The 42,066-nt window shown below is 72.4% G+C and carries 35 protein-coding genes, 2 tRNA genes and 2 pseudogenes; 13 read left to right on the top strand and 26 right to left on the bottom strand.

Annotation, left to right across the window (positions count from 1 at the left end; genetic code table 11):
• Window positions 1-349 (top strand): hypothetical protein (locus VR45_RS07765; protein ID WP_045938912.1); only part of this gene is annotated, 349 nt, incomplete at its 5' end.
• Here the strand turns inward: VR45_RS07765 and VR45_RS07760 are convergent.
• From VR45_RS07760 to VR45_RS07750, 3 genes are all read right to left on the bottom strand, one after another.
• On the bottom strand, window positions 292-954 hold the full coding sequence (locus VR45_RS07760) for an aminodeoxychorismate/anthranilate synthase component II (RefSeq protein ID WP_045938911.1): 663 nt from the start codon (window positions 952-954) through the stop codon (window positions 292-294). The two genes, VR45_RS07765 and VR45_RS07760, sit on opposite strands and share 58 nt — an antisense overlap.
• Window positions 955-1,011: 57 nt before the next feature.
• On the bottom strand, window positions 1,012-1,191 hold the full coding sequence (locus VR45_RS07755; protein WP_030392405.1) for a hypothetical protein: 180 nt from the start codon (window positions 1,189-1,191) through the stop codon (window positions 1,012-1,014).
• Between the two features lie 73 nt (window positions 1,192-1,264).
• A complete protein-coding gene (locus tag VR45_RS07750) occupies window positions 1,265-2,020 on the bottom strand; it encodes a DUF881 domain-containing protein (RefSeq protein WP_045938926.1) in 756 nt (251 codons plus the stop codon).
• A gap of 120 nt (window positions 2,021-2,140) precedes the next feature.
• On the opposite strand from VR45_RS07750, the gene crgA reads away from it, so the two are divergent.
• Entirely contained in the window at window positions 2,141-2,389 is a 249-nt protein-coding gene (gene crgA / locus VR45_RS07745; RefSeq protein ID WP_030305412.1) for a cell division protein CrgA, read from the top strand.
• 362 nt (window positions 2,390-2,751) lie between these two features.
• Here the strand turns inward: crgA and VR45_RS07740 are convergent, their stop codons facing one another.
• Window positions 2,752-3,660 carry a rhomboid family intramembrane serine protease gene (locus tag VR45_RS07740; protein WP_107084125.1) on the bottom strand — a complete coding sequence of 303 codons (909 nt, stop codon included), beginning with the start codon at window positions 3,658-3,660 and terminating at the stop codon, window positions 2,752-2,754.
• A gap of 284 nt (window positions 3,661-3,944) precedes the next feature.
• On the opposite strand from VR45_RS07740, the gene VR45_RS07735 reads away from it, so the two are divergent.
• The gene (locus tag VR45_RS07735) at window positions 3,945-4,682 is read left to right on the top strand and encodes a DUF5324 family protein (RefSeq protein ID WP_159394143.1); all 738 of its coding nucleotides are present in this window, start codon (window positions 3,945-3,947) and stop codon (window positions 4,680-4,682) included.
• Window positions 4,683-4,754: 72 nt separating this feature from the next.
• Here the strand turns inward: VR45_RS07735 and VR45_RS07730 are convergent.
• From VR45_RS07730 to dnaA, 13 genes and pseudogenes are all read right to left on the bottom strand, one after another.
• A tRNA-Ala gene (locus tag VR45_RS07730) sits at window positions 4,755-4,827 on the bottom strand.
• A 191-nt stretch (window positions 4,828-5,018) separates the two neighbouring features.
• A complete protein-coding gene (locus tag VR45_RS43750) occupies window positions 5,019-5,147 on the bottom strand; it encodes a DLW-39 family protein (RefSeq protein WP_014137031.1) in 129 nt (42 codons plus the stop codon).
• A 256-nt stretch (window positions 5,148-5,403) separates the two neighbouring features.
• Complete coding sequence (locus tag VR45_RS07725; RefSeq protein ID WP_353612669.1) at window positions 5,404-5,781, bottom strand: DUF6191 domain-containing protein; 378 nt, start codon at window positions 5,779-5,781, stop codon at window positions 5,404-5,406.
• Between the two features lie 158 nt (window positions 5,782-5,939).
• Window positions 5,940-6,016: transfer RNA gene (locus VR45_RS07720), tRNA-Ile, on the bottom strand.
• A gap of 16 nt (window positions 6,017-6,032) precedes the next feature.
• A complete protein-coding gene (locus VR45_RS07715; protein WP_045938909.1) occupies window positions 6,033-7,427 on the bottom strand; it encodes a cyclopropane-fatty-acyl-phospholipid synthase family protein in 1,395 nt (464 codons plus the stop codon).
• 283 nt (window positions 7,428-7,710) lie between these two features.
• A complete protein-coding gene (locus VR45_RS07710) occupies window positions 7,711-8,448 on the bottom strand; it encodes a DUF3566 domain-containing protein (RefSeq protein WP_045938908.1) in 738 nt (245 codons plus the stop codon).
• 158 nt (window positions 8,449-8,606) lie between these two features.
• A complete protein-coding gene (gyrA, locus tag VR45_RS07705) occupies window positions 8,607-11,153 on the bottom strand; it encodes a DNA gyrase subunit A (protein WP_045938923.1) in 2,547 nt (848 codons plus the stop codon).
• 124 nt (window positions 11,154-11,277) lie between these two features.
• Window positions 11,278-13,299 carry a DNA topoisomerase (ATP-hydrolyzing) subunit B gene (gene gyrB / locus VR45_RS07700; RefSeq protein WP_045938922.1) on the bottom strand — a complete coding sequence of 674 codons (2,022 nt, stop codon included), beginning with the start codon at window positions 13,297-13,299 and terminating at the stop codon, window positions 11,278-11,280.
• A gap of 259 nt (window positions 13,300-13,558) precedes the next feature.
• Window positions 13,559-14,080, bottom strand: a complete 522-nt coding sequence (locus VR45_RS07695; RefSeq protein WP_234325874.1) for a DciA family protein — start codon at window positions 14,078-14,080, stop codon at window positions 13,559-13,561.
• Between the two features lie 172 nt (window positions 14,081-14,252).
• Window positions 14,253-15,405, bottom strand: a pseudogene (gene recF, locus VR45_RS07690) (DNA replication/repair protein RecF).
• A gap of 61 nt (window positions 15,406-15,466) precedes the next feature.
• Window positions 15,467-16,363, bottom strand: a pseudogene (gene gnd / locus VR45_RS07685) (phosphogluconate dehydrogenase (NAD(+)-dependent, decarboxylating)); the annotation flags it as partial.
• Window positions 16,364-16,558: 195 nt separating this feature from the next.
• Entirely contained in the window at window positions 16,559-17,689 is a 1,131-nt protein-coding gene (gene dnaN / locus VR45_RS07680; RefSeq protein ID WP_045938905.1) for a DNA polymerase III subunit beta, read from the bottom strand.
• Window positions 17,690-18,642: 953 nt separating this feature from the next.
• Window positions 18,643-20,550, bottom strand: a complete 1,908-nt coding sequence (dnaA, locus tag VR45_RS07675; RefSeq protein WP_045938904.1) for a chromosomal replication initiator protein DnaA — start codon at window positions 20,548-20,550, stop codon at window positions 18,643-18,645.
• A 353-nt stretch (window positions 20,551-20,903) separates the two neighbouring features.
• Between dnaA and rpmH the strand changes: the two genes are divergently transcribed.
• From rpmH to VR45_RS07630, 9 genes are all read left to right on the top strand, one after another.
• Window positions 20,904-21,041, top strand: a complete 138-nt coding sequence (rpmH, locus tag VR45_RS07670) for a 50S ribosomal protein L34 (protein ID WP_030392420.1) — start codon at window positions 20,904-20,906, stop codon at window positions 21,039-21,041.
• Between the two features lie 18 nt (window positions 21,042-21,059).
• Complete coding sequence (gene rnpA, locus VR45_RS43745; RefSeq protein WP_078896308.1) at window positions 21,060-21,488, top strand: ribonuclease P protein component; 429 nt, start codon at window positions 21,060-21,062, stop codon at window positions 21,486-21,488.
• Window positions 21,485-21,856 (top strand): membrane protein insertion efficiency factor YidD, encoded by a 372-nt coding sequence (gene yidD, locus VR45_RS07660; protein WP_045938903.1) that lies wholly within the window; start codon window positions 21,485-21,487, stop codon window positions 21,854-21,856. The genes rnpA and yidD overlap by 4 nt, the downstream gene beginning before the upstream one ends.
• Window positions 21,853-23,022: a membrane protein insertase YidC gene (gene yidC, locus VR45_RS07655; protein WP_045938902.1), complete on the top strand. Its 1,170-nt coding sequence runs from the start codon at window positions 21,853-21,855 to the stop codon at window positions 23,020-23,022. Before yidD ends, yidC begins: the two co-directional genes overlap by 4 nt.
• Before the next feature lie 84 nt (window positions 23,023-23,106).
• Window positions 23,107-23,637, top strand: a complete 531-nt coding sequence (locus tag VR45_RS07650; RefSeq protein WP_030392424.1) for a R3H domain-containing nucleic acid-binding protein — start codon at window positions 23,107-23,109, stop codon at window positions 23,635-23,637.
• A gap of 175 nt (window positions 23,638-23,812) precedes the next feature.
• Window positions 23,813-24,658, top strand: coding sequence for a 16S rRNA (guanine(527)-N(7))-methyltransferase RsmG (gene rsmG / locus VR45_RS07645; RefSeq protein ID WP_045938901.1), 846 nt, complete (start codon window positions 23,813-23,815; stop codon window positions 24,656-24,658).
• 268 nt (window positions 24,659-24,926) lie between these two features.
• Window positions 24,927-25,904 (top strand): ParA family protein, encoded by a 978-nt coding sequence (locus tag VR45_RS07640; RefSeq protein WP_107084124.1) that lies wholly within the window; start codon window positions 24,927-24,929, stop codon window positions 25,902-25,904.
• Window positions 25,901-26,962, top strand: a complete 1,062-nt coding sequence (locus VR45_RS07635) for a ParB/RepB/Spo0J family partition protein (protein WP_045938900.1) — start codon at window positions 25,901-25,903, stop codon at window positions 26,960-26,962. The genes VR45_RS07640 and VR45_RS07635 overlap by 4 nt, the downstream gene beginning before the upstream one ends.
• 123 nt (window positions 26,963-27,085) lie before the next feature.
• Window positions 27,086-27,703, top strand: coding sequence for a GNAT family N-acetyltransferase (locus VR45_RS07630; RefSeq protein WP_030392428.1), 618 nt, complete (start codon window positions 27,086-27,088; stop codon window positions 27,701-27,703).
• A gap of 103 nt (window positions 27,704-27,806) precedes the next feature.
• Here the strand turns inward: VR45_RS07630 and trxA are convergent, their stop codons facing one another.
• The 7 genes from trxA to VR45_RS07595 form a co-directional block, all read right to left on the bottom strand.
• Window positions 27,807-28,133 carry a thioredoxin gene (trxA, locus tag VR45_RS07625; RefSeq protein WP_045938899.1) on the bottom strand — a complete coding sequence of 109 codons (327 nt, stop codon included), beginning with the start codon at window positions 28,131-28,133 and terminating at the stop codon, window positions 27,807-27,809.
• A 133-nt stretch (window positions 28,134-28,266) separates the two neighbouring features.
• A complete protein-coding gene (gene trxB, locus VR45_RS07620) occupies window positions 28,267-29,232 on the bottom strand; it encodes a thioredoxin-disulfide reductase (RefSeq protein ID WP_045938898.1) in 966 nt (321 codons plus the stop codon).
• Between the two features lie 173 nt (window positions 29,233-29,405).
• On the bottom strand, window positions 29,406-30,353 hold the full coding sequence (locus VR45_RS42135; RefSeq protein WP_052708919.1) for a zf-HC2 domain-containing protein: 948 nt from the start codon (window positions 30,351-30,353) through the stop codon (window positions 29,406-29,408).
• Complete coding sequence (gene sigM / locus VR45_RS07610) at window positions 30,350-31,087, bottom strand: RNA polymerase sigma factor SigM (protein ID WP_107084126.1); 738 nt, start codon at window positions 31,085-31,087, stop codon at window positions 30,350-30,352. The genes VR45_RS42135 and sigM overlap by 4 nt, the downstream gene beginning before the upstream one ends.
• 43 nt (window positions 31,088-31,130) lie before the next feature.
• A complete protein-coding gene (locus VR45_RS07605; RefSeq protein ID WP_052708918.1) occupies window positions 31,131-33,176 on the bottom strand; it encodes a protein kinase family protein in 2,046 nt (681 codons plus the stop codon).
• Between the two features lie 231 nt (window positions 33,177-33,407).
• Window positions 33,408-35,855, bottom strand: coding sequence for a murein biosynthesis integral membrane protein MurJ (gene murJ, locus VR45_RS07600; RefSeq protein WP_052708917.1), 2,448 nt, complete (start codon window positions 35,853-35,855; stop codon window positions 33,408-33,410).
• Between the two features lie 160 nt (window positions 35,856-36,015).
• Complete coding sequence (locus tag VR45_RS07595; RefSeq protein WP_052708916.1) at window positions 36,016-38,505, bottom strand: DUF6049 family protein; 2,490 nt, start codon at window positions 38,503-38,505, stop codon at window positions 36,016-36,018.
• 383 nt (window positions 38,506-38,888) lie between these two features.
• On the opposite strand from VR45_RS07595, the gene VR45_RS07590 reads away from it, so the two are divergent.
• Entirely contained in the window at window positions 38,889-40,310 is a 1,422-nt protein-coding gene (locus tag VR45_RS07590; RefSeq protein ID WP_045938915.1) for a CCA tRNA nucleotidyltransferase, read from the top strand.
• A gap of 103 nt (window positions 40,311-40,413) precedes the next feature.
• On the opposite strand, the gene VR45_RS42130 is transcribed toward VR45_RS07590, so the two are convergent.
• Window positions 40,414-41,499 (bottom strand): hypothetical protein, encoded by a 1,086-nt coding sequence (locus VR45_RS42130; RefSeq protein WP_159394142.1) that lies wholly within the window; start codon window positions 41,497-41,499, stop codon window positions 40,414-40,416.
• Window positions 41,500-41,532: 33 nt separating this feature from the next.
• Window positions 41,533-42,066, bottom strand: a 534-nt coding sequence (locus VR45_RS07580) for a hypothetical protein (protein ID WP_052708914.1), incomplete at its 5' end; no start/stop codon positions are given.

The raw sequence follows: 42,066 nt of genomic DNA, 5'->3' as shown, positions 1-42,066 counted from the left end.
GCTGGGGCTGCTGGGGCTGCTGGGGCTGCTGACCGTACTGGCCCGGCTGGGGCTGCTGCGGGTACTGGCCGTACTGGTCCTGCTGCGGGTACGCGCCCTGCTGCGGGTACGGCCCCGCGCCGCCCTGCGGGTACTGCTGCGGGGCCTGCTGGTACGGGCCGCCCTGGAGGTGCTGCTGCCCGTACGGGTCGTGCTGCTGCCCGAACGGCCCCCCGGCGCGGTACGCGTCACCGCCCTCCGGGTCCGCCCCCGGCTGGTATCGCCCCTCCGGACGCACCGCGGTCACGCCGCTCAGCCCCGGCCGATCACCGGGGCGAGCCCGGCCGACCGGTCGACGGCCAGCGGGTAACCGCACTGGGCCAGCCAGTTGGCGAGCATCCGGTGACCGCCCTCGGTGAGCACCGACTCCGGGTGGAACTGCACACCCTCCACCGCGAGGTCCCGGTGGCGCAGCCCCATGATGACGCCGCTGCCGGTGCGCGCGGTGACCACCAGCTCGTCCGGCACGGTGGCCGGCTCGACCGCCAGCGAGTGGTACCGGGTCGCGGTGAGCGGTGAGGGCAGGCCCGCGAACACGCCGCCGTCCTCGTGCTCGACCGGCGAGGTCTTGCCGTGCAGCAGCTCCGGCGCCCGGCCGACCACCGCGCCGTAGGCCACCGCGATCGACTGCAGCCCCAGGCAGACGCCGAACACCGGCAGGCCGGCCCGCGCGCAGTGGTGCACCATCTCGATGCAGACGCCGGCCTCCTCCGGGGCGCCCGGACCGGGGGAGAGCAGCACCCCGTCGAAGCCCCGGTCGCCGTCGCGGCGCACCGCGTGCTCGACGGTCACCTCGTCGTTGCGGACCACCTCGCAGGTGGCGCCGAGCTGGTAGAGGTACTGGACCAGGTTGAAGACGAAGCTGTCGTAGTTGTCGACGACCAGGATGCGGGGCTGGGTCGGCCGGGAGGTCATGGGCGCGCGTTCTCCGAGGGGTGCGGGGACCGGGACGGGACGGGGCGGGTCGTCGGGTCAGCCGACGGCGCCGTCGCCGTTCCCGTCCACTGTGACGTCACCGAAGGGGAGCAGCGGTTCCGCCCACGGGAAGACGTAGGTGAAGAGCAGGTAGACCAGTCCCAGCACGAGGAGCACCGAGATCGCGGCCTTGACCAGGATGTTCCCCGGCAGATGACGCCAGATCCAGCCGTACATGGTGCTCCCTCGACGTATTGGACTGGGGTCAAGAGTAGACCCGGCCCCGGGAGCGGTCCGGCGCACCGGCCCGCTACTGGCCGGTGGCCGAGCGGAGGTCCGCCGTGCCCGAGTAGCCGGGCAGGGCGAGGTCGCCGCTCTCCTGCAGCTTCCAGCCCAGGCCGTAGGCCTGCACGTACTTCTGGTAGGTGCGGATCGAGGGGTCCGTGTCGACGGCGGCGCGCAGCGCGTCGGTCCGCCCGACCGCCTTGACCACGTAGGGCGGGGAGTAGACCCGGCCCTGGAGCAGCAGGGTGTTGCCGACGCAGCGGACCGCGCTGGTGGAGATCAGCCGCTGGTCCATCACCTGGACGCCCTCGGCTCCGCCGCGCCAGAGCGCGTTGACCACGGCCTGGATGTCCTGCTGGTGGATGACCAGGTCGTTGACGTCCGGCTCGCGCACCCCGGGGACGCGCGAGGTCGCGTTCGGCGGGGCGTCGTTGAGGGTGACGGTGAGGCCGGGGCCCTGGAGCGGCTCCAGGGCGGCGGCCTGTTCCAGGGCGGTCAGCCGGGCGGCGTCGGCCGGACTGCCGCCCTGCTGCTCGGTGAGCCGCTGGGACCGGTCCTGGAGGTCGGCGAGCTGGGCCTGGGACTGCTGGTTCTGGGCGCTGCGCTGCCGTATCACGTCGGAGAGGCTGAGCAGCGAGTTGTCGGTGCGCAGATCGGTGCCGCGGGCGGTCTGCGCGCTGATGTAGAAGAGCAGTCCGGCGAGCGCGAAGACGGCGCAGGTCAGGGCACGTCCGACAATTCGGGTGCCGGAGGCGCGGGTACGGACGGGCCGAGGGGGAATCGACAAATTAGGCACCGTACCCTTATCTCCTTCGGACCCGCCGAGCCACTACGCTAACGGACGCCGCCACACCACCGTGAACCCCTGCGCGGTCACAGCGCATCGACAGGAGAGCTCCTCGTGCCGAAGTCCCGACTCCGCAAGAAGTCCGACTACACGCCGCCGACCACGGCGACGGTGAAGATCAGTTCGGGCCGCGGCTGGGTTGCCCCCTTGATGTTGGCGATGTTCCTGATCGGTCTGGTCTGGATCGTCACCTATTACGTGACGAGTGGCAGCTGGCCCGTCGAGAGCTGGCGGAACTGGAACATCCTGGTGGGCTTCGGCTTCATCGCGGCGGGCTTCGGCGTCTCCACCCAGTGGAAATGACGTTCGGGCCCCGGCCCTGAGTTCCTCCACCGCCGCCCCGGTACGGTTCGTCCCCGGGGTGGCTTCGTGGTGCGCCCGGACGGCTGTGCGGAGCTCCGGGGTTCGCGGTTATCCGCTTATCTCGTTTATCCACATGGTTATCCACAGTGGGGAAAAGTCCTGCGGGCCTGTGGATAACTTGCGCCGGGGGCGCTTTCCGCACCGCCGCGCGCCCTCCCCCGAATACTGGATACGCACAGCGGGACACGCGTAGAACGGTCGTCCGCACCCATCGGTCGGCACCGCCTGTGCACAACCCCGTACCCGCTGTGGACAACCGTGCGGTCGTCGTACCCGCGCGCGTACCGTCCGGCGGCGTCGGATCACCCGCCGTAGGCGGCCGTCCCGACCAGGAGCATCACCAGCACCAGGCCCGCCACCCCCGCCAGCGTCAGCCCCTGCACCGCCGCCCGGTGGGCCCGCGGGGCGTACATCAGGCCGGCCGCGGTCAGCATCCCGGCGACCAGCCCGCCGAGGTGGGCCCGCCAGTCGATGCCCTGCACCGAGAAGGTGACGATCAGGTTGAACACCAGCAGCGCGACGATCGGCCCGAGCGGCGCCCGGACCCGGCGGTACAGCACCACGGTCGCGCCCAGCAGGCCGAAGACCGCGCCGGAGGCGCCCAGCGACCGCATCGAGTCACCGGCCACCAGGAACGCGAAGGCGCTGCCGGCCAGCCCGGAGAGCAGGTAGAGCGCGAGGAAGCGGATCCGCCCCAGCGCGGCCTCCAGCTGCGGGCCGAGCACCCAGAGCACCAGCATGTTGGTGGCGATGTGCCAGGGCGCGGTGTGCAGGAAGACGGCGGTCAGCAGCCGGTACCACTGGCCCGGGCCCTCGGCGACGCCGTTGGTGAAGGGGTACGACGGGTCGGGGGCGAAGCTGCGCAGTTCGAGGTCGTAGCCCAGCCACGGCGTGAGCACGTAGGCGGCCAGGACGAACACCACCAGGTTGATGCCGATCAGCGCCTTGGTGACCAGGGGGTCGCCGCCGGCCGGGCGCCCGCCGAACCGGGTGGTCGCCCGCCGGACCTGCCGGCCGCCCTCCTGGACGCACTCGGGGCAGTGGAAGCCCACCGAGGCGTTCACCATGCACTGCGGGCAGATCGGCCGGCCGCAGCGCGAACAGCCGATGCCGGTCTCCTGCTCGGGGTGCCGGTAGCAACGGGCCGGCCCGTGCCCGCCCTCGGGCCCCGGAGTCCGGTCGATCGGCGGCCTGGGCTCGTCCGGGAGCATCGGCAATCCCCTTCTGCCACGACTTGCTGCGACTTGCTGCGACGACGCGTGCGCGCTCCCGACGGGGACCCGCCGGAACCGCCAGCCTACTGCGGCCATACCCGCGCCCGACCGGCCCACGCGCCCCCGACCGCGCCGTCGCGCCGCACGGCGGCCCACCCCGGCGCCCCGCAGCGTTGCCCCGCGTACGGCCCACTCCGGCATGCCGTCGGACAAATACGGATGCATGATCAGCATTCAGGTGGATATGTGCATATAGGACGCCACCAGGAGGAGAGACTCTCGTGACCCGTTTGGACTCGGCCCGTGAGACGGCCGGCAACTTCGCGGACAACGCCCGGCAGCAGGCCTCCCAGGCCGCCCACACCGCGCGCGTCCAGTACGACCGGCACATCGCCCCCCAGGTCGGTCACGCCTTCGCCAGCCTGCCACCGGAGGCACAGCAGAACGCCCTCAAGGCGCTGCACCGCGCCCAGGAGAAGGCGCTGGCCGCCCGCCTGTCCGCCGCCCGGGCCGCCGACCAGGCCCGCTCCACCGTCGCCCCCAAGGTCGTGCAAGCCGTCGAGGAGGCCCGCGCCGCCGTCGTCCCGGTGGCGCAGGAGGCCCAGATGCGCGGCGCCGCCGCCCTGACCGCGATGCGCGGCAATGTCACCTCGGCCGAGATCGGCGACCTCGCGGCCCGCAACGCCCGCCGGTCCTGCCGGGGCGGCTGGGCCACCGGCCTGGCCGTGGCCGGCCTGGTCGCGATCGCCAGCGGACTGGTCGCCTGGCAGTGGTGGCGGCACCGCAGCAACCCGGAGTGGCTGGTCGAGCCGCCGTCCGCCGCCTCCGCCGGTCCGGTCGGCGCGCACGCCTCGGGCACCGGCGGCAGCACCGTGAACGGCTCGGCCGACACCCCGGACGGGGCCGCCGCGGTGGAGGACCGGCCCGGGTCGGGCCCGGCGCAGGACCATGCCGGGCCCGCCGCGGCCCACGACGAGGACGACCGTCCCAAGCCGCACGATCCGCGCAAACCGCACTGAAAAAGCCCGGCGGCCGCTGACCTGGGTTCAGGTCGGCGGCCGCCGGGCCGTCCACACGCGGTGGACACACTGTGGAGCTTAGGAGACTCGAACTCCTGACATCTGCCTTGCAAAGGCAGCGCTCTACCAACTGAGCTAAAGCCCCGGGGCGGCACCATGCGCACCACCGGGCACTAGCGTACCCGGTTCCGGCGCGAATCCGGTGCCCTGTCCCGGCTCTCCTGCCGTGCGGGGCCGGGAACGTCCGGCCGACCCGGTCACCCGACCGGGCCGACCGGCCCTGGAGGCACCGTCCGGCGCCTCCGAAGACTGTCGATCGTCAGATCGTCCGGGGCCTCAGCGACCGGCCGGGACCGGGTCGGTGGCCTCGGTCCACAGGTCCTGCTCGGCGCGGTCCGCCTGGACCTGACGGTAGACAAAGAAGCCGCCGAGGGCGACCAGGGCGACCAGGAGAAGCTTCTTCACCGCGGGACCTCGTCCTTCTTGCGTTGACGGACTCAGCAGCCGTGCGCCGATCGTTCCGATCGGGCCGACGAGTCCATGGTTTGTTACGAGCACGAACGGGCTGTCGGCTGGCCGGACTGCCCTTGCGGCCGATGATACACACCGGTGTCCCAATCGTGACCAGCCACCGCTGCCTCCAACCGACCCGTCCGGTCGGAGGATTGACGCCACACCTCCTGTCGTACGTTCCGCCCGGCGCAGACCCTCCGCAGGGCCGTCACCGTTCCTGCCCGACCGACCGCGGCACCGGGCCGGAAGCCCGGTCGGGAGCCGGTGCGGACGCCGGAGCGGGAGCCGGGGCGGACGCCGTCGGAGGCACCACCACCGCCACTCCGCCCGCGAGGTCCACCCTGGTGCGGGGCGGCGCGCCCTCGCCCTCCTCGTCGCGCAGCATCAGACTGCTCTGCCGCTCGTCGAGCTGGTGCTGCTTGCCGGCCGCGAACTGCGCGTGCAGCTGCTCGAAGCCGGTCGCGGATATCTGTCCCTCCCGGCCGGTCCCCCGCCAGGGCACCAGCCGCGACCGGCGTGCCCGCAGGGCCAGCTGGTCGACGAAGGACAGCGCCACCAGCACACAGACCAGCCCGGGAATGGTCATCGCGAAGACCATCGCCATGTGCGCCACCGCCTCGTCCGTCGGAAGCCGCCGGGGAGTCCCGGCCCCGCCCGGTACAACCCCCGGGCGGGGCCCGTGGTTCCGGCTCCCGGCCGGGAAAACGCCGAAGGGCCCGGAGCGGTGCTCCGGGCCCTTCGCGGTGGTGGGGCTAACAGGACTTGAACCTGTGGCCTCTTCCTTATCAGGGAAGCGCTCTAACCGTCTGAGCTATAGCCCCTTGCCGCACTGAAAGATTAGCGGACCGATCGCCGATCCCCCAAATCCGATACGTCCGGCCCTCCGCCGGGACCCTCCGGGAGGGGCAGGTCGGAGGCGGTGCCCGGGGCGGCCAGCCATTCGGCGCGGGTGGCGGGCAGCCGGGCCGCGCCGTCCGCGCCGGTGCGGACCGCGAGGATCTGGTTGACCCCGATCCGGTTCTCCTCGAAGGCCAGCGCGGAGGCCGCCATGTAGAGCCGCCAGACCCGGGCCCGGCCGCGGCCGACCAGCCGGACCGCCTCCGTCCAGTGCGCCTCCAGATTGGCCACCCACTCACGCAGGGTCAGCCCGTAGTGCTCGCGGAGCGACTCGACGTCGCGCACCTCGAAGCCCGCCGCCTCCAGCCGGGACACGGTGGAACCGACCGGCGACAGCTCGCCGTCCGGGAAGACGTAGCGGTCGATGAACGGGCTGGGGCGGTACGGCTCGCCGGGGCGGTCCGGCCGGCGGGCGATCTGGTGGTTGAGCAGTCGGCCGCCGGGCGCCAGCAGCCGGTACAGGTGCTCCGCGTACACCTGGTACTGGGCCTCTCCGACGTGCTCGGCCATGCCGACGCTGGAGATCGCGTCGAACGGGCCGTCCGGGATCTCCCGGTAGTCCTGGAGCCGGATCTCCACCCGGTCCGCGAGGCCCGCCTCCTCGACCCGCCGGCGGGCCAGCGCCACCTGCTCCGCGGAGATCGAGACCCCGACCGCCGTCACCCCGTAGTGCCGGGCCGCGTGCAGCACCAGCGAGCCCCAGCCGGAGCCGACGTCCAGCAGCCGCATCCCGGGCCGCAGGCCGAGCTTGCGGCAGATGAGGTCCAGCTTGGCCTCCTGGGCCGCCTCCAGACTCCTGGCGGCCGGCTCCCAGTACGCGCAGGAGTACACCATCGAAGGACCCAGCACCAGGGCGTAGAAGTCGTTGCCGACGTCGTAGTGGTGGTGGATCGCGGCGCGGTCCCGGCTGCGACTGTGCGCCCGGCCGCGGCTGTCCGGCGCCTCCTCGGCCGGCGGGGCCGGCTGGGGGCCGATCGCACCCGCTCGCAGCAGGGCGCCCACGGCGCGGCGGCCCCTGGCCCCCAGTACGTCACCGGGGCCGAGCCGCAGCCGGCGCACCTCCGGGAGTTCGGCGACGTGCGCGACCGCGCGCAGCACCTCGTACAGGTCGCTGCCCGGGGCGACGTCGAGGTCGCCCGCGACATAGGCCCGGGCCAGGCCCAGCTCGTTCGGCCGCCAGAGCAGCCGGCGCAGCGCCCTGCGGTTGCGCAGCACCAGGGTGGGCGCCCCGGGCGGGCCGGCGGTGCTGCCGTCCCAGGTCTGCAGTCGCAGCGGCACCGGGACCCCCAGCAGCCCGTCCAGGGCCTCGACCAGTCGCCTTGCGAGCTCCGCCACCGCGCGCCTCCGTCCTACCGTGCCTGTGCGGCCGTACCGGTCCCGACCGGTGGGTCCGGGTGGGACCGGGAGGCCTGCGGCGGCCGGGAGAAGCGGAACGGGCTGACCAAGCTAAGCCCACCACCCACCCGGCCCGTCCGGGAGGCGCGCCGCGCACTGCGGCTGTCACCCGAATGCCGACGGGCCCCACCGGCTGCAACAGCCGGTGGGGCCCGCTGATTCCGCCCCTGGGCGGAAACGCCCCGTGCGGGGCGGGAACTGAGCCCGGGTCATGCCCGGACGGTCAGTCCTCCTCGGCCAGGGTGAGCTCGATGCCGCCGGTGAAGCCGGCCGCCGCGTTGTAGATGAACGCCGAGAGCGTGGACAGCGCGGTCAGCAGCACCACGTCGACCACGGCGATCAGCGAGGTGAAGGTCATCACCTTGCCGAAGCCCACGTAGTCCATGAGGTTCAGGCCGCCGCCGTTGGTGTCCGAACCGGTGACGTCCTTCAGCGTCTTGGCGAGCGAGTCGAAGACGCCGAGCGAGTCCAGCGTCATCCACAGCACCGCGGCCGCCACGATGATGATGATCCCGACCGCCAGCGACAGCAGGAAGCTGACCTTCATGACCGACCACGGGTCGGCCTTGGTCACCCGCAGCCGGGCCTTCCTGGTCCGTCCCAGGCCGCCCGCGGCCACCGGCGGGGCGGCCGGGCGGCGGGTGCCGCCGGCGGGCGTCCCGCCGGGCGGGGTCGGGCCGCCGCCGACCCGGGTGCCCCGGGGCGGGGTCGGCTGCCCCTTGGCGTAGGTGGTCGGCTGCGAGAACCCGCTCCCGCCACCCGCCGGTGCACCCGGCGGCGGGGCCGGCTGGCCGCCGTACCCCGCGCTGCCCTGGCCCGCACCGCCGACCGGGGGCATCAGCGAGGTGGACGCGGCCGGGTGCTCGGCCGGCGGCTGCGGCACGCCGTACGCCCCGCCGCCCTGTGCTGCGCCCGGACGGCCGCCGGTGGCTCCTCCCGCAGCACCCGTGGCTCCACTCACTGGTCCTCCCGCACTTCCCACCAGGACGGCCGCACCGCCCTGCTTCGTCACTCGTCATCCAGCGCCCGGCGGGATTGCCCGGTACTGGTCGTCGGCCGGTACCGGCACGTCGCGCACGAATGTACGGATGTGACGGTACCGGCCGACGCGGTACGAGGTCAGGCCTGGGCGCTCTGCTCGCCCGGCGCCGTTCCCGTACCTTCGGCCTCCTCGGTGGACCCGGTGGACTCGATGGCCACCTCGTCCTCGACCGACTCCTCGTCCTCGGCCTCCGCGTTGCGGGCCATGCCCACGACCGCATCGCGCTTACCCAGGTTGATCAGTTGGACGCCCATGGTGTCACGTCCGGTTTCACGAACCTCGGAAACCCTCGTGCGGATCACCCCGCCGGACAGGGTGATCGCCATGATCTCGTCGCTCTCGTCCACGACGAGGGCGCCGACCAGCGAGCCCCGGCCCTCGACGATCTTCGCCGCCTTGGTGCCGTAGCCGCCGCGTCCCTGGACACGGTACTCGTCCACCCCGGTGCGCTTGGCGTAGCCGCCGTCGGTCGCGGTGAAGACGTAGGTGTCCGGGCGGACCACGTTCATCGAGAGCAGTTCGTCGTCCTCGCGGAAGGACATGCCCTTGACGCCCGAGGTGGCGCGCCCGGTCGGGCGCAGCGCGTCGTCGGTCGCGGTGAAGCGGATCGACTGCGCCTTCTTGGACACCAGCAGCAGGTCGTCCGCGGCGGAGACCAGTTCGGCGCCGATCAGCTCGTCGTCCCGGCCCTCGTCGTCCTGGCGCAGGTTGATCGCGATCAGACCGCCGGAGCGCGGGGAGTCGTAGTCCTTGAGCTGGGACTTCTTCACCAGGCCGGCCCGGGTGGCGAGGACGAGGTAGGGCTTGTCCTCGTAGGTGCGGACGGCCATCACCTGGGCGATGTGCTCGTCCGGCTGGAAGGCCAGCAGGTTGGCCACGTGCTGGCCGCGGGCGTCGCGCCCGGCGTCCGGCAGCTCGTAGCCCTTGGCGCGGTAGACCCGGCCCTTGTTGGTGAAGAACAGGATCCAGTTGTGGGTCGTCGTCACGAAGAAGTGGTCGACGATGTCGTCCTGCTTGAGCTGCGCGCCGCGCACGCCCTTGCCGCCGCGCTTCTGCGAGCGGTAGAGGTCGGAGCGGGTGCGCTTGACGTAGCCGCCGCGGGTGATCGTGACGACGATGTCCTCCTCGGCGATGAGGTCCTCGATCGAGAGGTCGCCGTCGGAGGGGATCAGGGTCGAGCGCCGCTCGTCGCCGTACTTCTCGACGATCGCGGTGAGTTCCTCGGAGATGATCTCGCGCTGGCGGACCGGCGAGGCGAGGATCGCGTTGTACTCGTCGATCTTGCGCTGCAGCTCGTCGTGCTCGTCCATGATCCGCTGCCGCTCCAGGGCGGCCAGCCGGCGCAGCTGCATCTCCAGGATCGCGTTGGCCTGGAGCTCGTCGATCGAGAGCAGCTGCATCAGGCCGCTGCGGGCGGCGTCGGCGCTGGCCGAGGCCCGGATCAGCGCGATGACCTCGTCGATCAGGTCCAGGGCCTTGAGCAGGGCGCGCAGGATGTGGGCGCGCTCCTCGGCCTTGCGCAGCCGGAAGGTGGTGCGCCGGACGATGACCTCGACCTGGTGGTTGACCCAGTGCCGGATGAAGGCGTCGAGCGACAGGGTGCGCGGCACGCCGTCGACCAGGGCCAGCATGTTGGCGCCGAAGTTGGTCTGCAGCTCGGTGTGCTTGTAGAGGTTGTTCAGCACGACCTTGGCGACGGCGTCGCGCTTGAGCACGACCACCAGGCGGGTACCGGTCCGGGACGAGGACTCGTCGCGGACGTCCGCGATGCCGGCGACCCGGCCGTCCTTGACCAGGTCGGCGATCTTCAGCGCGAGGTTGTCCGGGTTGACCTGGTACGGCAACTCGGTGATCACCAGGCACTGGCGGCCCTGGATCTCCTCGACCTCGACCACGGCCCGCATGGTGACCGAGCCGCGGCCGGTGTGGAAGTAGTCGTTGATGCCGCGGTGGCCGACGATCAGCGCGCCGGTGGGGAAGTCGGGGCCCTTGATCCGCTCGATCAGGGCCTCCAGCAGCTCCTCGTTGGAGGCGTCCGGGTGCTCCAGCGCCCAGAGCGCGCCGGAGGCGACCTCGCGGAGGTTGTGCGGCGGGATGTTGGTGGCCATGCCGACCGCGATGCCGGTGGCGCCGTTGACCAGCAGGTTGGGGATGCGCGCGGGCAGGACGGTCGGCTCCTGCGAGCGGCCGTCGTAGTTGGCGGCGAAATCGACGGTCTCCTCGTCGATGTCGCGCATCATCTCCATGGCCAGCGGCGCCATCTTGCACTCGGTGTAGCGCATGGCGGCGGCCGGGTCGTTGCCCGGCGAGCCGAAGTTGCCGTTGCCGTCGACCAGCGGCATCCGCAGCGACCACGGCTGGGCCAGCCGGACCACGGTGTCGTAGATCGAGGTGTCACCGTGCGGGTGGTAGTTGCCCATCACGTCGCCGACGACGCGGGCGCACTTGTAGTAGCCCTTCTCGGGGCGGTAGCCCCCGTCGTACATCGCGTACAGCACCCGGCGGTGGACCGGCTTCAGGCCGTCGCGCACCTCGGGCAGCGCCCGGCTGACGATCACGCTCATGGCGTAGTCGAGGTACGAACGCTGCATCTCGGTCTCGAGCTCGACCGGCTCGATGCGCATGGTCACCGTAGCGGCGGCCTCGGGGGTCTCGGGCTGCTCGCCGTCGGGACGGTTGTCGTCGACCACTGGTGGTCAGTTTCCTTTCACGCGGACTGGTACGTGCGGGGCCTGCTGCGGGCAGGCGTCACACGTCCAGGAAGCGGACGTCCTTGGCGTTGCGCTGGATGAAGGAGCGGCGGGCCTCGACGTCCTCGCCCATCAGGACCGAGAACAGCTCGTCGGCACGGGCGGCGTCCTCCAGGGTGACCTGGAGCAGCAGCCGGTGCTCGGCGTCCATGGTGGTGACCCGGAGCTCCTCGGCGTTCATCTCGCCGAGACCCTTGAACCGCTGGATCGCGTCGTCCTTGGGCAGCCGGCGGCCGGCCTCGACGCCGGCCGCGATCACGGCGTCGCGCTCGCGGTCGGAGTAGGCGTACTCGAAGTCGTCCTTGCCCCACTTGATCTTGTACAGCGGCGGCATCGCGAGGTACACGTAGCCCGACTCGACCAGCGGCCGCATGAAGCGGAACAGCAGGGTCAGCAGCAGGGTGCGGATGTGCTGCCCGTCGACGTCGGCGTCGGCCATCAGCACGATCTTGTGGTACCGCAGCTTGGACTCGTCGTAGTCCTCCTGGATGCCGCAGCCGAAGGCCGAGATCAGCGCCTGGACCTCGGTGTTCTGCAGCACCTTGTCGATCCGGGCCTTCTCGACGTTCAGGATCTTGCCGCGGATCGGCAGGATGGCCTGGGTGCGCGGGTCGCGGCCCTGCTTGGCCGAGCCGCCGGCGGAGTCACCCTCGACGATGAAGATCTCGCACTCGGACGGGTCCTTGGACTGGCAGTCGCTGAGCTTGCCCGGCAGCGAGGCGGACTCCAGCAGGCCCTTGCGGCGGGTGAGGTCGCGGGCCTTGCGGGCGGCGACGCGCGCGGTGGCGGCCTGGATGGACTTGCGGATGATGTCCGCGGCCTCGTTGGGGTTGCGGTCCAGCCAGTCGTTCAGCTGCTCGTGCACGACCCGCTGGACGAAGGTCTTCGCCTCGGTGTTGCCGAGCTTGTCCTTGGTCTGGCCCTCGAACTGCGGCTCGCCGAGCTTGACCGAGATGATCGCGGTCAGGCCCTCGCGGATGTCCTCGCCGGAGAGGTTGTCGTCCTTCTCCCGGAGCAGCTTCTTGTCGCGGGCGTAGCGGTTGACCAGACCGGTCAGCGCGGCGCGGAAGCCCTCCTCGTGGGTACCGCCGCCGTGGGTGTGGATCGTGTTGGCGAAGGAGTAGACCCCCTCGGTGTACGAGGAGTTCCACTGCATGGCGATCTCGACCGAGATCGCCTTGTCCTTGTCCTCCGCCTCGAAGTCGATCACCGAGGGGTGGATCACGTCGCCCTTGCGGGAGTTGAGGTGGGCGACGAAGTCGGCGATGCCACCGTCGTACTTGTAGGTGACGGAGAGCGGCTTGCCCTCCTCGTCGACGTGCTCCGGGCGCTCGTCGGTCAGGGCGATGGTCAGGCCCTTGTTGAGGAACGCCATCTCCTGGAAGCGCCGGGAGAGCGTCTCGAAGGAGTAGACCGTGGTCTCGAAGATGTCCGGGTCGGCCCAGAAGGTGACGCTGGTGCCGGTGAGCTCGGTGGCCTCGTGCTGCGACAGCGGGGCGGTCGGCGCGCCGACCTTGTACTCCTGCGTCCAGCGGTGGCCGTCGGTGTGGATCTCCACGGCGAGGCGGGTGGACAGCGCGTTCACCACCGAGACGCCGACGCCGTGCAGACCGCCGGAGACCGCGTAGCCGCCGTTGCCGAACTTGCCGCCCGCGTGCAGGACCGTCAGCACGACCTCGACGGCGGGCTTGCCCTGGCCCGGCATGATGCCGACCGGGATGCCTCGGCCGTTGTCGACCACGCGGACGCCGCCGTCGGCCAGGAGCGATACGTTGATGGTGTCCGCGTGCCCGGCCATCGCCTCGTCGACGGAGTTGTCCACGATCTCCTGCACCAGGTGGTGCAGGCCGCGCTCACCGGTGGAACCGATGTACATGCCGGGGCGCTTGCGGACGGCGTCGAGGCCCTCCAGCACCTGGATGGCGCTGGCGTCGTACGACCTCTCGGCCTGGTCGGTCTGGTCTGGGATCTGGCTGGGGTTGCCGGAATCGGCCACGAAGCGCCCTCTCTGGCACAGCACGGGCCGCATCCCCGCTCCCCTACGGGCGGGCGTGCGACCACGGCGTTTCGACTCGGTTGCCACTAGCAACAGTGTTTGCCCTTCAGTCTACCGGTACGACTGACATCGATGGGCGTTTGGCAGCCTCTGAGGGCAGAAATGCCGCCCTGAATCCCCTCGGGACATGTCCCGATACTCGACCGGGGGGCTCAGAGCGCCTGGAAGGGCCGTCAGGGGTTCCGGAGGATTACGGTCCGCTCCCTCCCGGCACCCTCCGGGGTCACCCCCAGGTGTCACCCGGCCCCTTGCTGCCGGGAGCGCGCAGCCGGCCGTAGCCGCGCACCGGGGCGGCCGGGCCGAGCACCTTGATCGTGCGCACCGTGCCGTGGCCCAGCTCGTGGTTCAGGCGTGCCACCAACTGCCGTGCCAGCCAGCGCAGTTGGGTCGCCCAGGCGGTGGAGTCGCACTGCACGGTGAGCACCGCCGCCTCGTCGTCGTAGGCGGTCGGGGTGCAGTGCGCGGCGATGTCGGGCCCGACGATCTGCGGCCAACGGCCCATCACCCCGCCGACCGCCGCCGAGGACTCCCAGCCGCGTTCGGTCAGCAGCCGGTTGAGCGCCGCCCCCAGCGGCACCGGGTCACGGCCGTCCGAGCGGGCCCCGCTGCGCAGACCTGTGCGCTTCGCCTCACGCTTCTCGCGCACCTGCTCACCGCGCTGGCGGGCCTGCGCCCGGGCCGCCCGCAGCGCCGAACGCGCCAGATCGGCACCGGTCGGCTCGGGGTGCTCCGCCGACTCGCTCACGGCGATCTCCTTATCCCCACCCTGTGGACAACGGTGAGCCGTCCAGCGTACGGGAGCCGGACCGGCCCGGGCGGCGCGGGTGGGTGTCGTACGGAGGTGTCCGGGACCGCCCGGGCAGCCCTCGGCGGGGCGGGGGAGACCCGCCGCGGGCCGGGTACGGCGGACGGCGGGATCAGGCGGTGACGCGCTGCACCGCGCCGTCGGCGACCGTGTACCGGGCCCCGGCCAGCGCCTTCGGCACGTCCTCGGCGACCGCCGCGGTGACCAGCACCTGCTCGCCGCCGGCCACCAGCTCGGCCAGCCGGTCGCGGCGGGCGGCGTCCAGCTCCGCGAAGACGTCGTCCAGGATCAGCACCGGCTCTCCCCCGTCCGAGCGCAGCAGCTCGTAGGAGGCCAGCCGCAGCGCCAGCGCGAACGACCAGGACTCGCCGTGGCTGGCGTAGCCCTTGGCGGGCAGCGGACCGAGCTTGAGCACCAGCTCGTCCCGGTGCGGACCGACCAGGGTGATCCCCCGGTCGACCTCCTGCTTGTGGACCGTCCGCAGCGCCTGGAGCAGCTGCTCCTCGGCCTCCTCGCGGCTGGTCGGCAGCTCGCCCTCGAAGGAGCTGCGGTACTCCAGCGCGGTGTCGCCGCCCCCCGGCGCGAGCTGCCCGTAGGCGGCCGAGACCAGCGGCTGGAGGGAGGCCACCAGCTGCAGGCGGAAGGCCGTGAGCTCGGCGGAAGGCCGTGAGCTCGGCGCCGGCCCGGGCCAGATGGCCGTCCCACACCTCCAGGGTGGAGAGGTCGGCGCCCTTGCCGCCACCGGCCCGGCGGGCCATCGCGGCGGTCTTCAGCAGGGCGTTGCGCTGCTTGAGCACCCGCTCGTAGTCCTGCCGGACCCCGGCCAGCCGGGGCGCGCGGGCGGTCAGCAGCTCGTCCAGGAAGCGCCGGCGCTCCCCCGGGTCGCCCTTGACCAGGGCGAGGTCCTCGGGGGCGAACAGCACGGTGCGCAGCAGGCCCAGCACATCGCGCGGGCGGACGTTGTCGGAGCGGTTGATCCGGGCCCGGTTGGCCTTGCCCGGAGTGATCTCCAGCTCGACCAGGGTGGAGCGTCCCCGGTCGACCACCGAGGTGCGGATCACGGCGCTCTCGGCGCCCAGCCGGATCAGCGGGGCGTCGGTGGCGACCCGGTGGCTGCCCAGGGTGGCGACGTAGCCGACCGCCTCGACCAGATTGGTCTTGCCCTGGCCGTTGGGGCCGACGAACGCCGTCACGCCCGGGTCGAGGGGAACCTCGGCCCGGGCGTAGGAGCGGAAGTCGGCGAGCGACAGGTGCGCGACGTGCATGGCGGTGGACTGCGCTCGCCTTCTGTGGAGAAGCCTCGGGTTCTGTGGAGAAGCTTCGGGACTACTTCGACTCGACCGCGTGGCCGCCGAACTGGTTGCGCAGCGCGGCGATCATCTTCATCTGCGGCGAGTCGTCCTGGCGGGAGGCGAAGCGCGCGAACAGCGAGGCGGTGATCGCCGGCAGCGGGACGGCGTGGTCGATCGCGGCCTCGACGGTCCAGCGGCCCTCGCCGGAGTCGGCGGCCCAGCCCTTGAGCTTGGCCAGGTGCTCGTCGTCGTCCAGGGCCCGGACGGCCAGGTCGAGCAGCCAGGAGCGGATCACGGTGCCCTCCTGCCAGCTGCGGAAGACCTCGCGGACGTCGGTGACCTCGGGGGCGGCCTCCAGCAGCTCCCAGCCCTCGGCGAAGGCCTGCATCATCGCGTACTCGATGCCGTTGTGGACCATCTTGGCGAAGTGGCCGGCGCCGACCGCGCCCGCGTGCACCGAGCCGAAGTCGCCCTCGGGCTTGAGCGCGTCGAAGACCGGCTTGACCAGGGCGACGTGCGCGGCGTCGCCGCCGTACATCAGCGCGTAGCCGTTCTCCAGGCCCCAGACGCCGCCGGACACGCCGCAGTCGACGAAGCCGATGCCCTTGGCGGCCAGCGCCTCGGCGTGCTTGATGTCGTCGGTCCAGCGGGAGTTGCCGCCGTCGACGACCACGTCACCGGGGGACAGCAGCTCGGCCAGCTCGTCCACGGTGGCCTGGGTGGCGGCGCCCGCCGGGACCATGACCCAGACGACGCGCGGGCCCTGCAGCTTGGAGACCAGCTCCTGGAGGCTCTCGACGTCGGAGATGTCGGGGTTGCGGTCGTAGCCGATGACGGTGTGGCCGGCGCGGCGGATCCGCTCGCGCATGTTGCCGCCCATCTTGCCGAGACCGATGAGGCCGAGCTCCATAGCCAAATCCTTACCTGTGGTGACGTCTCTGCGGGCGGCGCCGTTGCCGCGCTTCCTTGAGCCTACGTGCTGGAGCGCGAGCGCCTCCCCGCGATCGGGGCCGACCGGGGGAGGCTTCCACAGGTTTGTTCACAGGGCTGTGGGCGAACGGCCCGGCGGACCGGAAGCCGGCCGGTGCGCGGACCCGGCCGGAGCGTCCGGCCGGGTGTCCCGGGCTCAGCCGGAGAGGCGGACCGGCATGATCAGGTACTGGTACGCCTCGTCGGCCTCGGCGTCCACCGAGGCCTTGCCGCTGAGCAGCGCGGGCTTGGTCGGGGTGGTGAAGCTCAGCTGGGCGAAGGGGGAGTCGATGGCCTTGAGGCCCTCCTCCAGGTAGCCCGGGTTGAACGCGATCGAGATGGCGTCGCCCTCCAGGGAGGCGTCGATCCGCTCGGTGGCCTGGGCGTCGTCGCCGGAGCCGGCCTCCAGGGTGAGCACGCCCTCCTCGAAGTTCAGCCGGACCGGGGTGTTGCGCTCGGCCACCAGGGAGACACGCTTGAGCGCCTCCAGGAAGGGCTGGGTCTGGATCGCCGCGATCGCGTTGAACTCGGTCGGGAAGAGGCTGCGGTACTTGGGGAACTCGCCCTCCAGCAGCCGGGTGGTGGTCCGCCGGCCGGCGCCCTCGAAGCCGATCAGGCCCTCGCCCGCGCCGCCCGAGGAGAGCGCGATGGAGACGCTGTCGCCGCTGCCCAGGGACTTGGCGATGTCCTGGAGGGTCTTGGCCGGGACCAGCGCGACCGCCGAGATGTCGGACTGCTCGGGCTTCCACATCAGCTCGCGGACGGCGAAGCGGTAGCGGTCGGTGGCGGCCAGGGTGATCCGGTCGCCCTCGATCTCGACCCGGACGCCGGTGAGCACCGGCAGGGTGTCGTCGCGGCCGGCGGCCACGGCGGCCTGGCTGACCGCGGAGGCGAAGACGTCGCCCGGGACGGTGCCGGTCGCGGTCGGCATCGCCGGCAGGGCCGGGTACTCGTCGACCGGGAGGGTCGGCAGGGTGAACCGGGAGCTGCCGCAGACCACGCTGACCCGCTGGCCGTCGGTGGAGATCTCCACCGGCCGGTTGGGCAGGTTGCGCGAGATGTCGTTGAGCAGCCGGCCGGAGACCAGCACGGTGCCGGGCTCCTCGATGTCGGCCTCCAGCCCGACCCGGGCCGAGACCTCGTAGTCGAAGCCGGACAGGGCCAGGCTGCCGTCCTGCGCCGTCAGCAGCAGGCCGGCCAGCACCGGCACCGGCGGCCGTGCCGGGAGGCTGCGAGCAGCCCAGGCCACCGCCTCCGCGAGGACGTCACGCTCCACCCGGAACTTCACCGGTAACCGCCTCCTGGATCGAGCGCTCCCGCTCGCACGTCTGGTTCTTCTGATCTTGGTCTTCGGTGCGGCTGTCCGCCGAGCTCCGCCGCTCCGCTTCCAGTCGCCGAGGACAGTCTGACGTACTCCACCGACAGACGGGGCAGACGGGCGGAAGCAACTCGAACGGATGTCGGGGCCCGGTTGTCCACAGATTTCGGGCCCACCTGCTTTTGAGCAGTTCGATGGGTCTATAGGTGTAGTGGTAGTAGTAGGGCCTGTGGAAACCGTGGATAACCCTGTTTTAGCAGGTCAGGCCCGGTTTTTTGTCCACAGGACATGTGGATGGCGGCTGTGGACGAACACGGCCCGCTGTGGACGGCGGAGCGTTACCCACAGGGCACGCTGGGTATCCACAGGTTATCCCCAGCTCCGTCCCCAGATCCGGGCCCGGTTATCCACGGGCCCCGGTCAACTTTTCGTGACGCCTTTCACACCTGGGTATGAACGCCCGCAGAAGGTTGTCGAACTGTGGACACAGCTGTGGACAACCTGGGGACAACTGCCCTCTCCCTGGGGACAACCGGTGGACAACCCGGACGGCCCAGTGACGGGCCGCCAATTGTCCACAGCCTGTGGATAACTGTTGTGCACAAGTCCACAGGCACCTGACCTGCGCGGAAGAGCGTAGCGGCGGCCACCCTGTGGAGGAATTCTGGATAACTTCCGGCCACCCGCCCTGTGGACAGTGGAGAACCGGTCCGGCCTGTGGATTTCGGCCTCGCGCACCCTGGGCGTTCGAATCCCTGGTCAGATGTTCGGCGCGGGCTGTGGACTGGCGGAGCGTCCGTCACCGGCATCCCTGCCCCGCCGGCCGCCGACGCACACCTGTGGATATGCCGAAAGGGCGTCAGGATCGCTCCTGACGCCCTTTTCCGGCCACCTGACGCCCGTCCCGCGGACGGGCCGGGAAGTCAGCTCTTGATGCGGTTGGTGAGCTCGGTGACCTGGTTGTAGATCGAGCGCCGCTCCGCCATCAGCGAGCGGATCTTGCGGTCCGCGTGCATCACCGTGGTGTGGTCGCGGCCGCCGAACTGCGCGCCGATCTTCGGCAGCGAGAGGTCGGTCAGCTCGCGGCAGAGGTACATGGCGATCTGGCGGGCCGTCACCAGCACCCGGCTGCGCGAGGATCCGCAGAGGTCGTCCACGCCGAGGCCGAAGTAGGCCGCGGTCTGCTGCATGATCACCTGGGCGGTGATCTCCGGCCCGGCGTCCTCGTCACCGCCGGGGATGAGGTCCTTGAGGACGATCCCGGCCAGCTCCAGGTCGACCGGCGCCCGGTTGAGGTTGGCGAAGGCGGTGACCCGGATCAGGGCCCCCTCCAGCTCCCGGATGTTCCGGGTGATCCGGGACGCGATGAACTCCAGCACGTCGGCCGGGGCGTTGAGTTGCTCCTGGATCGCCTTCTTGCGCAGGATCGCGATCCGGGTCTCCAGCTCCGGCGGGGTGACGTCGGTGATCAGCCCCCACTCGAAGCGGTTGCGCAGCCGGTCCTCCAGCGTGGTCAGCAGCTTCGGCGGCCGGTCGGAGGAGAGCACGATCTGCTTGTTGGCGTTGTGCAGGGTGTTGAAGGTGTGGAAGAACTCCTCCTGCGTGGACTCCTTGCTCGCCAGGAACTGCACGTCGTCCACGAGCAGGATGTCCATGTCCCGGTAGCGCTTGCGGAAGGTGTCCGCCTTGCCGTCCCGGATCGAGTTGATGAACTCGTTGGTGAACTCCTCCGAGGACACGTACCGCACCCGGGTGCCCGGGAAGAGGCTGCGCGAGTAGTGCCCGATGGCGTGCAGCAGGTGGGTCTTGCCCAGCCCGGACTCGCCGTAGATGAAGAGCGGGTTGTACGCCTTGGCCGGGGCCTCGGCGACCGCCACCGCCGCCGCGTGCGCGAAGCGGTTGCTGGCGCCGATGACGAAGGTGTCGAAGAGGTACTTGGGGTTCAGCCGGGCGGCCGGCTCGTCCTTGCGGGACCCGCCGGCGGGCGGTGCGCCGGGCGGCGGGGGAACCCCCGGTACCGCCGGCCGGTCGGTGGCGCGCTCGGCCTGCGCCTTGTCCGTGGGGCGCTGGGCGGGGCGGCCGCCCGGGCCGCGACGGCCGGAGGCGGTCCGCGGGTGCTCGCCGGGCCCGGGGCCGTAGGCGCCGCCGAAGAGGTCGCCCTGGGTGGTCGAGGACGGGGGCAGGGCCCTCGGCGCCCGCCGGTCCATCGGCTCGTCGGGCTCGCGGTAGTCGGGCTGCTGCTCCTGGTAGCCGGGCCAGACCGGGCCGGCCGCCGGGCCGCCGTAGGGCGCGGGGCGCTGCTCGTAGCCGCCGTTGTCGTAGCGGGGCCGGTCGTAGTCGGACTCGTAGGGGCGCGGGTAGCCCGGGCCGCCGTAGTGGCCCTCGTCCTGCCCGTGGCGCTCGTCCTGCCGCTGCTGCCGGTCGTCGTGCCGCTGGCGGTCGTCCTGCCGGTGCCGGTCGTCGTGCCCGCGGCGGTCGTCGTGCTCGTCGTGCTCGTCGTGTCCCGACGGGTTCGGGTACGGCTCCACGGGCGCCTGGGCGGCGGGAGCGGGCATGGTGGGCATCGCGTTGGCGTCGACCATCACGGCGATCCGCACCGGGCGGCCCAGCTCGCGGGAGAGCGCCTCGGCCAGCTGCGGCAGCAGCCGCCCCTCCAGCACCTGCTTGGCCCGCTCGTTGGGGGCCGCCAGCAGGGCGGTGTCGTGCATCATCCACATCGGCTGGGTGCGCTGCACCCACTGTTTGTCCATCTCCCCGATGTCCGGGTCGGCGACCAGGCGCTCGACGACCCTGGCCCAGACCGGGACGAGGTCGCTGTTGACATCAGCCACTGGTGCACGCTTTCCAATGAACAAACCAGACAAGTCCTGCAACGGTAGTCAGCGAACAGAGCGGGATCAAGTCGTTGTCCACAGGCTGTGGGCAAACCGCCTCCAGGCGGCTGGTTTGACCCTCGTGCCCCGTCCCGCGTACCGTAACCAGGTCGAGTTGTCGATGGCCGCTGCCGCATGTCCGCGGGTCCACCCGCTCCATAAGGCGCGCAGCACGGGCGCCGTGGATTGCCTCAAACCCCAGCCGAACTGGGGTGATGGGCCGGATTTCCGTAATCGGGGAGATCACGCGGACGCACGGTGACGGCCAAGCGATCACCCGTCATCCTACGATTCACCTCAGGAGCCCCCGAGTGAGCAAGCGCACCTTCCAGCCGAACAACCGTCGTCGCGCGAAGACCCACGGCTTCCGGCTGCGTATGCGTACCCGCGCCGGCCGCGCCATCCTGGCTGCCCGCCGTGGCAAGGGCCGCACCAGCCTGTCCGCCTGATCCGCACCAGAGTCTGTTGTGCTGCCCTCCGAGAATCGGCTGCGGCGGCGCCAGGACTTCGCGACCGCGGTCAAACGCGGTCGTCGGGCCGGTAAGCCCCTACTGGTCGTCCATCTCGCCAGAGAGGACGGCTCCGGGGATCACACCGACCGGGCCAGCGACATCCGCCCGCACGTCGCCGAGGGGACTCCTTCGGCGCGTGCGGGTTTCGTCGTGAGCAAGGCCGTCGGCCCGGCGGTCACTCGCAACCTGGTCAAGCGCCGGTTGCGGCACCTTGTGCGTGATCGTCTGTCCCGGCTGCCCGCCGGTAGCCTGATAGTGGTGCGTGCGCTGCCTCCGGCCGCGTCCGCCTCGTACCAGGAACTCGAACGTGACCTGGACGCGGCGCTCAAACGGCTGCTCAAGGCCGAGCATGCTGTTTCGGCGCCGACGGGAGCAGGTCGATGAAGTACCTGCTGATGGGTCTGATCAGGGTCTACCAGTGGACCATCAGCCCACTGCTCGGTCCGGTGTGCCGCTACTACCCCTCCTGCTCGCACTACGGCTTCGAGGCCGTGCGGACGCATGGAGCGGTGAAGGGCGGCGCACTGACCGTGTGGCGCATCCTGCGCTGCAATCCATGGACGCCCGGTGGGGTCGACCATGTCCCGCCGCGCAAGCATCCGGTGTGGCACCGCCGGCTGCGGGACCGGCTGAAGGGCCGGTCCGCCGCCGACCAGCCGGTGATCATGCCCCCCGCCGGTCCGGACCCAGAGGGCCCGGCGACCATTGGCCCCGTGGGGCCGATCCCAATGTCCAAGGAGCCTGACCGGTGACCTTCTCCTTCCTCAACCCCCTGTACACAGCGGTGTCCTGGATCATCGTCCAGTTCCACTCGCTGTACAGCCACGTCTTCGATCCGAACGGTGGCTGGGCCTGGGGTCTGGCCATCGCCTCGATGGTGGTCGTCATCCGGATCTGCCTGATCCCGCTCTTCGTGAAGCAGATCAAGGCGACCCGGGCCATGCAGGCGATCCAGCCGAAGATGAAGGCCATCCAGGAGCGGTACAAGAACGACCGCCAGCGCCAGTCCGAAGAGATGATGAAGCTGTACAAGGAGGCGGGTACCAACCCGTTCTCCAGTTGCCTTCCCATCATCGTGCAGGCGCCGTTCTTCACCGCGCTCTACGGCGTGCTCGCCAAGGTCGCCGACGGCAAGCCGATCGGCGTGATCGACGGCACCCTGCTGGACAGCGCCCAGCAGGCCCACATCTTCGGTGCCCCGCTCTCGGCGACCTTCGTCGGCAGCAGCGAGGTCAGCGTCAAGATCGTCGTCGCCGTGATGATCATCCTGATGTCGCTCTCGCAGTTCATCACCCAGCGCCAGCTGATGACGAAGAACGTCGACCTCACCGTGAAGACGCCGTTCATGCAGCAGCAGAAGATGCTGATGTACGTCTTCCCGATCATGTTCGCCGTGATGGGCATCAACTTCCCCGTCGGTGTCCTGGTCTACTGGCTGACCACCAACATCTGGTCGATGGGCCAGCAGCTGATCGTCATCCGCAACAACCCGACGCCGGGCAGCAAGGCCTGGGACGAGCGTCAGGAGCGGCTGAAGAAGCAGGGCCGGCTGAACCCGGACGGCTCCGTCATCCAGGGCCCGCTCTGGGGCCTGCTGCCGGCGAAGAAGTCGGCCGCCACCGCCGAGGCCGTGGTGGAGGAGTCGGTGCAGGTGCGCCGCCAGCAGCCGCGGAAGCAGACCAAGTCGCAGCGCCAGCACGGTGCCGGCCAGCCGGCGAGCCTGACCAAGGACGCCCCGGCCGAGCAGCCCGCGGACGCGGTGCCCGCGGACTCGGCCGACACCGCGAGCACCGGTGCCACCGGTGCGGCCGGTGCCACCGGTGCCGCCAAGCAGACCGCGGCCAAGCCGGCCGCCACCCGTCAGCAGGGCGGCCGACAGCAGCCCAAGCGCGGCGGGCAGCGGCCGAAGAAGAAGTGACCGGCCCGGTCCGAACCGCCTCCGCGGCCCCCTGAACCTCGTTACCGGCCCACCAACCGGGCCCATCTCCGAAGGAGTCCATCAGTGACGGAAGGCACCACCTCCGCCGTCGAGGCCGAGGCCGCCCCCGGCGCCGACGAGAACATCGTCGCCCGCCTGGAGCAGGAGGGCGACATCGCGGCGGACTACCTGGAGGGTCTGCTCGACATCGCGGACCTCGACGGTGACATCGACATGGACGTCGAGGGGGACCGTGCCCTGGTCTCCATCGTCAGCGACGGCAACGACCGGGCCCTGCATCGGCTGGTCGGCCAGGACGGCGAGGTGCTGGAGGCGCTGCAGGAGCTGACCCGGTTGGCCGTCCACCGGGAGACCGGCGAGCGCAGCCGCCTCATGCTGGACATCGCCGGCTTCCGGGCCCGCAAGCGCACGGAGCTGGCCACCCTCGGGTCCCAGGCCGCGGAGCAGGTGAAGAGCTCCGGGGAGCAGGTCAAGCTGCGTCCGATGACCCCGTTCGAACGCAAGGTCGTCCACGACGCGGTGGCCGCGGCCGGTCTGCGCAGTGAGTCGGAGGGCGAGGAGCCCCAGCGTTGCGTGGTCGTGCTGCCGGCCTGACGGCCGGGCGACCGCCGGCCGCCAGGGCGGCCGGCATGCGACACGAGGACCCGACCCCGTCCGCCACGCGCGGGCGGGGTCGTCGTCCCTTCGCGGGGCGCGGGCCCGGCGAGAGATGTTTCACGTGAAACGGTGCAGGAGCGGGTCGGTGGATCCGGGGAGCGGAGAGGTCGAGATGGACACGGAGAGCGTGCCTGCCGGAGAGCCGGAGTCGGGAGCCGGTGGTCCGGATGCCGGGAGCGCGTCCGCGGGCGGGCGGCCGGCGGTCGAGCCGCCGCCCGCTCCGCCGGCCGTCGCCCGGGAGGTCTTCGGCGAGCGGTTCGACGCCGCCGTCCGCTACACCGAGCTGCTGGCGACCGAGGGCGTGACCCGGGGGCTGATCGGCCCGCGCGAGGTGCCCCGGCTCTGGGACCGCCATGTGCTGAACTGCGCGGTGCTCGCCGAGCTGCTGCCGGCCGGGACGACACTCTGCGACGTCGGCTCCGGCGCCGGGCTGCCCGGCATCCCGGTGGCGCTGGCCCGCCCGGACGTCTCGGTGACCCTGCTGGAGCCGCTGCTGCGCCGGACCACCTTCCTGGAGGAGGTGGTCCGCGAGCTCGGTCTGGAGAACGTCACCGTGCTCCGCGGCCGGGCCGAGGAGATGGTCGGCAAGGTCGCGGTGGAGGTGGTGACCGCCCGTGCGGTGGCGCCGCTGGAGCGACTGGCCGGCTGGGGCCTCCCGCTGCTGAAGCCGTACGGCCAGATGCTGGCGCTCAAGGGTGACAGCGCGGAGCAGGAGCTCGCCGACTCGCGGGCCGGGCTGGCGAAGCTCGGCGGGGTGGAGTGGTCGGTGATCTCGGTCGGCGACGGCACCCTGGAGACCTCGACCCGGGTGATCCAGGTCAAGGTGGGCGAGAGCCCGGGCGGCGTGCGGGCGGCGACCCGTCGGGCCAAGGCCGCGGCCAGGGCCGGCCGGGCCGGTACCGGTGGCGCCACCCGCGGCGGCGACCGCGCCCGCAACCCCCGGCGGCGTCCCCGCTGACACCGGGGTGGGACTCGACACGGGCGGGTGGTCCTCGGACCACCCGCCCGTGGTCGTTCGCAGCCGCTGCGGAGCCCCTCCGACGTCCCGGTGACGGGAGGGCGGCCGGCAGGACGACTCGGGGTTCACCGGAGTGTCGCATCGTCAGAATTCCGACATTGCGGGCATGGTGTTTCACGTGAAACGTCGCTCTCTGCTCTCGGGAATCCTCGCCCGCAGCCGGGCGGTGACTGTTGCCGCTCCGGTTTCACGTGAAACACTGAGCCCCATGCAGGACTCGGAGACCATCGACCAGATCGATGACACGCCCATCGCGCGTGCCGCCCAGGCTGCGGTCCAGGCCATCGGCCGAGCGGGCGAAGGACTGCCCCGGCCCGCCACCACCCGGGTGATGGTGGTGGCCAACCAGAAGGGCGGGGTGGGCAAGACCACCACCACCGTCAACCTCGCCGCCTCGCTGGCCATGCACGGGCTGCGGGTCCTGGTGGTCGACCTCGACCCGCAGGGCAACGCCTCGACCGCGCTCGGCATCGACCACCACGCCGAGGTGCCCTCGATCTACGACGTACTGGTGGAGGGCAAGCCGCTGGCCGACGTGGTCCAGCCGGTGGTCGAGGTCGAGGGGCTCTTCTGCGTCCCCGCCACCATCGACCTGGCCGGCGCGGAGATCGAGCTGGTGTCGCTGGTGGCCCGGGAGAGCCGGCTGCAGCGGGCCATCGCCGCGTACGAGCAGCCGCTGGACTACATCCTGATCGACTGCCCGCCCTCGCTGGGCCTGCTGACGGTCAACGCCCTGGTCGCCGGCCAGGAGGTGCTGATCCCGATCCAGTGCGAGTACTACGCGCTGGAGGGCCTCGGCCAGCTGCTGCGCAACGTCGAGCTGGTCCGGGCGCACCTCAACCCGGCGCTGCACGTCTCCACCATCCTGCTCACCATGTACGACGCCCGGACCAGGCTGGCCGCCCAGGTGGCGGAGGAGGTCCGGACGCACTTCCCGCAGGAGGTCCTGCACACCGCGATCCCGCGCTCGGTCCGGATCTCGGAGGCGCCCAGCTACGGTCAGACGGTGCTCACCTACGATCCCGGCTCCACCGGTGCGCTCTCCTACCTGGAGGCCGCCCGGGAGCTGGCGCTGCGGGCGGTGTCCGCCGCGGGCGGCGGCTCGTTGGTGGGGCAGCAGCGGGACGGTTCGGGGCAGCAGGGCGCCCCGGTGGCACAGCACGGTACGACGGAGGGCAATCGGTGAGTGGTCGCAGGGGTCTGGGACGAGGACTGGGGGCGCTGATCTCCCCGGTGGCCCCGGCAGTCGGAGGGGCCGGGAGCACGGCGCAGCCCGCGGTGGCCCCGTCCGGCGCGGCGTCGCCGACGGCGGTGCCGACGCTGCCCTCGGGCCGGGGCTCGGCCAAGGCGGCCGCGGAGAGCCTGCGGGAGCAGGCCGCCGCCGAGGCGGAGCTGACCCGGGTGGAGGGCGCCTACTTCGCCGAACTGCCGCTGGACGCGATCACCCCCAACCCGCGCCAGCCGCGCGAGGTGTTCGACGAGGACAAGCTGGCCCAGCTGGTCGCCTCGATCAAGGAGGTGGGCCTGCTCCAGCCGGTGGTGGTGCGCCAGTCCGCGCCGGGGCGCTTCGAGCTCATCATGGGCGAGCGGCGCTGGCGGGCCTCCCGGGAGGCCGGGCTGGAGCAGATCCCGGCGATCGTCCGGGCCACCGAGGACGACAAGCTGCTGCTGGACGCCCTGCTGGAGAACCTGCACCGGGCGGAGCTCAACCCGCTGGAGGAGGCGGCCGCCTACGACCAGCTGCTGCGGGACTTCTCCTGCACCCACGACGAGCTGGCGGACCGGATCGGGCGCTCGCGTTCGCATGTGTCCAACACCCTGCGGCTGCTGAAGCTGCCGCCGGCGGTCCAGCGCCGGGTGGCCTCGGGGGTGCTCACCGCCGGCCACGCCCGGGCGCTGCTCGGGGCGCCGGACCCGGAGCGGCAGGAGGAGCTGGCCAAGCGGATCGTCGCGGAGGGGCTCTCGGTGCGGACCACCGAGGAGATCGTCGCGCTGATGGACCGGGAGGAGCGGCCCAAGCGTCAGGCGCCCAAGGCCGGGAAGATCCTCTCGCCGGCCTTCAACGACCTGGCGAGCCGGCTCTCCGACCGTTTCGAGACCCGGGTGAAGGTCGAGGTCTCGCAGCGCGCCGGCAAGCTCGGCAAGGGCAAGGTGGTGCTGGAGTTCGGCTCCGTGGAGGACCTCAACCGGATCCTGGACAGCCTCGCGCCCGGTGAGGACGGACTGCGGCTGTCGCAGGGCTGAGCCGGGCCGATCGCGGTACGCGATGGGTGCATGTTCCACGTGGGCGCTGTTTCACGTGAAACATGCACCCATCGGCATTCGGGGGGAATGCTCGACTGTGGAGTGGACGAGGAGGTGCGGGGCATGGGACGCCGGATCGTTCCGTTGACGCTGGACAACCTCGCGGACCTGCCGTCGACCTGCCGCTCCTGTGTGTTCTGGGAGCTGGACCCGGTCAGCGGCCGGGCGGCGGTGGAGTCCGGCAAGCCCGAGCTGGAGAAGGAGGGGTGGATCTCCGCGGTGCTGCTGGAGTGGGGGTCCTGCGGCCGGGTCGTCTACGTGGACGAGCAGCCGGCCGGCTTCGTGCTCTACGCCCCGCCCGCGTACGTGCCCCGTTCGCAGTCCTTCCCGACCAGCCCGGTGGCCTCGGACGCCGTCCAGCTGATGGTCAGCCGGGTGCTGCCGGGCTTCCAGCGGCAGGGGATCGGCCGGGTGCTGGTGCAGACGGTGGCCAAGGACCTGCTGGGCCGGGGGTTCCGGGCGATCGAGGCCTTCGGGGCGGTGGGGCGGCAGCCGGTCAGCTGTGTGCTGCCGGCCGAGCACCTGCTGGCGGTGGGCTTCAAGACGGTCCGCCCGCACCACCGCTATCCGCGGCTGCGGCTGGAGGCGCGGACCACGCTCTCCTGGCGGGGGGACGTCGAGGGGGCGCTGGAGCGGCTGCTGGGCGGCGGCCGGAAGGAGCCGGCACTGCGGCCGTTCTGAGCGCTCCCCGTGGCTTCCGGGAGGCACCGGGAGCCAGGGACAACGGACGAGGGCGGGACTCCCGGTGGGGAGTCCCGCCCTCGTGGCGTTCCGGGGGACGGACCTAGATCAGGCCGTCCAGCTCGCGCAGCAGCGCGGCCTTCGGACGGGCACCGGTGATCTGCTTCACCGGCTCGCCGTTCTTGTAGAGGATCAGGGTCGGGATGGAAATCACGTTGTACGTCGCGGCGGTCTGCTGGTTCGCATCGACGTCGAGCTTGGCGATGGTGAGCTTGTCGCCGTGCTCGGCCGCGATCTCCTCCAGGACCGGGGCGACCTGACGGCACGGGCCGCACCATTCGGCCCAGAAGTCGACGAGAACGGGCTTGTCGCTCTTGAGGACGTCCGCATCGAACGTCGCGTCGGTCACGGTGGTGGTGGCGCCGGCCACGGTCACTCCTAGGGGTCAAGCGGGCGAGGGGCTGCCAGGTCTACAACACCGCACGGGGCGGATCTGTTTCGTCCCGGCGGGGCGGGTGTGTTCCACGTGGAACACACCCATCCGGACGGTGGATCGCTTCGGGTCAGACCGCCACGGTGACGGCCTGGGCCTCCAGGTCGGCCAGCGAGGCCAGGTAGCGCTCGGCGTCCAGGGCGGCGGAGCAGCCGGTGCCGGAGGCGGTGATGGCCTGGCGGTAGGTGTGGTCGACGACGTCGCCGGCGGCGAAGACACCCGGGATGTTGGTGCGGGTGGAGGGGGCCTCGACCTTGAGGTAGCCCTCGGCGTCGAGCTCCAGCTGGCCCTTGAAGAGCTCGGTGCGCGGGTCGTGGCCGATCGCGATGAACAGGCCGGTGACCGGGAGCTCGCGCAGCTCGCCGGTGGTGGTGTCGCGCAGGGTGACACCGGTCAGCTTCGGGTCGCCGTGGATGGCCTCGACCGCGCTGTCCCACTCGAAGCTGATCTTCTCGTCGGCGAAGGCGCGCTCCTGCATGGCCTTGGAGGCGCGCAGGGTGTCCCGGCGGTGGATGACCTTGACGCTGCGGGCGAAGCGGGAGAGGAAGGTCGCCTCCTCCAGGGCGGTGTCGCCGCCGCCGACCACCGCGATGTCCTGGTCGCGGAAGAAGAAGCCGTCGCAGGTCGCGCACCAGGAGACGCCCCGGCCGGACAGCTTGTCCTCGTTCGGCAGGTCCAGCTTGCGGTGCTGGGAGCCGGTGGTGACGATCACCGCGCGGGCCTTGTGGACATTGCCCTCGGAGTCGGTGACGGTCTTGATGTCGCCGGTGAGGTCGACCGAGACGATGTCGTCGGGGATCAGCTCGGCGCCGAAGCGCTCGGCCTGGGCCCGCATGTTGTCCATCAGCTCGGGACCCATGATGCCGTCCCGGAAGCCCGGGAAGTTCTCGACCTCGGTGGTGTTCATCAGCGCGCCACCGGCGGTGACGGCACCCTCGAAGACCAGGGGCTTGAGGGAGGCGCGGGCCGTGTAGAGGGCGGCGGTGTACCCGGCGGGGCCGGAACCGATGATGATCACGTTACGGACGTCGCTCACTGCATCTCCTGGTTCGCATCGCGACCCGCGTTTGCTGCGGGGAGGGCGGTCCTGCTCCGCCGCCCGGGACAACGACTGACCAGTGTCTCGCATTCCCAGGGGGATCAGTACCAGGCGCCCGCACTGTGGGAGTGTCGCGCGGCCCGGGGCATGGATCGCACGGGAACCACCGGTCAGGGCGCGGGGACGGTCAGATGGCGCAGGACCGGTCCGCAGTCGGGGGCGCGGAGGTAGACGTCGAGCAGCTCGGGACGGCCCGGCATGGCGTACACCAGGAGGTCCGCGGCGGCGCCCGCGTAGCTGCCCCGGTCGGTGGCGAGCAGGGCGGCGGAACTGGCGGGCGGGCAGGCCGGGGTGGAGCGGTTGCCGCCGACGAGGCCCTGGCCGCCCTCCGCGGGCGGTACGGCGGTCGCTCCGGGGGCCTCCGAGGGGTCGGTGGCGGCGGGGCCCGAACCGGGGACCGCGGAGGGCTTGACCGGGTGGGAGGTGCCCGCGGCGGCGAGCAGCTGCCCGACCTGGGCGGCGAGCCGGTCGTCCTGGTAGACCGTGCCGCCGGTGGACCGGTCGGTCTTGGCCCCGGCGGTGGAGCTCTCCGGGGCGGGGGTGCCGGCGGCGGGGGTGGCGGCCGCGTCGGCGGTGCTGCTGAGGTCCTGGCGCCCGGGGGAGGACAGGGACAGGAAGGCGCCCCCGAGGCCGAGGACGAGCAGCGCGGCGGCCGAGCCGAGCAGCAGGGCCCTCCGGCGTCCGCGCCGGGACCGTCCCGGGCCGGTGCCGGCGGCGGGGCGGGACGGCGGGGCCTTCGGTGGCGCGGTGGGCGCGGGCCGGGCGGCCGGCACAGCCGGTGCCGCGGCGGGCACGGTGGCAGGCACGGCGGCCGCGAGGGCGGCGTCGATCCGGGCGGCGACATCGGCCGGCACGGCGAGGGGCTCGGCCGCGCCGAGCAGTGCCCGCACCTCGGTGAGCGCGTCGACGGTCTCCCGGCAGTCGGCGCAGCCGGCCAGGTGTTCCCGGAGCGCCTCGGCCTCGGCGGGGGCGAGCAGCTCCTCGGAGAGGTCGGCCAGCTCGTCGACCGAGGGGTGCGGTCCGGCGGTGGGGTCGGAGGAGGAGGGCGGTGCCGTCATCGCGTGCTCGCATCTCCTTCCAGAATCGGCCGGGCTGGATCCGGGGCTGTCCCTGTGACGGTGCGGCCGCCGGGTGGGTTCCCGGGCGGTCGGGAGGTGTTTCCCGAGGGCGGTGTTTCACGTGAAACACCGCTCCCCCGCGACCCCGGGTCCGGCTCCTCGCGCAGGTGCCGGACGAGCGGCAGCAGCCGGGCCCGGCCCCGGGCGCAGCGGCTCTTCACCGTGCCCACCGGGACCCCCAGCAGCTCGGCCGCCTCGGCGACCGGATAGCCCTGCATGTCGACCAGGACCAGCGCGGCCCGCTGCTCGACCGGAAGCTCGGCGAGCGCGGCGGACAGCTCGCGGTGCACCTCGGCGCGCACCACCGGGGAGTCGGCCGGCTCGGCCGAGCCGACCAGGGCGTCAAGCCGCTGCGGATCGTCGTCCAGCGGCTTGGTGCGGCGGGTGGCCGCCCGGCGGGCGCGGTCCAGGCAGGCGTTGACCACGATCCGGTGCAGCCAGGTCGTGACGGCCGAACGGCCCTGGAAGGTGTGGGCGGACCGGAAGGCGGAGACCAGGGCGTCCTGGAGGGCGTCGGCGGCCTCCTCGCGGTCGCCGAGGGTGCGCAGGGCGACGGCCCAGAGCCGGTCCCGGTGGCGGTTCACCAGCAGGCCGAAGGCCTCCCGGTCGCCGCCGACGTGCCGGGCGAGGAGCGCCGCGTCGTCGTCGGCCCGCTCCGGTCCGTCCTGCGCCACGTCCACCCCTCGCCGTTCGTGCTCCGCCACCGCAGTCGGCGGGTCAGCCGAAGACCTTCACGTCGCCGAGGAAAGCCTGGTACTTGCCCGGGTTCGGACCGCCGTCCGGATTCTTGGACAGGTTGGTCAGCCAGATCAAGAGATAGCGGGTGGTGACCGGGCTGTCCAGGCTGTACTCGACCGCTGTGCCGGCCTTCTTCCCCAGGACGGTGAAATCACCCGGCTTGGCGGTCTGCGCGTTGCCGACGGTCTTGCCGGGCATCCGGAGCTCGGCCGTGGTGGCGGTGCTCCACTTGAGGGTCACCTTGGAGACCGTCTGCACCGAGCCGAGGTCGAGCAGCAGCCCGGTGCCCTCCTTGGTGCCCGGCTTGGACCCGAACGCGTCGCTGTACCAGTTGGTCTGCCACTCGCTGGCCGGGTCGTCGTCGATGGCCTTGGGCAGGCTGGCCGCGCCGTCGGCCTTCTCGCCCAGCGGGTTGTAGGACAGCGCCTCCTTGACCGGGATCGGAGCCGGGTCGTGGGTGGCCGCGTGGGCGGTGGGGGTGGCGGAGGTGGAGCTGGCCTGGGGGGAGGCGACGGCCGTGCTCCCCGGGCGCAGGCTGTCCACCAGCTGCCAGGAGGCGAAGCCGATGGCGCCGAGGGCGACCGCCGACGCGGTCACCTTGACCACCGTGCGCAGCCGTCGTCCGCTGCGCCGCACCGGGGCGGCCACCGGGGTCGGCGCGGTGCCGGGGGCGGCGACCACCCGGGTCGGGTTGGGCGCGGTCGGCAGCGCGTGGGTGTTGTGGCGCGGCGGGCTGGTGAAGGCCGGGAGCTCGGGCTGGGGCTGGCGGATGCGCGGCATCAGGGCAATCGCCCGGGCCAGCCCGTCGGGGGTGGTGATCGGCTCGGCGTGGTGCGGCGGGTGGTCGAGCAGGGCTCGGGCGGCCAGCTCGGACAGGCCCTTGTGGACGCCGGCGCGGACCTGGTCCGGCGCCACGTCGCGGAGGTTCCTGGGCAGGCCCTGGAGGTCGTAGCGGTCCTCGGGGTAGGGCCAGCGGTGGGTGAGGGCGGCGAACAGCAGGGCGCCGATGGCCCGGGTGTCGACGCGCTCGGCGTCCTCCCCGCTGCCCTCGCCGGTGAGGCCGCGCAGTGCGGCGTCCACCGCGATGCCGTTGATCCGGTACTGGCCGCTGTCGGTGCGCAGCACGCAGCGCGGGGTGAGCCGCAGATGGGCCTGGCCGCGCCGGTGGGCGGCCGCCACCGCGTCGGTGACCTGGCGGACCATCTGGTAGGCCTCGTGCGGCTCCAGCGGCCCGTCGGAGAGCAGCTTGGCGAGGTCGGAGGCGTGCGGCAGCCACTCCCGCACCACGTAGACCAGCTCGCCCTCCTGGACGGCGTCCAGGACCTGTACGAAGCGCGGGTCGCCGAGCAGGGCGGCGGACTTGGCGGCGGCCAGCACCTTGCGGGCGCGCTGGTGGCCGGAGGCCATCAGGTGGACCCCGACCGCCCGGCGGAGCTTCTCGTCGACGGCCCGCCAGCTGCTGAAGGTCTCGGTGGAGGAGATGCACTCCTCCAGCCGGTAGCGGTGGCCGATCATGTCGCCGCTGCGCCGCACCGGGGCGGGCAGGGTCTGCGGCAGGGTGGCGGTGTCCCGGGGGTCGTGGGTCGGCTGCGGGTCCCGCGGGGGGCGCTTGGCAGGTGTCGCGGCGGCCGGGCCGGGGTCGGTCCGGCCGGCGGCGGCGTCGCCCGAGGCCAGTTCGGCGGCGATCTCGGAGACCGACAGCGGCGCGGTCGTCTCGGAGGTCCCCTCGCCCGGGGCCGGTGCGGTCGTGGCGGGGGCGGTCGCGGCGGGCGCGGCGGGCGCGGCCGGGCGCGCGGCCCGGGCCTCCCCGTCGGTGGTCCTCGCGCCGGTGGTCCCGGCCTTGGCCCCGGCGGCCGCGCCGCCGTCGGTGCGGTCGCTGCGGCCGTCCTTCTCCGCGGGGGAGCCGGCCGCGGTGGCCCGGGCCGTGCCGTCGGCGAGTTCGTCGATCGCCGCAGCGAGCGCGGCCTCGTCCGCCGCCCCGTCAGCTGCCGATGTGTCGACGACCGCCTTGGTGCCATCAGCCACCGTGGTCCTGCCTCCCCTTGTGTCGCCCCGGGCCTGAGAGAGAGTCGTTGGAGCGCATCGGCGGGTGACTCCGGTGCTCCAGGACAATTGTGCCCACTGTTCTCCACCGGGTACGACCGCCGAAAGGTCCGTGCGGTTGCCTGATGGTGGAGAGATGTGGTGCAGATCCGACGCCGGGCCGCCCTGCCGGGCCCGGGACGACCCGGGGCCCGGTGGCGGCCCGACCCCGGGTCAGCGGCCGAGTCGGCCGCGCACCATACCCAGCATGGCGTTGAGTTCCTCGATCCGCAGCCGCTTCGCGATGAGCACGAAGACGGCCAGCTGGAGTCCGCCGGCCAGGACGACCGTCAGCACCGCGCCGGCCCAGCCGCCGACGACCTTGGTGACCGCCAGGCTGACGGCCAGACCGACCACCGCGGCGGGGACGGAGGCCGTCGTGAGGCGGGAGTACGTCTTGCCGATCCGCTTGGTGTCCAGCCCGCCGATCTTCTTCTTCAGCTTGGGCACCGCGACCGTCACTCCGATGGCGTACGCGAGACCGTAGCCGAACGCCATCCCGGTGACCGTCCACTCCGGGGGCAGGAGCACCCAGCAGAGCAGCGAGAAGCCGGCCTGGCAGGCGGCCACCCACACGGTGTTGGAGAACGGGGTGCGGGTGTCCTCGTAGGCGTAGAAGCCGCGGAGCATCACGTACTGCGCCGAGTACGGGATCAGGCCGAGGGCGAAGGCGGAGAGCATCAGGCCCACGTTGCGCGCGTTGTCCATGGCGGTGTCGCCGCCGCCCACCGCGTAGATGGACTGGCCGATGGCCGGCCCGAGCGCCAGGAAGAGGAACGAGGCCGGGACGACCGCGACGGCGGTGGTGCGCAGTCCGTAGGAGATGTCGTCGCGGACGGCGCCGGCGTCCTCGTCGGCGGCCGCGCGGGACAGCCGGGGCAGCACCGCGCTCATGATCGAGACGGTGATGACGGCCTGCGGGAGCTGCCAGATCAGCAGCGCGTTGGAGAAGGCCGCGAGGCCGACGCCGCCGTGGCCGCCCGTCTCGGCGTCGGCGCCGGCGGCGGTGGCGAGCTGGGTGATGACCAGGTAGCCGGCCTGGTTGGCGAGGACGAAGAAGAACGTCCACTTGGCCAGCCGGGCGGCCTTGCCCAGGCCGTGCCCGCGCCAGTCGAAGCGCGGCCGGAAGGAGAAGCCGGCCGCCCGCAGGTACGGGATCATCGCCAGGGCCTGTACGGCGAGGCCCACCAGGGTGCCGATGCCGAGCAGCCGGACGCCCTCGGGGGTGATCGTCTCCGGCTTGACGTGGGTGCCGTCGAAGCCGCCGTAGACCCAGATGTAGGCGCCGAAGGTGAAGATCACCACGAGGTTGTTGAGGACCGGGGTCCACATCATCGCGCCGAACCGGCCGCGGGCGTTGAGGATCTGGCCCATCACCACATGGATGCCCATGAAGAAGATGGTCGGCAGGCAGTACCGGGCCATGGCCACGGTGGTGTCCGCGCGGGCCGGGTTCTCCATCATCGGGTGGGCGATCAGCTGGACCAGCAGGGGCGCCCCGAGCACGGCCAGGAAGACCACGCCGGCCAGGCCGACCATCACCAGGGTGAGCAGCCGGTTGGCGTAGGCGGTGCCGCCGTCCGCGTCGTTCTTCATGCTGCGGACCAGCTGCGGCACGAAGACGGCGTTCAGCGCGCCGCCGCCGATCAGGATGTAGAGCAGCGTCGGCAGGGTGTTGGCGGCGTTGTAGGAGTCACCCATCACGGCGATGCCGATCGCGCCGGCGATCACCATGGTGCGCAGGAAGCCGGTGCCCCGGGAGACCAGGGTGCCGGCCGCCATGATCGCGCTGGAGTTCAGCAGCGAGGCGACCTTGCCGCCGGCGGCGGGCTGCTCGGCGGGCGCGGTCGGAGCGGCGTCCGCGGGGTGGGCCTGCTCCTCCGCCACGAGGTCGGCGAGCGGCTCCACAGCGGGCGGCAGCTGCACCGCGGCCACCTGGAGGGTGGCCTCCTCCTCGGAGAGCGGCGGGTCGAACTCGATCGGCGGGACGAACGGCCTGGGGCCGTCCTGGCCGCCGTGGCCGTACGCGGGCTGCGGCCCGTGCTGCGGCGCGTGCTGTCCCGGGTACGCGCCGGCCGGGGGGAACGGCGCGGGCGGGACGGACGCGGCCGGCGGCTGCGCGCCGGGCTGCTGGACCGGGTACGGCTGTCCGGGGTGCTGCTGGCCGGGGGACGCCTGGGCCGGCGGGCGCGGGGCCTCGGCCGTGGTCCGGCCGCCGCCGAACAGCGAGTCCACCCCGACGTACTCGGTGGACTCGGAGTCCCAGGCGGAGTGCGCCGGGCCGGGCTGCCACTGCTGCTGCCCGCCCCAGCCCTCGGCCGGGGGGGCCGGGGCCGCGGGGGCGGCCGGAACGCCCGGCTGCTGCGGCCGGTCGTCGCGCCAGTCCGCCCTCGCCGGGGTGTCCCAGCCGGGCTGGACCGGCGGCACCGGCGGGCCGAACGGCGTCGGCGGCACCGGGTAGTCGCCGCCCTGCGGCGGCAGCTGCGGCGGCACGTCGTACGCGGCCACCGGCTGCTGCGGCGCGGCGGGCGGGGCGGTCCGCAGACCGTACGGGTCCGGCTCGCCCGGACCGTCGCGGTACGCGTCGGCCGCGTACGGGTCCTGGGCGTAGGTGTCGGCCACGTACCAGTCGNNGTGTCGGCCACGTACCAGTCGCCGGACGGCGACTCGGCCCCCGGACGGCCCTCTCCGCGGCCCGGAGGCCGCTCCTCGCTGCGCCCGGTCATGTCACCTCTTCGCTGTCGTGGGGAGGCCGCTCCGGAGTCGGGCGGTATCGGCGCTGTCAAGGACCAACCTTCTCATCACTGGTGGCCCGATCCCGGCCATCCGCGCTGCTGCCGCGCGGTGTCCGCGCCGCTCCGTCCTGTTCCGGCCGCTCCGGGCCGGCCGGGCGGTCCGCGTCGGCGGCGTCGGCGGCGGTCCCGGGGCCGTCCCCGCCCTCGCCCCGGCCCGGGCCGTCGGTGTTGTCCGGGCCGGTCCCGCCGTCCTGCGGGGCGAGCGGCGCGTCGCCCTCGTCGCCGTGCGCCACCCGCCGCTTGCGCTGGCGGACGAACCGCAGCGCGGCGAGCAGGAGCAGCAGCGCGGCGCCGCCGAAGACGTAGAGCACCCCGTTGGTCACCGAGGTGACCTGGACGGTGAAGGTCACCGGTTCGCCGTACTTCTGCGGGTTCGGCCCGGTGGTGTAGAGCTGGGCGGTCATGCTCACCGGCCCGTTGTTCTTCGCCTCGGCGGGGAAGCGCAGGGTGACGCTCTGCGAGGCGGGCAGCACCAGTTCCTCGGTCGGCAGCTCGACCCGGAGCCGGTTGGGCTGGGCCGGGGTGAGGACCAGCTTGAGGTTGGTGACCGTCTGGGTCAGGTCGTTGCGGACGCTGACCTGGAGCACTCCGGTGTCGCCCGCGAAGGTGATCTCCCGCTTCGGCGGCACCTTCACCGCGCCGGTCAGCTCCTTGAGGTAGCGCTTCACGCCCTCCCGGTAGTCGGCCCCGGCGGAGCCCTCGGTGCGCCACTCGGTGGACAGCGAGCGGACCATGGCCGCGCTGAACGGGCCGCGCACCCGCTGCGGCAGGGTCAGCACCCGCATCAGCGTGTCCAGGTCGGTCTGGATCCGGGTGGTGGTGGTCAGATCGAAGGCGGACAGCTCCGAGTCGCGGGCCCGGGCCGGGTAGTCGGCGGGGCCGGGGACGGCCGCGCTCGCCCTGGGGTCCGGCGGCAGCTGGGCGAGGGCGTCCAGCTTGACCGGCTCCACCCACTTGCCGTCCTGGGCCGCCTGGAGGGCGCTCGCGAGCACCTTGGCGGCATCGGCACCGAGATCGCGCGGCGGCATCACCAGCAGGCCGCGCGGGTTCTGCGGCTCCTGGCGGGAGATCACGAAGGTCTCGGCGAGGAACCGCTGGACGGCCCGGCTCTGCTCCTCCTGGGTCGTGAGCCCGTCCTCGAACAGCGAGGAGATCAGCTGGTCGGCGACCACCGCGGTCTGCCCGTTGCCGATCGGCCGGGCGGCCGAGGGGGTGTACTTCAGCGCGTCGGACTCGGGCATGCCCGCGCCGTTCACCAGCACCAGGCTGTTGCCGGTGCGCTGGGCGACGGCGGCGATCCGCTGGTCCAGGTAGCCCCGGTAGGGCCAGGCGACATCGGCCCGGGTGTCCACCGACAGCCGGCCCTCGACGGTCAGCCGACCGGCCGTGGCCGCCTTGCTGAGCGCGGTGTCGATGCCCTCCAGCTCGGGGGCGTTGTGCGCGATCGAGGCGAGGTCGGGATCGGCGTACGGCAGCGCCACCACCTGGCTGCCCGGCTTGGCCACGGCGGCCCGCAGCTTCTCCAGCCAGGCGGTGGCGGCGGCGGTGCCGGTGCCGGGGACGGTGTTGTCGTCCTTGGCCGCGTTGCCCTCGGTGCCCGGCTTCTGCACCACGTAGCGCTTGGTCATCGCGAACGCGGTGTCCAGCAGGTCCGGGTCCACCACCCAGGTCAGCCCGGTCAGCGCGGCGCCCGTGTCGACCAGCGCGTACAGCCGGCCGCCGGGGGCGAACTCGGCGGCCAGGCTGTCGTCCCGGAGCACCGGGACGGTCTGGTCGTTCTCGGAGAGGGTCTGCGCGGCCAGCACCGGCGCGTGCACCAGCGGCCAGAGGGTGGTCACCTTGGACGGCTGGGCGTCGGCCGGGGACGGGTTGTAGGGCAGGAAGCTGCGGGCGATGCCCAGCGGCCGGTCGCGCTGGTTGTCGGCGGTCGTGCCCCAGACGTCCACCGCCAGCTCGTACACGCCCTCGCCGGAGAACTGCAGGTCGGCGACGGCGACGCTGAGGGTGTACGGCTGGCTCTGGCCGGGGCCGAGCTCGTTGAGGGCGTACTGCGGGCTGTCCATCGAGATGCCGTCCGCGTTGAGCGGGACGCTCCGCGAGGACACCGAGGCGAGTTCGCTGCGGGTGGTGAGCGGCTTGCTCGGCCAGGGCCGGCGGACGGCCGCGTGCGCGGACTTCAGCACCGACCTGCCGGCGTTGGTGACGTGCCCGGTGATGGTCACGGTGCCGCCCGGGACGGCGACCGGCTTGTTCACCGACTCGATGGTCATGGTCACCGGGAGCTCGGCGCTGACCGCCGTGTCGGCGACCGGCCTGGTCCCCCCGGCCGGGGCCGCGTCGGCGGAGCCGCCGGGCAGCGCCGAGGCGAGCACCAGCGCGGCGCCGAGCGCGCCCGCCAGCCGCCGGACGGTTCGTCCCAGGACCCGCCCGGGGCGCCCGTCCGGCGCCGGACCGGGGTGCCGTGCCGGCTCACTCACGCGGTTCGCCCTCGCTCACGGGTTCGCCCTCGCCGTTCTCGATCGCTGCTGCTGCTGCTGCCGTGCTGCTGCGGATGTTCCGTCGGCCGTGGGATGCCGTGAGGATCAGCCGTGAAGAAAATGCGGCGGTCCGGTGCCTCGGTGGCCGTGGCGGCGCACGGTACCGCGGCCCGTGCTCGGTGCATCCGGACTCGTTCCACCGGCATGGTAACGATGTGGTGAGGGGTGCGGTGTTGCGGGCCGGGGAGTGAGCCGGTGGAAACACGCGGGCGACCGGGCCGCCGGGCCACGTACCCTTGTGAGCCGTGTCCACTGCCAATGAGCCCACCGCCCACCCGACCGGCGCCCATCATTCCAGTTCCGCCGTCCAGGTCGTCCCCGGCCTGAGCGAGGCGCAGACCCTGGGTCTGCAGGAACTGCTGCGGGTCTCCCCGGTCGCCGACGAGATCGCCCGGCGCTTCCAGGCGGCCGGTCACCGGCTCGCACTGGTCGGCGGCTCGGTCCGGGACGCCCTGCTGGGCCGGCTCGGCAACGATCTGGACTTCACCACCGACGCGCGTCCGCAGCAGGTGCTGAAGCTGGTCAAGGGCTGGGCCGACGCGGTCTGGGACGTCGGCATCGCCTTCGGCACCGTCGGCGCGCGCAAGGACACCCCGGAGGGTTCCTTCCTGATCGAGATCACCACCTACCGCTCCGAGGCGTACGACCGCACCTCCCGCAAGCCCGAGGTGAGCTACGGCGACACCATCGAGCAGGACCTGGTCCGCCGCGACTTCACGGTCAACGCGATGGCCGTCGACCTGCCCGGCCGGGGCTTCGTCGACCCGCACCGCGGTCTGGACGACCTGGAGGCCCGGGTGCTGCGCACCCCCGCCACGCCCGAGGAGTCCTTCTCCGACGACCCGCTGCGGATGATGCGGGCCGCCCGGTTCGCCGCCCAGCTGGACTTCGAGCCGGCCCCCGAGGTGGTCGCGGCGATGACCGCGATGGCCGAGCGGATCACCATCGTCTCCGCCGAGCGGGTGCAGGCCGAGCTGAACAAGCTGCTGCTGGCCGCGCACCCGGTCAAGGGCCTGCGACTGCTGGTCGACACCGGCCTGGCCGACCACGTCCTCCCGGAGCTGCCGGCGCTGCGCCTGGAGCGGGACGAGCACCACCGCCACAAGGACGTCTACGAGCACTCGCTGACCGTCCTGGAGCAGGCCGTCGACCTGGAGCAGGACGGGCCCGACCTCACCCTGCGGCTGGCCGCGCTGCTGCACGACATCGGCAAGCCCCGCACCCGCCGCTTCGAGCAGGACGGCCGGGTCTCCTTCCACCACCACGAGGTGGTGGGCGCCAAGATGACCCGCAAGCGGATGCGCGACCTGAAGTACTCCAAGGAGCTCACCGAGGACGTCTCGCGGCTGGTCGAGCTGCACCTGCGCTTCCACGGCTACGGCGGCGGCGAGTGGACCGACTCGGCGGTGCGCCGCTACGTCACCGACGCCGGCCCGCTGCTGGAGCGGCTGCACAAGCTGACCCGCTCGGACTGCACCACCCGGAACCGGAAGAAGGCGGCCGCGCTCTCCCGCACCTACGACGGCCTGGAGAGCCGGATCGAGGAGCTCAGGGAGCAGGAGGAGCTGGACGCCGTCCGCCCCGCGCTGGACGGCAACCAGATCATGGAGCTGCTCGGCCTCAAGCCCGGCCCCGCGGTCGGCAAGGCGTACAAGCACATGCTGGAGCTGCGGCTGGAGCACGGCCCGATGGAGCACGACGCGGCGGTCGCCGCGCTGCGCGACTGGTGGGCGGCCCAGCAGTAGGGCACACGGTGCCGCGAGGGGTGGTCCCGGGTTCTCCCGGGGCCACCCCTCGTCCGTGCGCGGGCCGGTCGGCGCGGGCCCGGGTACGGGCCCGCGCCCGGGCTCAGAGCTTCTTCAGGCAGAGCACGAAGCTGAGCGCCTCCGTGCTGGACTCACGGGTGTAGGTACTCTCGGCGCCGGTGACGTTCTCGCAGGCCTTGTCGTTGTCGCTGGTCCCGTAGACCTTCTTGAGCACCTTGTACTGGGCCTTCGGGTCGCCGCACGGCAGCATGGTGATCCGCGGGCTGGCGTCGTGGGTGGCGCTGGTGCCGTTCTCGTTGCGCAGGCAGTCGCCGGCCTTGGCGGTGTCGATGTCGCTGGCCACCTTGGTGGCGGACGGCGTCGGCAGGGTGATCGTCGGCACCGGCACCGCCGGCGCCGTCGCCGCGGGCACCGTCGCCGCCGGGATGGACGGGAAGGTCGGCGAGGGGAAGGTCGGCACGGTCACCGAGGGCATCACCAGCGGGCGGTGGGTGGTGTCGTGCTTGGTGGAGGCGAAGAGCGCGCCGGTGGCGATCAGGACGATCCACGAGCCGATCCCGAGCACCGGCAGCAGCAGCATGAAGATGTGCGGCCGCTTGGTGAGCGGCACGCCCGGGTCCAGCTGCGGCCCGTGGGTGCCGGGCGCCGGCGGCGGCAGGTCCTTGATCTTGTTGTGGGCGGCGAGGTTCCGCAGCAGGGTGACCACGGTGAAGATGCCGGAGAGGTAGCTCCACCAGCCCTGCACCAGGGTGCGGGCGGACATGTCGCGGACCACGGCGGTGCCGCAGGTGCGGCAGAACGGTCCCGGCTGCTTCAGGAACCGCATGATGATGATGATGCCCTGGTGGCCGCGGACGGTGGTCTCGACGGCCGGGAAACCGCCGCAGAACCGGCACACCGGACCGCCGTGCGGGGCGGCGTAGCCGGCCGGCGCGGGATAGCCCCCGGCCTGCGGCGGGTACGCGTAGCCCCCCGGCGGGGCCTGGGCGGGCGCGCCGTAGCCGGGTGCGGCCGGCGGCGGTGCGGCCGGGTAGCCGTAGCCGGCCGGGGGCGGTGCGCCCGCCGGCTGCGGGGCCGGCGCGCCGGCGTACGGGTTGCCGGTGGCGTACGGGTTGGCGCCGTCGGCGGGCGGCGGCGAGCCGTACGGCATCTGGGGCGGAACGGACAAGGGGATCCCCCGGGGAATTCAGGTGGCGGACGGTCAGGACTTCTTGACCGGCGGGACGCCGGCGAGCGGGCCGAGGCAGAGCACGTAACGCTTCTTGTTCCAGCGGCGGCCGCTCTTGCCCGAGACGGTGCTGGTGGTGCCCGCGCTCTCGCGGCACCTGCTGGTGTCGGTGGTGGACTCGAACTTGGCGAGCACCTTGTAGTTCGCCTTGCTGTCGGTGCACTTGACCACCGAGACGTCGCGCGAGCCGGAGGCCTTGACGCAGTCGCCGGCCTTGGCGCTGCTGACGCTGGGGCCGGTGACGAAGTAGCCGACGATGAGGGCGATCACACCCAGGACCAGTCCGACCGCCTTCAGCCGGGCCTTGCCGCGGCCCTTGGCGGCCGGTCCGGGCTGCGGCGCCGCCGGCGGGTAGCCGTGCGGCGAGGGCGGTCCGTAGGGACCGGGCGCCTGCGGGGCCTGCGGGTACGGCGCGGGCGGGTAGGGGCCCTGCGGCTGGACGGGCTGCGGGTAGGGCTGGGCCGCCTGCGGCGCCGCGGGGTAGCCGTAGCCGGGCGGGGGCGGCGG

The organism is Streptomyces sp. NRRL S-495, assembly GCF_000966955.1.
In the GTDB taxonomy this organism is placed as follows: Bacteria; Actinomycetota; Actinomycetes; order Streptomycetales; family Streptomycetaceae; genus Kitasatospora; species Kitasatospora purpeofusca.
This window is presented reverse-complemented; position numbering and strand designations above follow the sequence as displayed.

What these genes read in the sequence shown, in the direction of transcription:
- VR45_RS07760 (WP_045938911.1), bottom strand. Translation starts at nt 954, where the DNA reads ATGACCTCCCGGCCGACCCAGCCCCGCATCCTGGTCGTCGACAACTAC.
- VR45_RS07755 (WP_030392405.1), bottom strand. Translation starts at nt 1,191, where the DNA reads ATGTACGGCTGGATCTGGCGTCATCTGCCGGGGAACATCCTGGTCAAG.
- VR45_RS07740 (WP_107084125.1), bottom strand. Translation starts at nt 3,660, where the DNA reads ATGCTCCCGGACGAGCCCAGGCCGCCGATCGACCGGACTCCGGGGCCC.
- VR45_RS07725 (WP_353612669.1), bottom strand. Translation starts at nt 5,781, where the DNA reads ATGACCATTCCCGGGCTGGTCTGTGTGCTGGTGGCGCTGTCCTTCGTC.
- gyrA (WP_045938923.1), bottom strand. Translation starts at nt 11,153, where the DNA reads ATGCGCATCGAGCCGGTCGAGCTCGAGACCGAGATGCAGCGTTCGTAC.
- yidD (WP_045938903.1), top strand. Translation starts at nt 21,485, where the DNA reads ATGAAGTACCTGCTGATGGGTCTGATCAGGGTCTACCAGTGGACCATC.
- rsmG (WP_045938901.1), top strand. Translation starts at nt 23,813, where the DNA reads ATGGACACGGAGAGCGTGCCTGCCGGAGAGCCGGAGTCGGGAGCCGGT.
- VR45_RS07640 (WP_107084124.1), top strand. Translation starts at nt 24,927, where the DNA reads ATGCAGGACTCGGAGACCATCGACCAGATCGATGACACGCCCATCGCG.
- VR45_RS07630 (WP_030392428.1), top strand. Translation starts at nt 27,086, where the DNA reads ATGGGACGCCGGATCGTTCCGTTGACGCTGGACAACCTCGCGGACCTG.
- VR45_RS42135 (WP_052708919.1), bottom strand. Translation starts at nt 30,353, where the DNA reads ATGACGGCACCGCCCTCCTCCTCCGACCCCACCGCCGGACCGCACCCC.